The sequence below is a fragment of the Pseudomonas sp. SZ40 genome, from assembly GCF_052958135.1.
Genome location: NZ_JBQWIF010000033.1, coordinates 1 through 54020, shown reverse-complemented (window position 1 = coordinate 54020; position 54020 = coordinate 1). Strand labels below are relative to the sequence as shown.

Genomic DNA, 54020 nt, shown 5'->3' with positions numbered 1-54020 from the left:
ATCGAGAACAAAGCCGAGTACAAGGGCAGCAGCATCAGCTTGAGCGGCAGCTACAGCATGGCTGCTCACGATAAAGAAGGCAATGTAATCGAGGGCAAGGATGGCAAACCTGTTCAGGAAGCCGCTGCGAATGCAGGCACACCAATTGCGCTAAGCGCCAGCGGCAAGGAAAAGAGCACAACACATAGCGGGATCAGTGGTGGGACCATCACCATCACCGACGAGGCGAAACAGCAGGAGCTGACAGGCCAGACTGCTGAGCAGGCAGTTGCCGATGTCAATCGTGATGTCTCCAGTGACAGAGACGGTAGCAACACTCTCAAACCGATCTTTGATCGCAAGGAGATCGAAGCCGGCTTTGAGATTACTGAGCAGTTTGTAAGGAATGTGGGTAATTTGCTGGAGGCTAAGGCGCGTGAGGCGGACTCTAAAAAAGCCTATGCAGAGAAAATTGAGGCTGAGGCAAATAATACTGCCAATGGACTCACCACTGCACAGCGTCTGATTTTGCTGGCTCAGGCACAGGTACTCATGGATGAAGCTAAGGCCATCAATAAGAACTGGGGCGCAGGTGGTACCTATAGGCAAATTGCAACAGCACTGACTGCTGCCGCGGGAGGCCAGGTCAATGCAGGCGCGAGTCAGTTTGCGCAGAATATGGTGGTGAACTACCTGCAGCAGCAAGGCGCTGCTTATATAGGCAAGTTGGTGGAAAACGGCTCATTGAGCGAAGGCAGCCCTTTGCACGCCGCATTACACGCAATTGCCGCCTGTGGCGCGGCTGGTGCTAGCCAGCAGTCCTGTTCCGCTGGAGCGATGGGAGCCGCTGCCAGCAGCGTTCTCACGAAAGTATTCACCGAAACTAGTCCGGATGAAACTAATGCGCAGCGTGAAGCAAAGCGTAATCTGCTTCTGAGCATCGTAACTGGTATCGCTGCTGTTACGGATCCTGATGGTGCCGCCACCGCTAATAATGCGGCAACTGCAAATGTCGATAACAACTGGTTGGCCACACAGCAGAAGGTGCAACGCAACAAAGAATTGGCTGAAGCACAGACGGTTGGTGAACAGTTTAAGATATATGCTAAATGGCAAAAAACATCAGTAGAACAGGATCTGGCTACTGGCGTTGGGCTAGCAAAAGGCTTGAGAGATGGCCTTGCAGGCTCCGGGTTGGATTCGCTTAATACGTTGGCGCGCTTCTCTGCATTTCCAGGGGAGAGCCTTGATGAAATATCTGAGATGATTAACATGCCGGCAATGAAGCAATTGCTGGGTGCAAAGTACGAGGAGATGCAGCAGTCCATCGAAAAAGCCAAAACATCTCTTGATGTTGGTGGCCTAGAGCACGCCGAGAAGTTAGGCATGCAAATTGGACACATTATATCTGTAGCGATGACGCTGGTAGTTGCTGTTGAAGCTGATGCGGTAAAAGCAGCGGGGCAAGCTGCTAGGTTTGGAGTTACGCTAACTAAGGAGAAAGCCGGTGCTCTGATACCAGGCTCGGCTGATAAGTTGGCTGCTCAATTGGCTATCATCGAGAAGTACGGTTTTGATGGAGATGTACCGTTAGCTCCCAAAGAAACGATCGGCACAAAAACGCCAGATGCCCCCCCAAAACTCGAAGGCTTGCCCGCCCCGCAGCCAAATAAATTTGCTGACATTGAGGAGCTGTTCGGTCAAAATTTTGAAAGTATTGATTTGTCACATCTGCCTAACTGGAAGAATGGATCGCTTATAAATGATGGGGTGCTGGGTGAGCAGTTGGCCTTGCAGTTGCTCAATGAAAAAACCGGTCTCAATTTCAAACCATTGCAGAACGGTAGCAACCATGGCTGTGATGGCTGCGCGGTGGCGATCAATGGCGATATGATTACCGTAGTAGTGATGGACGCGAAATCTTCTGTAAATGGGGTGGGTGGCGCGAAGAGTCCCTTGGGAGATCCCGAGGCGAGGTTGAGAGGATGGTTGAATGATGCATCGATTGCAAACTCAGATCCAGCATTGAGAGACGCTTTGCAAGCTGCGTTGACTTCCGAGAAAGCTAACGTTCAAGGCGTGACCGTCAAAGTCGGTCTGCCGGCCCCTGGTAAAACAGGTGTTGCAGAATTTAAGGTGGAAGCATGGCCCAAAAGATAATTCAATACGAGCGCGCGGGTGTGAACCCGAAATGGCCCTCTTACAAAAGTGTCTTAGACCGTATCGCCAAGGGGCCACACGTATCAGATGAGTACGAGTTGAATGGCATTCGTGAGTATGTGACACGCGGTGATGCATTTGCTAAGCCCTCTATGCCTGTTCCAAATAGAAACAATGCTACTCGTAGCAGTGCCGAGTGGATGGCGGTCACACGCGCCCACGAGGTATTGGCAACCGCTGCAAATAATCCGCAATGGCTTCAGGACTTGGCGCATTGGGTTCGCTATTACCAGGTTGGTATCAAACAAGTGTTTTTCTGGGCGTGCCAGTTCGACATCCTGGCTAAAGCAGCAGGAAATGCCCGACGTCAACAAAACTATAATATCCAAACTGCCAGCAACATGATGGCGGCCATGGCGATACTGGGTTGGAAAGATGCTCTGATTTACATGGGCTACCTCAGCCACGCAGCGCTCAATCGCAGGCATCAACTGGTGCTTCAGTACGAAGAGGAGCAACGCCGCGCCCAAGCCTTCATGCTGCGGTTGTTTGCCGATTGGGTGGGCGATGTCTCGCACCAGTGGCCTGCCTATGCTTATGACGAACCCATTTACGAAGCGTTGTTGCTGCATTGGCGTACTCCCAACCCTGAGGACCTACTGCCTTGCCTCTTGGCTGCCTGCGACCGGCATACTTGGCAAAGCGGCAAAGACAGCCTTAAGAACTTCTACGACTTCAATCAAGACTGGCATCTTGAGCGTGTACCAGTGGAAATCCTCTACATCCTGCGCCTGCGGCAGTGGGAAGGTTTGGCAAATCCGCAGAAGATCGATCATCCGTTGATGGCTACACCCTATGATCAACTGCCTCCAGAACAATCTGTGCCAGAATTAGACGAACTTATGCAAGGCGTGCTTAAACGCGCACGTGAGGATTGGCCGCAGTACGACGAAGTGCTGTCTTTGTCGGCACTAAAAAGTGGCCATAAGTAAGAGAAGCATTACCCTTTATGTCATGAGAAAAAGGGGCACCCATTAGCCGGCTTTGCGTCAAGACTCAAAGCCACCCGCTCTGCTTTCTTAAGAGCAGAGTTTTCCAGCGCCGAACCTGATGGGTTGATCCGGTCGAGTCCGTTTCCTCGTTTTTGGCTGCGACCGAGTCGCGCCAGTCACCCATATGGATCAAGCGGTAGCTAACGACCAGCACCGCCCTGGCGGGAAACCCGCCCCAGAGAAACGTTGGTGCCGCCAATGTGTCCAAACCGTTTCACAGAACCATGGCTCGTATAAAAACTACACGTCCAGTCTCTTCTAGCTCACTTGGCAGGCGACTCAGGTACAACACACTCAGGCGGTGGCAGCAGGTCTCCACTCAGACTTGCTGGCTCTCATCCAGCCCCCTTTCCGGCTGACCTGCTGCCACCTTCATTCGCCTCAGGCGAAGCAGCGGTTTACATCAAATGGCTGTTTCTCCTTGAGCATGTGATAGCTCGCCCGGGCCAGCTTGTGAGCCAATGCCTTGGTGGCTACCACATTGTTCGTTTTTGCTTTCTTCTTGTCGAAGAAGCGCTTGGCTTCTTCATTGAAGCGTCGCGCAAAGTTAGCTGCTTCGACAAAGGCCCAGACCAGATAGGCATTGCCGTTCTTCGTATTGCCTTCACCCTTTTTCTTGCCATTGGAATAGTGGTCACTATTCACGCACCGTGCATAAGAAGCGAATTTGCCGACATCGGCAAAGCGCTCGATGCTTCCCGTCTCTAGCATGATCACGGTCGCCAGAACTTCACTTCAGCAAGGCGTACTCTGGGCGCAGGCGCACACCGCGTAACAGGCACTCTTCCAAGCAATGAGAACAATAGGGGACAGACCCTGAGGAATCCCCACAAATCTACTCCAGCACCTGAGCTTGCCGGTGAACCTCGTCACGCAGCAATAGCTCCATCCTGGTGAGTACCGAGCAGGATAAATCGTTGGCCGAGCGCCTGAGGTATTCAAGGCCGACACGCCAGAGCGACAGCACGGTTTTATGCCTGACGCTGTTGCTCTGAAAGCGGATTGCCCTGCCTGTCATCCGAGCTTGAAGGCCGGCAAGGTAAAGCGCATAACAAGCCAGTGCTGCGATCAGCAGCAGGATCTCGATACGCCGTGGGCAGCGCGTTCGATGCAGGTCGAAGGCAAAGCCGAAACGTAGGCTTTTCACATCCCTAAACCCTTCCTCGATCTGCATCCGCTTGCGGTAGATGCCCACGATCCGACGTGCCGTCCAGTTAGCTTGTGGCAGGTTGCTGGCGAGCAGCCAGGGCTCTTGTTCACGGCGAGCGTTCTGTCGGCTGAGCTTGCTACGGGCGATGCTGCCCGTCACGCGTCGGTGTTTTCTACCCCTGGGCCGCTGGTGAATGCCGTACAAAGCAACGCTGTGCGGCGCACTGCGCGTCATCTCGATTTGTCCAAGCGAGCGCGCTGTCGAAGTTATCTGCTGGTAGAGCTGCTTGATCGGTTGCCAGCGGCCTTGTTCATCACGATAGAGGTCACGATTGCGCACACGCCCCACGTAATGCCACCCCTTGGCTTCAACAGCCTGGAACCAGGGGCGACGAAACCCAGCATCGGTCACCAGGATCGGCACGCACTGCTCGGGCAGCATGACTTCAAGTGCATCGAGCAGTTGCTTCTGGCGCTGGGGGCAACCTTCACGATCATGCACGCTTTCGTAAACAGGGAACGCTCGACCGGCCAATGGGATGGAAGCCCGCAGCACGTAAAGATCAGACGCGGCATTGATTGGCGACCAATCCACCAGGATCAAGGGATGATGTAGGGAGCCAAACAGTGCCGTAAGCATTTTCCAGTAAAACAGCAGGCGTTCGTTTTGCAGATGTGCGTTGCCGAGCAGGCGATCCACACGCTTGATCGAGTGCCTGGCGTAAGCCGCGCTCGGCATGGCCCTGCCCAGATCGGTCAGGGTCAGGCGGTGCCCTTGCAGCAAGGCACTGACGCTGCTCATCAAGGCATTCAGTCGCTTGCTGTGGATCGTGGGGAGTGCTCGGGAAAATGCCCTGTGTAAGAATCGTACTGCCTGCATGAGTCTCGGGGGTTGGTTGGTTTGGCGACTACCAAACTGCCCGACTCATGCAGGCATCTTCAAGCTATCCGACTGATCTGCATGGATATTTTGTGGGGATTCTTCAGAATCTGTCCCCTTTTCTTCCTATATTCCCATCTAGGTGATGTAATGCAGGATTATCCCGTTATAAAAAACCTACTCTGCTCTATATTTTCGGTGGATGTTGGTTTGGATGAAAGTGAGGCGTTCGCTGCTTTGGGGCGTGTGCTAAATGATAAGCGTCAGAGAAAAAAGATAGAGCATGAATTGCTTGGGCTTTTTAATGATCAATCTGCTCTTTGGGTTGAGTTGCTTGATAATGACAGTTATGTTGTCTATCCAGCAGATGATAAAAGTGATGCTAAAAGCTACTTGATGGGAATATTGTGGAATAAAGTGTTCCCAGGTGTACCGCTGCCTTAAGGAAAAGGGGCAGATTTATTTTATTGCTGATGGACTAAGCTGAAAGCCTCAATGGAAGGAGGTTGTTATGCCAAGGATGGGACGCATTGTGGTGCCTAACTACCCGCATCACGGGGTGCAGTGAGGCCATAATCGCCAGGTGGTCTTTGTCGGCGATCAGGATTATCAACGTTACATTGCTGATCTGCGCGAGTTGAAAGACGTCTTTGGGATCAAAGTCAATGCCTACTGCCTGATGACGAATCACGTTCATCTGCTGCTGGCGCCCGGTGAGGCCATCGCTGGGTTGGGGCAGTTGATGAAGGCCCTGGCAGCACGTGCCACGCGGTATAGAAATCGTCTGGAAGGGCGCACCGGCACTCTCTGGGAGAGCCGTTACAAGTCCAGTGTGGTCGAGTCAGACGCCTACTTGCTTGCCTGCTGCCGCTATATCGAGTTAAACCCGGTTCGGGCCCGTATGGTTGCCGAGGCAGGTGACTACCCCTGGTCGAGTTACCAGATGCGCGCCACTGATCAAGCGGACAGTGATTGGTTGGATATTGACCCTTGCTTCATCGCGCTTGGCGATACGCCTGAAAGGCGTCGTATCCGTTATATGAAGTTCATGCGCCAAGCTGTAACGTCAAGTGAAATTGAACTGATCCGGACTGCACTTCAGAGAGGGCAGTTAACCGGTAGTGCTCGTTTTGTGGATGAAATAGAGAGAGTTCAGGGGCAACGGATAGAGCTACGGGGGCAGGGGAGGCCTAGGAAAGTGTCAGAAAAATAAATCTGTCCCCTTTTGCACTTTTGCATTCAAAAGGTACTCACATAAATGTATGGGGCTATACTCGAGGTGAAAGCCCTGGCAAAGCAGTAAAGCTGGTTATACCTTTTGATGGTAATGAGAAGGCCTTTGAGGCAATATTGGAAATGCTAAATAGGTAATCAGATGACTCTATTCGAAGAATGTAAAGAAGCACTTGGTGCCGATTTTAGAGTGATTGATGGAGATGGTTTTGTTGCGGCGATGAATGTGTTAAAAAAATATCCAGTCTCAAAGAATGGGGTTGTATGGGAGGAGTTGAGCTTTAAAGATTACGATGGTATTGAAGAGTTGCTGAGTGGAGTTGCTAATAAAATAGATGGTGTGTACGTTCTGGCGGATGATGCTGAGATTCCTTTATTTTGCACAAATTTGAAGCTGATTGCGGAGAATATCTACGATGTTACAGCGTTGTCTCCAAAGCTGTTGATTTTTAACGATAGGGTGATTATGCAGCCTTTATTCCCAACTGAGATGATACGTTTGGGTTACAGAATAGGGGAGGAAAGGTAAAAATGGAAAGATTTGAATGGCACTTATTTAGCCCTTAACTGATTGATTCTAAGAAGAGAGGCCGATCTTGGTCTGCGGTGATAGTTGCGAACATACACCGAGCCCAAAAAGTAGCCGATATGAATTCTAGGCATCAAGCTGTCATTCATCAACGGCAATGTGCCCGGCGACATATATCAAGTGCCTACGCCTTCTCCAACGACCGATGCAGCCAAAGCAATCGATAGGGGCAGGCTGGATGGCGCAAAGAGTCCCCTGAGAGATCCCGAGGCGAGGTTGAGAGAATGGGTTGAATAATGCATCGAAATCAAATTCAGACCCAGCACTGAGAGACGCTTTGCAAGCGGCGTTGGACTCAGGGAAATCCAAGGTTCAAGGCGTGACCGTCAAAGTCGGTCTGCCGGTCTTTGGTAAAACAGGTGTTGCAGAATTTAAGGTGGAGCCATGGTCCAAGAAATAATTCAGTGCGAGCGCTCGGGCGTAAACCCGAAATGGCCTTCTTACAAAAGTGTGCTGGGGCGCATAGCCAAGGGGCCACACGTATTAGATGAATACGAGTTGAATGGCATCCGTGAATATGTTGAGCGCGGCGATGTATTTGCGAAGCCATCAATGCCTGTACCAAATAGTGACAACGTTACGCGTAGTAGCTCCGAATGGATGGCCGTCACACGAGCCCACAGGGTATTGGCAACCGCACCAGATAATCCGCAATGGCTTCTAGAGTTGGCCCATTGGTTGCGCTATTACCAAGTAGGAATTTGGCAGTTGTTCTTCTGGGCGGGCCAGTTCGACATTATTGCCAAAGCGGCAGGCAATGATCGACGCCGCCAAAACTATAGCATCCAAACCACCACCAATATGATGGCCTCCATGGCGATCCTAGGCTGGAAGAATGCTGTCACCCATCAGGGCTATCTCACCCATGCGGCTCTCAACCGTGGGCATCAATTAGTGATTGAGTGCGAAGAGCAACACCGCCGCGCCCAAGCCTTTATGCTGCGTGTGTTTGCCGATTGGGTGGGTGATGTCTCGCATCAATGGCCTGCTTATGCTTATGACGAACCCATCTACGAAGCCTTGTTGGCCGAGTGGCGCACTCCCAGACCCGACGACCTGATGCCCTGTCTGTTGGCCGCGTGTGACCGCCACACTTGGCAAACCGGCAAAGAGAGCCAGAAGAATTCCTACGACTTCAATCAGGACTGGCACTTGGAGCGCGTGCCGGTGGAAATTCTCTATATCCTGCGCCTGCGCCAGTGGGAAGGTTTAGCCAATCCGCAGAAGATCGATCATCCGCTACTGGCCGCGCCCTTTGACCAATTGCCGCCCGAGCAACCAGTACCTGAGTTGGACGAGTTGATGCAAGGTGTGCTCAAGCGCGCAAGGGAAGATTGGCCACAGTACGATGAAGTGCTGTCTTTGCCAGAATTGAGGGGTTGTAAATCAGGGTCAGAACACGATAGAAATAATTGAAGTCGCATTGCGCCGGGATCAGATTACGGTTAGATAACAAGCTCTTTGATAATTTGGAATTTACATCTGTGATGATCCGTTGTTGTCCCGCAGCGTCGAACACCATGTCCGAACAGGTGCGGATACTAAGCAGGTGGCTTCAGCTCTTTTAAATAGTTATCGCTGGCTTTGAATACGCCCCTATACCAACGACCGCCTGGTCCAAATGGCGCCCTGTTACCGGTCGTGATGTATTTTTTATTTAAGTGGTCTGAACCCGATTCTTCTGTTTCACAAACTAAAAGAGATGTGTGCGCGCTAGCTGCTGTGGTTATCATGGCTTCGCTCGGTAGCGAGGGCAAGAAAGCGGCGAAGAAAATCGAAGATACGCCTTTTCAGGTAGGTTACTTCAAGCGTCACTGATGCAATGACAGATAATAATTTTAGAAAGCTAGTTAAAAGTATGCGGCAGGATGGGCTCAAGGATCCAGTTATTCAGTATGTGGAGATCAATAGTGTGCCTCATGTCGTAGTAGGTAATAATCGACTGACTGCGGCAAGGTTTCTAGGAGAGACGTCTGAGTTTATATGCAAGAAGGTCGGTTTCCCAATTCCTAGAACCAATTTTCATACAGAAAAAATATGTTTTAGATACAATTGGCTCGGTTAGACAGCCTAGATGTAGGGGTAGTTGATGTGGCAATTTGGCAATTCGTTTTCTTTCTCGTTCCGCAGGACAAGATTTTGAGAGAGGATGGCTCTTCTCCTTTATATTTGGAGCAATTTAAATCACGTGATGTTGATACTCTTTTTGAGGAAGAGATTTCTGAGGAGTTCATTGATTATTGGGGTGGAGGGTGGCTTCAGTTAAGGGAATATGTTTCTAATATGTTTCCCTCTTTACCTTCTTGGAGTGTAGATGCCGAATTCTTTGGTATTGATGGGCAGGTAAGGGTAGAGTTTTGGAAGGATGAAGTAATTTGTATGGTTGATGCGCGTGCCGATGTAAATAAAAGTATTTACTTTTTTTCATCACTAGCAGAAGAATGTAAGTGCGTCGTCATATTAAAGGAAGGTGGTCGAGTAATTGCTCCCTCAAATTTATCTTTGTATGAGGAGTTTTTGAAATCTAAAGCGTATCAGTTTATTCAGAATCCTCACAAAACATTGCTGGATGGCTAAATAGGGGAAAAGGGGACACCTATTAGCCAGCCTCGCCTCAAGACCCAAAGCCACCCACTCTGCTTTTTAACCGCATAGTTTCCAGCGCCGAACCTGATGGGTTGAACCGCTCGAGTCTGTTGCCCGTTCTTGTCTGCGACCGAGTGGAGCCAGTCACTCATATGGATCAAGCGGTCGCTAGGGCATAGGCGAACCGTATCTCTCCTGTCCGCTTACTCCTCAGCCCCATCGATGGCCATGGAGTGCTCGGTTCCATAGCTGGGGAAGTGCAGGCGGAAGCAGCTGCCGCGGCCTGGTTCGCTTTCTACAGTGAGCTGGCCGTTCATTTCATTGACGAAGCCGCGCACCATGGAGAGTCCCAGGCCGGTGCCCTTGCCGTCTGCCTTGGTGGTGAAGAAGGGCGCGAAGACTTTGTCCAGCACCTCGGGCGCCATGCCGCAGCCTTCGTCGACTACGCTGATCACCACGTAGCTTCCCGGTTGGAAGTTGGAGTTGTGATGGGTGAAGTTGGTGCGGTCGAGGTTGGCATCGTGGGTGCTTAGGGTCAGGGTGCCGCCGTCTGGCATGGCATCCCGGGCGTTGATGGCCAGGTTGAGGATGGCGCTTTCCAATTGCTGTTTGTTGGCCTTCAGAAAGCGTGCGTCTGGCGCCAGGCTGAGGTTGATCACGACCTTGCTGCCGACCGCGGTGCGGATCAGCGAAGCCATGCCCAGCAGTACCTGGTTGGGGTCGATGCGCTCCAGTTTCTTGGCGCGCTTGCGAGAGAAGCGCAGCAGGTTGTCGGCCAGCGAGGTGGCTCGATCCACCGCCTCCTTGCAGAGATCGTAATACTTGCTCAGGCGACTGGAGCCAGCGGTCTCTACATCTTTCTCCATCAGTGACAGGGCCATGGACATGCTGGCCAGCTGGTTGTTGAAGTCGTGGGCGAGGCCGCTGGTGATCTGGCCGACCACTTCCATTTTCTGCGACTGGAACAGGGCGCTCTCCAGATGCTGCTGGTTGAGCTCCTGGGCGACCTGCTGGCGAAGGTCCTGCACGCTGTTCATGAAGCCCAGCATGGTGCCGTTCTCATCGAACAACGGGACGATATTGGCCAGCACCGGCACACGGGTGCCGTCGCGACGTTCGACGATGGTGCGGAAGTTGGTCACGGCTTTCTGGGTGACGAGAATATCCGCCAGCGGCGTGAGTTCATGGGGGATGTGCACGCCTTCGGGGGTGAGCAGCTTGTGTGCCCCGCAGAATTTGATCTGGCTATCGCCCAGCTTGGGAGCCTCGCCCCAGATTTCCGCGGCCTTGTGGTTGTATGCCACCACCACGCCCGCTGAATTGCAGAGATAAACGCCTACCGGTAGATGCTCAATGAGTTCGTGGCTGAGCTTGCTTGCCAGAGAAGTACCGGCGGGCAGCAGCAGGCTTATGCTGAGCGAGTTTTCTGACATGAGCTTCTACTGATGCGGGAAGGGGGATATCGCCGGCTAGGTTAGTGCCATTCCCCCCACAGTGCGAGGGGGGGTATCAGGTATTCATCGGAGTGACGCCTGCGAGCTCGAATATGTCGCGGGCGAGGGCACCGGCGCATCGGCTGGCGGGTGTATGCCGGCTGTCCGGTCGTCTCGATGTCGATGCGGTCGCGAGGTGGTATCGCGGTGCCTGGAGTCAGTTCTGGCTGAACTCGCCAAGAATCTGCAGCAGGGTGTAGGCACCTGCACCGAGCAGAGATACCAGCGATACGGTTATGGCGATTGCGATCCAGATCATGGCGAGGCTCATCTAGCGAATGGGGATGCATGCCTGATGCGCGACCAGTCGAGGCATCGTGCTATCAGGGCATGATCAAAATAGAATGAGTCTTGTCGCCTTTGTTCAGGCTATTTTTGCGACCGGTCAGTCATCTTTTGGGACCGTCCAGAACAGCTGGTAACCGTCGTCCCGGTGGGCGATCGTGACGTTATCGTTCTCGCCGATTTCTTCCAGGATGCGCGCCCAGTCATCGGGGCTGTCACCCTCTGCATGGAGCAGTACGGCTGTCCGGGATTTTTGCGCGGCCGGTGAATTGATGGCCCGCGAAACCCGGGCGCCAAGCAATTCGTAGGAGGAGGGTGTCGCTGCAGCTGATGAGGTGCCTTTTGCCATGAGTACTCGCCTTTATTGCTGTATGTGCATACAGTAATGGCGAGATCGACAAATGTCACTCTGCCTTGTCGTTTTGCGAGGGGTGTTGATTGAGAGGGATGAGAAGGACGCGCCGCCATCCGTGCAATGGCTTGAGCCGCTCATCTATGCAGGTGCGGCCAGTCACTTGCGTGAGGCCGCATCACAGGGGCAGCGCATGGCAATTGGTTTTTCCACTCGGCAGAACCGTTGCCAATCAGCTGTCAGTAGCCCAGAGAGCCTTTCAGGTCCGCGTAGACGGCGGTCATCAGGATCTTGTTCTGCATCTGCGCGGCAGACAGCCGGCGCGTGGCCACGAGGTTGCATTGCAGATCGAGGCAGTCGACCTGCAGACCCTCCGAGGAGGTTTCCGTGATGATGTGGTAACGGCCAGCGGTTACGGTCTTGAGTTGCTTGATGAGCATGTCCATGCGATTTCCCTCGGTATGTTTCACGGTCTGTAATTTGAGAGCGGTGCCGCGTGGTTGGCGTTCCGCTTAAATTATTCGCCCTGGCACTGCGTGAGTGTCCGCCCTGGCGATTACAGGTCGATGACGCTGATGCCTGGCGCTGCGGTGCGTGAGGCGAAGCCTGCCGCCACCAGGGCAGTGGCATCCGTGCGTATTTATTCCGGCTGCCGGCAGGTGGGTGATGATGCCTAGGCGCAGGGCGTTCAGCGGGGCGTTTGCTGCTTATTTGGGCGAGCGCTATTCGCGGGCATTGCTGCCATTCCCCGGTCACGCTAGCCGGCAGATGAGGCTGCTGCGCCATCAACTTATAATTGGCGCTGGTGAATTGACGTGCAGAGCTAACTCAGGCGTCAGGTTTTTTGTTATGGTGCATTTCTCTCAGGTAGTCGCTGTGCGGCGCTCGCGCAGGTACGAGGTGTTCGTTTGATTAAGGTATTGGTTGTCGATGATCATGACCTCGTTCGCACGGGCATTTCACGCATGCTGGCCGATATAGAAGGCCTGCAGGTCATTGGCCAGGCCAGCTCCGGCGAAGAATCGCTGAAGAAGGTCCGTGAACTGAAGCCCGATGTCGTTCTGATGGACGTGAAGATGCCAGGCATCGGCGGCCTGGAAGCGACCCGCAAGCTGATTCGCAGCCACCCCGACCTCAAGGTCGTGGCCGTCACCGTGTGCGAAGAGGATCCGTTCCCGACCCGTCTCCTGCAGGCCGGTGCGGCCGGTTATCTGACCAAAGGCGCCGCGCTGGAAGAAATGGTGCAGGCCATTCGCATGGTGTTCAGTGGGCAGCGCTTCATCAGCCCGCAGATCGCCCAGCAACTGGCCCTCAAGTCGTTCCAGCCGCAGAGCAGCAATTCGCCGTTCGATCTGCTCTCCGAACGCGAGATCCAGATCGCTCTGATGATCGCCGGTTGCCAGAAGGTGCAGAGCATCTCAGACAAGCTCTGCCTGTCGCCCAAGACGGTGAACACCTACCGTTATCGAATTTTCGAGAAGCTGGCGATCACCAGCGATGTGGAGCTGGCGTTGCTTGCAGTGCGTCACGGCATGGTCGATGCCACCAGCTGAAGCCACTCCCGTGTTCGATGCCAGTGCCTTTCTCGCCACCTGCAGCGGTCGTCCAGGCGTGTACCGCATGTTCGATGCGAGCTCGAATCTGCTCTACGTCGGTAAAGCCAAGAACCTGAAGAAGCGTCTTGCCAGCTACTTTCGCAAGACCGGGTTGGCGACCAAGACCTCCGCGCTGGTCGGCAAGATCGCCCAGGTGGAAACCACCATCACCGCCAACGAGACCGAGGCGCTGCTGCTCGAGCAGACGCTGATCAAGGAGTGGCGGCCGCCGTACAACATCCTGCTGCGTGACGACAAATCCTATCCGTACGTTTTCCTGTCGGATGGCGACTACCCGCGTCTGGACATTCATCGCGGGGCCAAGAACCGCAAGGGCCGCTATTTCGGGCCGTATCCGAGCGCTGGCGCGATCCGTGAAAGCCTGGCGCTGCTGCAGAAGGCCTTTCTGGTACGGCAGTGCGAAGACAGCTACTACAGGAACCGCACCCGGCCGTGCCTGCAGTATCAGATCAAGCGCTGCAAGGCGCCTTGCGTTGGCCTCGTCGAGCCGGCCGAGTACGCCGAGGATGTACGGCACTCGGTGATGTTCCTGGAGGGGCGCAGCAACGCCTTGAATGCCGAGCTGTCCACCAACATGCAGCAGGCTTCGATGACACTGGATTTCGAGAAGGCTGCCGAGCTGCGTGATCAGATGGCACTGCTGCGCCGCGTGCAGGACCAGCAGAGCATGGAAGGCGGCACCGGCGACGTCGATGTCATCGCGGCCATGGTCAACCCCGGCGGCGCCTGCGTGCACCTGATCAGCGTGCGCGGCGGGCGCGTGCTGGGCAGCAAGAATTTCTTCCCCCAGGTGGCCATCGAAGAAGAGACCCAGGACGTGCTCGTGGCGTTTCTCGGTCAGTACTACCTGGGTACTCAGGAGCGCGATTTGCCCACCGAGCTGATCGTCAACGCGCCCCACGAAGACTATCCCGTGCTGATCGCCGCCATTCAGGAGCTGCGTGGGCGTGAGCTGGGCATCAGCTACCGCGTCCGCGGTACCCGAGCGCGCTGGCAGGCACTGGCGGTGACCAACGCCGAGCAGGCGCTGGGAGCCAGATTGGCCAACCGTGCCCATATGGCAGGGCGCTTCGATGCCCTGGCCGAAGCGCTGGACATGGACGAAGTACCGCAGCGCCTGGAGTGCTTCGATATCAGCCATTCCAGCGGCGAGGCGACCGTGGCCTCCTGCGTGGTCTTCGGCCCCGAAGGCCCGATCAAGTCGGACTACCGGCGCTACAACATCGAAGGCGTGACCGGTGGTGACGATTACGCTGCCATGCACCAGGCGCTGACCCGCCGCTTCAGCAAGATCAAGCAGAACGAAGGCAAGCTGCCGGACATTCTGCTGGTCGACGGCGGCAAGGGCCAGCTGGCGATGGCCCGCGAAGTGCTGACCACCCTCGAGGTTCCAGAGCTCATTCTGCTCGGTGTGGCCAAGGGCACGACGCGCAAGCCAGGCCTGGAAACCCTGTACCTGAACGACGCCGCCCACGAGTTCACGTTGCCGGGCAATTCGCCGGCCCTGCACCTGATCCAGCAGATCCGCGATGAATCGCACCGTTTCGCCATCACCGGGCACCGTGCCCGGCGCGGCAAGACACGCCGCACGTCGAGCCTGGAAGAGGTGGCAGGCGTCGGGCCAAAGCGCCGCCGTGAACTGCTCAACCACTTTGGTGGTCTGCAAGAATTGTCCCGTGCCAGTGCGGAAGAAATCGCCAAAGCGCCCGGTATCAGTAAAAAGCTCGCTGGGTTGATTTATGCAGCCCTGCACAGCGAGTAGAATGCCGCCTCACTTAACCGCCCAGTCGAGCCGATGAATATCCCCAACCTCCTAACGGTGCTCCGCGTTCTGCTGATCCCGATCTTCATCCTGTTGTTCTACATGCCATTTTCGTGGAGCTACTGGGCTGCCAGCGCGGTTTTCGCCTTTGCCGCCGTCACCGACTGGCTCGATGGCTACCTGGCACGTCGCTGGGAGCAGAGCACGCCGTTCGGCGCCTTCCTCGACCCTGTTGCCGACAAGCTGATGGTCGCCACCGCCCTGGTGTTGCTGGTCGCCGAACATGCCAACCTGTGGCTGACCGTCCCGGCGACCATCATCATTGGCCGCGAGATCGTCGTGTCGGCGTTGCGCGAGTGGATGGCCGAGCTGGGGGCGAGGGCGCATGTCGCCGTCTCCAACCTGGGCAAATGGAAGACCGCTGCGCAGATGGTGGCGCTGGTGATCCTGCTCGGCAATCCGCCGCTGTTCGGCTTCTGGGTGCTGATCGGTTACGTATTGCTGATCGTCGCTGCCGTGCTGACCCTGTGGTCGATGGTGCAATACCTGCTGGCCGCCTGGCCGCACCTCAGCGTGACCGCTGAAAAGAAATAACTTTTTTGAATCAAAGGCTTGACTGGGCGTTACGAAGCTATAGAATGGCGCCCGTCGACAAGACAAGCGGGAATAGCTCAGTTGGTAGAGCACGACCTTGCCAAGGTCGGGGTCGCGAGTTCGAGTCTCGTTTCCCGCTCCAATTTAAACGGGCCGTCAAGTACGGCCCGTTCGGTTTAAAGGCTGAGTAGCAGAGTGGTTATGCACCGGATTGCAAATCCGTGAACGCCGGTTCGATTCCGACCTCAGCCTCCAAACGGAAAGCCCCGTAGTCAATGACTACGGGGCTTTTTCTTTGCCTGCGATTTGATGGCGATTTCCGAAGCTTTTGGGCGGAAATGGAAATTCTTCGAGATCGATCTGAAACCCGGGACATGAAGCCTCCACGCTGGCGAGGTGACGCCACGGCATGAGGCGCCGATGCGGCCGCCTCTTCGCGCCGTGCCGGGTTCCCTTATGGGGGCGTTTTCACGCTTCTGTGGGCGGGGTGCTGTAAATCAGCACGCCGTCCCAATCGCGGCTTCGGTGCGATTCATCATCCCTTGGTTCTGACGATCCGCCCGGACTTCACCTCGCCTGCATATTTGTTGAGCCGATCCTCGCCATTGATCAGTACGCCGACCATGCGAAGAATGGCCCAGGCGTCCGCTTCGTTCTCGGTGCCTCTGAGGCGTTCGGCAATTTTGACCAGGTCGACAGATGCCCATTTCAGGTCTTCTGCCACTGCCTTGAGGTCTTGTTTCAATATCTGCGTTTGACGCTGTCCCATAGTGCCTTTTTCCCGTCCGTTTACCCGCTATCGCCCCATGAAGAACCGCCATCGCTGTCGGCGCTGGTGGGAGGCCGATTCCAATGCTGCTCGTCATCGAGCGGCCATGAGCCGTCAATGATCGCCGATTACTGCCTTGGCGCTGAAGCGCTGTTTTGGGATCGGCGCGGCAATGCGCTATTAGAACACCTGCGTTATGGCTGCAATGTGTGCCTGCCGCCAGTATGGATCTGCCGCCGTGGTGCGTGCGGCATATCCCTCGGACGCAAAGGACTCCATCATGAAAAGCCTTTACCGAGCGCTGGGCTTCAGCGCCATTGTCACTCTGACCGCCATGACTGCCGTTACCGCACAAGCCAGTGCGAGCGCGGCACCGATCGTCATGCCCGCCAAGGTTGCGCTGGACAGTGTGCCGGCCAAGCCTGCGGTGCAGACTCCGTTCGCCAGTGCGAGTCGTCCTGAAGACGCCAAGCATATGGAGGTGGCGCTGTTGCAGAATGGTTGCAGTGACCCGGATCCGTGGTACCAATTCAGCGGTATCCAGGCGCTGACTTGCCTGTTATCGGGGCAGTGGTAAGCGCTGCGCCCCGGCCGCAATGCGATCCGGGGCGCTCCGGCGCTTCGAGCGCATCTGCTTCAGGCGATCAATGTGAACGGCTACCCATTGCGGCTTTCCAAGGAGTGTATTCATTGCCGCGGTAACCCTTGTGTCCTCCCTGATCGCCATACCCGATGCACCCGAAGCGGAAACGTCCGCCAGCGACTCCATGATGTTCGGCACGCCGAAAGAGCGTCTGGACTTCTACCGCCGGGAAATTCATTACGAAACTGGCCAGCTATCGAGCCGCACCAACGCCTACCTGGGTGCACAGTCGTTTCTGGTGATTGCCTACGCGTCATCGATGGCCAATACCAATGAGACCTGGGGCGATCTGTTCACCTTGATCATTCCGGCTCTGCTGGCCTTGCTGGGCATCGTCAGTTCGCTGAGCGCATGGCCTGGCATCAGGGCCTCGGCGGCGATCATCGGGCACTGGCAGTTCAAGCAGGACACGCTGTTGCGCAGCGAGCCGCGGTTCGGGCACGCCTATGACGACTCACCGTTGTTTTGCGAAACCGAGGCGTGTGAAGAGCGCTATCGCAAGTCGCTACTGTTCTCGCTGCGCTCGCCCTGGCTGTTCAGCGGCTTCTGGGGGATTCTGGGCGCGTTCTCGGTGTGGCTGCAGTTCGCCACAGCCAATATCTGAAATGGTTTTGACGCTCAGGCGAGGCGGGCGCTGCCCCGGCTCAAGCCCCGCGTGGGCGGGGCCGGGTCTCTATACGACGGGAAGCCAGGCTGACTGGATCAGCGAGTACCCGTCTTGAGGCCGTCGAGGTAATCGATATTGGGCTCCTGAACCTTCTTGCCGGGCTTGGCTGCAGTTTGCAGTTCGCTCTTGAGCTTCGCTTCCAGAGCGTCGATCAGCAGGGACTGGCGTGCCTGGCCTTCGAGGTGTGCCTCGATAGCCCGGATGATCTCGGTGTTCATGCTGGTGTAATTCTCATTGGCCAGGTCTTCGATGCGCTTGCGCATTCCGTCCGGCAAACGAACCACGAACTTGTCAGCGGTGCGAGCGTTGAATACTGGTTTGGTCACGGTAGGCTGCTCCATGTTGGGTGGTAATAGCTATTTGATGCCATGCAGCACAATAGTTCATATCCCTGGACGATCGGCTGTTTATTCATGTTGCTGTGGCCCGTGTCACGCCGGAAAAGCGAATGGCGTAACATCAGGTCAGTCATCAATGGATGGAGGTGAGGATGCTCAGCGCAATTGACTGGATTTATCTTGTGGTGCTGGCCGTGCTCGCCATCAGCGTGCTCTATGCCTACTTCAGGCCTGCCGCGAAGAAGCGCAAGGCCGAACGCGATTCCAGTAGCTCCAGTGGCGGCTCGGGCGGCACCATGATTACCGACAACGATGTTTCGGCGGATGCTGGCGGTGGTGGCGACGGCGGCGGCGGGGGAGATTGAGCAGGGTGCATTCGCGCTCTTGTTCTGCGACAACTATTTCGCTCCGGTGCTAGGTGATCGAACGCTTCGAATTATGGCATAGTGATATTGCATGCCAACCTGGTTGGGCATCCGGTAAGGAAAACCGGCAAGGTAGCGCAGCGCTATCCGAATCAACGAGAAGGAGCTCGATATGAATGCACGAAGTATTCCCTTTCCGAAAATCGCTACCGATACCGGCCTGGCCGAAAGTGTGGTCTCCACCTGGGTCACGCACTCCCGGCCCTATCCGGACGGCAGTGGCTACAAGGTGTTCTTCAAGGTCGAAACCCCAGCTGATGTTCGGCAACTGGTGCCAAGAATGACGCCTACCAACATGCTCATCGTACTGGCCACATGACCGGTAGGCGGTAGCCCTACGGCGAGATAGGGTCACTGGCCGGGAAGGTTTCCTCGAGCGCGTTATCCATCTGCGCCTCCCTGTCTCGCGCCTGGCGGCTGATAGTCACGTCATCGCGGTCAGCGGCGGGGGCGTGTCGCTCGTAGGGCGCTCCCTCCGTTTCAGCGGCGCTCAGAAAGTCCTTGAGCTGGCAATGCCCGGTGATGCCACGCTGGGCGATCAGCGCCGACGCCGCGATCTTGATCAGCCCGACGACTCCACCCTGCCTGATACCACTGACTGCACCCACCACGCCTACGGCTAGTGAGAGCAGGCGTTCGGTACCTTCAACATTGTTGTACGCGTGCATGTGACACCTCATCTGGATGTACCCCCGCATGGAGGTAACGCAATAGTGAGGGGTGTCGCAGAGGCAAGGTTCAGGGTCGCTTACCAACGGTTGAATCAGGTGGCAACGACGGATTTCGATAGGCGATGCTGGCCAGCCGACAGGCGGGACGAAATGCCTCATGCCAGTTTATTTGCGCGAACTAGACTTGAGGGGTCATCAACGTGAGGAAGGAGTTTCCAAGATGATGTCCGTTCTCGAGCAGCGCCACATTGTCGAATGTGCGTTTCTACCGCTGGCCTGCAACTGCTCCATCGATGGTAGTGAATCGGTAACCATCCAGATCCGGGATCCGGTCACATCGCAGGTTTATCTGAATGTCACTGGCATATCCCGTTCCGAACTCTCCACCTCGCGGCAGATATCCCAGCTGGTGGCGCAGCTGCGTCAGGATCTGCGCACGCTGAATTCAGGGAGCGATCGCAAGGAGGCCTGAGGCCGTCATCCGCGCTCGCGGTCAGACAGAGTGAACTGCCTCCCTATCCCGCAGCCTCAGTTAGCAATACTGACTGGTGAAGAGGATGAAGATATGGACGGTGGAAAATTCGATGGCCTCGACCTCGAGCGCTTCCATTCGCTGTTGGCGCAAGAGCTGGGGCTGACCGAGGATGAGCTGGAAACCTGGATGGTGGAGGAGCGTGAGCGGGTCGACGAGGACGGCCAGTTGATCGGCCATGCCGTCACTTTCAAGCACGACATGCCCTTCGATCTGCGTGCTCGCGTGCGCGGCATGGCCGGCGACCATGTCGCCCATACCGGGCTCATCGAGCTGGACTCCTGAGTGCGCAAAGGCGGCGATCGGCAAAAAACCTGAACTCTGGCGGCCGGCGGCGCCTCCAAAATAGCGTCAATCACTTTATGGAGTATTCGCTAATGGCTCGTAAAACTTCGCTGGAAAGCGGCCTGGATCAGTTTCAACAGGAAAGCGCCAAGGAATTGAAGAAACTTCTCGACCAGGCCAGCAAAGCGCTGGGCGATGCCGAGTCCTTTTCTGGTGACAAGGCACACGAAGCTCGTGAGAAAGTGATCGCGCTGCTCAATGAAGCCAAGGGTTCGATCACCGACAAGGGCCGCGAGGCCGTCGAGCTGGGTCGTGAAACCATCGGTAACGCTCAGGATCGCATCGAAAGCAATCCATGGACGTCCGTCGCCGTGGCCTCGGGCTTCGGTCTGCTGATCGGCCTGCTGGTCGGTCGTAGCAGCAAGTAAATCGCCGCCAGCGGGTCGCAGCTTCGGGTTGCGGCACGCCAGTATCGATTCGAGCGCAACTGCATGGTCAGCCTGCGGTCGACTGAATAGCCTCGTAGATCACTGATTTACGGGGCTTTTTATTGCGCCGTTTAACCTTGCAGCGCCGCCTGGGGATGTATATAGTCCAGCCCTCGCACATTTCGCCGCCCCGATGGTGAAATTGGTAAACACAGCAGACTTAAAATCTGCCGACCGCAAGGTCTTGCCGGTTCGATTCCGGCTCGGGGCACCATCTGCAGCTCCAGGCTGCGATCCCTCCGTGCGATCCTCCCTATCTTCCAGATCATTCACGCCACGGGCTCGTCCATGGGGCGTGCGTAGCCTGGCCGCCGTTTTACCGACGGCAAGACCGGCAACCCCTTAGAAGTGAGCCTTGACTAGCAGGCTGATGGCGCTCTGGTTGGTGCCGCCCAGCACTTCGTCGCCCAGCGGGCTGTCGTTGTCGATGCCGTACTTGTGCTTCCAGTAGTCGTATTCGACGCCCACGTAGAATTTCTTGCCCCAGCCCATGGCCTTGGCCAGGTCGTATTTGATCTGCGGGTTGATGTGCAGGTTGGCGTGGTAGCTGTCGTCGTTGTCGACCACCCAGTCGATGAAGCCGTCGATCACCAGGTCGGAATTGCCGACCGGCACGGTGTAACTCCACACAGGGGTGATCTGCCAGACGTTACGGCCGTCGCGCTTGCCATCGGGGCGGCGCAGGTAGGTGTTGAGCTGGACGTAGTCGAAACCGGGAATCGCCAGGTCGATGGCCGGGCCTAGCAGGTAGGCGTCGACGTCGTCTTCACCGAACTCGTAGGTGGCGGACAGCAGTACATCCTTCACCGGGCCGAACGACAGGTCGCTGCCGCTGATCTTGCCGAACGACAGGCGCGGGCTGATCTCGCCGTAGAAGGTATGCCCGTCGCCCGCGCCATTGGTGGCCTCGGTGTTGTACTTGATGCCGTCGACGAACAGGAACAGGTCACCGAAGCTCCAGCCGCTGGCGTGCTCGAACGTCAGCGTCTGCTGGCGAGGCGGGTCGATCTTGAAGTCGGTGCCGTTGAGATAAGTCAGGCTGTTGTCCTGCCAAAGCAGCAGGTCTGCCATGGTCTGCACAGGAGTCAGCAGGCTGCCCGCCAGCAGCAGGGAAGTCGCGGTGTGTTTCATCGGGCGTGTTCCGGAAAATGTTGAGTGATCGGCCCGCCGGTTTCGGCGAGCGGTGGCAAGAGCGGTACTTGGCGGGCTGCAGATGCAGGCGAGGGCTCTGCAATGCCTGTCCCGGCTCAGCGCGGCGCGGGAGTGTACAGCATTTGCGAGGGTGGATCGTGTCGAGGTGAGGATGGCGGCAGAGACGAGAACGCCGTTTCCTCAGGACGAGAAAACGGCGTTGTTGGCAAAGCTCAATCGAACGTGGTGATCGGCCAGCGACGGATCACGCGTCGAGCTGTTTGGCCGTCTCGACACCTGATGAGCTGAGCTTGATGGGGTAGTTGAGGGACAGTTCACCTGCAGTGCCCGAGACGGCACCATCGTGAATCAGCCCACTGTCCTGCAAGTGCTTGAGCGTATCGGCGACCGCGTGTTCGCCGCGGAAATTATCCAGCACCTCCTTGCCAAGGCCGGCAGGGTGAGCGTGCAGCAGGCGGGTGAGAACCTCTTTCTTCAAATCATTGTCAATGGACATGCGAACCTCGCGTTGCGGTGGGTTTCACTGTTTGTGACTGCCTGGCTGAGCAAACGTTTTAGGTGATTACCGTCCTGCCGTTGTAAGCCGCGGGCGTCCTGATAAACTGCTTCGGCGTCGATAACCCTCTCTCATTCAGGGACTTCCATGATCAAGAAATGCTTGTTTCCCGCCGCTGGCTACGGCACTCGTTTTCTCCCGGCAACCAAGGCCATGCCCAAGGAAATGCTGCCGATCGTGAACAAGCCGTTGATTCAGTACGGTGTGGAGGAAGCGCTGTCGGCTGGCCTCAACGAGATCGCCATGGTGACGGGCCGCGGCAAGCGCGCCCTGGAAGACCACTTCGATATCAGCTACGAGCTGGAAGAGCAGATCCGCAACACCGACAAGGAAAAGTACCTGGTCGGTATTCGTCGCCTGATCGACAACTGCACCTTCTCCTACACCCGCCAGGTGGAAATGAAGGGCCTGGGCCACGCCATCCTCAGCGGTCGCCCGCTGATCGGTGACGAGCCGTTCGCCGTGGTACTGGCCGATGACCTGTGCCTGAACCTCGAAGGCGACAGCGTGCTGACCCAGATGGTCAAGCTGTACAACCAGTTCCGCTGCTCGATCGTGGCGGTGCAGGAAGTGCCGATGGAAGAGATCCACAAGTACGGCGTGATCGCCGGCGAGACGATTCGCGACGATATCTTCCGTGTTAACAGCATGGTCGAGAAGCCGAAGCCGGAAGACGCGCCGTCGAACTTGGCGATCATCGGCCGTTACATCCTGACGCCGGACATCTTCGAACTGATCGAGAAGACCGAACCGGGCAAGGGTGGTGAAATCCAGATCACCGACGCGCTGATGAAGCAGGCCCAGGACGGTTGCGTACTGGCCTACAAATTCAAGGGCCAGCGTTTCGACTGCGGTGGCGCAGAAGGCTATATCGAAGCCACCAACTTCTGCTACGAGCACCTCTACAAGACAGGCAGGGGCTGATCGCTCGCTGGCAGGACTGGCTGACAGAAAAACCGCCTTCGGGCGGTTTTTTCATGTTCAGCTTTCGTTGATCGGCTTGGCGCCTGGCCCCAGCGGCTGGCCGTAGCTGAACTCGATGTAATGACCTGCCGGATCCCGCACACCGCAGTAATAGCCGACCGGGTAGGGCTCGTCACGTTGCGCCCAGACCATGCAACCGGCCGCCTGGGCCTTGGCAGCGATGGCATCGACTGCCTCGCGGCTTTGCAGGGCGAAGCCGAAGTGGCTGTAGTCATTGGCCGCCAGGCGCCGCGGCTCGCCACCGGGCATGATCACGAAGATGAATTCGCTCTCGCGACCTGGCTCGGCCATCCACACGATCTGCGAACCCTTGCCGGGCCTGCGGTGGATGACGTGCATGCCGCAGAAGCCTTCGTAGAAATCGATACAGGCCTGCAAATCGGGGACGTGCAGAGCCAGGTGTGTGAGGATCGGGCGCATACGTAGCTCCTTGTTCTATCGAGACTAGACCGGCCGCATCGAGGATAAGTTTGCGCCATGTGCCAGGCGGGCAGGGCGCTTCGTTTACGGTATGCTCTGCATCTGTTCAGGAGGCTGTGATGACCTACGATTTCGATCTCTTTGTAATCGGTGCCGGTTCCGGCGGTGTACGTGCGGCGCGGTTCTCCGCCGGCTACGGCGCCCGTGTGGCGGTGGCTGAAAGTCGCTATCTGGGCGGTACCTGCGTCAACGTGGGTTGCGTGCCTAAAAAATTGCTGGTGTACGGCGCGCAGTTCGCCGATGAGTTCGAGCAGGCGCAGGGTTTTGGCTGGACGCCCGGCGAGGCCAAGTTCAGTTGGCCGACGCTGATCGCCAACAAGAACCGCGAAATCGAGCGCCTCAATGGCATCTACCGCAAGCTGCTGGTGGGTAGCGGCGTGACCCTGCTCGAGGGCCATGCGCGGCTGCTCGACGAACACAGCGTCGAAGTCGACGGCAAGACCTACAGTGCCGAGCGCATCCTCATCGCCACCGGTGGCTGGCCGCATGTCCCCGATATTCCTGGGCATGAGCATGCGATCAACTCCAACCAGGCGTTCTTCCTGGAAGAGCTGCCCAAGCGCGTAGTGGTGGTCGGCGGTGGCTATATCGCCGTGGAATTCGCTTCGATCTTCAATGGCCTCGGCGCGCAGACGTCGCTGTTGTATCGCGGTGAGCTGTTCCTGCGTGGTTTCGACAATTCCCTGCGCACCCACCTGCATGAAGAACTCGCCAAGCGCGGCCTGGATGTGCAGTTCAACACCGATCTCGCGCGGATCGACAAGCAGGCCGACGGCAGCCTGCAGGCCACCCTGAAGGATGGCCGCACCCTGCAGGCCGATTGCATCTTCTACGCCACCGGGCGCCGGCCGATGCTCGAGAACCTGGGGCTGGAAAACACCACCGTCAGCCTGGATGACAAGGGCTATATCAAGGTCGACGACGAGTACCAGACCACGGCGCCATCGATCCTCGCCATCGGTGACGTGATCGGTCGCGTGCAGTTGACGCCCGTGGCCCTGGCCGAAGGCATGGCCGTGGCGCGTCGTCTGTTCAAGCCGGAGGAGTACCGCAAGGTCGATTATCAGAACATCCCGACTGCGGTGTTCAGCCTGCCGAACATCGGCACGGTCGGGCTGACGGAGGAGCAGGCGCGGGAGGCCGGCCACCAGGTGAAGATCTTCGAAAGCCGCTTCCGGCCGATGAAACTGACCCTGACCGAAAGCGATGAGCGCACGCTGATGAAGCTGGTGGTCGATGCCGACACCGATCGCGTGCTGGGCTGCCACATGGTCGGCCCCGATGCCGGCGAGATCGTCCAGGGCCTGGCCGTCGCCATCAAGGCAGGGGCGACCAAGCAGGTGTTCGACGAAACCATTGGCGTTCACCCGAGCGCGGCCGAGGAATTCGTCACCCTGCGTACCCCGGTGAACTGACTTGTCGATGAGCCAGTTGTTCTACCTTGCGGATCTGTTCGGGGTGGCGGTATTCGCCATCACCGGCGCGCTGATGGCGGGGCGCAAGTCCATGGATCTGTTCGGTGTGCTGGTGATCGCCATCATCACCGCACTCGGCGGCGGTACGCTGCGCGATGTGATCCTCGACAATCATCCGGTCAGCTGGATTCGCAACGACACCTACATTCTGGTCGCTTCGCTGGCTGCCGTGGGCACGGTGATCTGGGTACGCCTGACCCGACCGATTCACGAAAAAGGCCTGCTGATCGCCGATGCCTTCGGGCTGGCTGTGTTCACCGTGATCGGTACCGAAGTCGCCCTGCAGTACGCGATGCCGTCCAGTACGGCGGTGATCATGGGGGTCATGACCGGTGTCGCGGGCGGCGTGATGCGTGACGTGATTTGCAACGAGATCCCGCTGATCTTCAAAAAGGAGATCTACGCCACCGCCTGCCTGGCTGGTGCGGTAACCTTCGTGCTGCTGCGCATGCTGGAAACGCCGCATTGGCTGGACACCGGTATTGCCATGCTGGTGGTTCTGGCGATCCGCCTGGCAGCGATCCGCTGGCACTTCTCGCTACCCCGATTCCACCTGCTCGACCGCGACTGATTCAAGAGGCGGCGAGCTGCTCGATAACGCTGTTACCCATCTGTATTCACCAAGGAAGGTCGATGCGTCGTTTGCTCTTGTGTCTGTGCGTGCTGAGCATGGGCGTCTGCGCTGAGGAGGTGGTCAATGACGTCACCGGCCTCAACCCGGTCGTCGTCGAGCGGGTCGTCGTGCCGCGCAGCGAGCAGGATGTCGTCGAGGCGCTGCGTCGCCATGCCGGGCCGGTCAGTATCGGCGGGGGGCGTTACAGCATGGGTGGGCAGACGGCCTCGGACGGTGCGCTGCAACTGGACATGCGCGGGCTCGATCAGGTACTCGAGTTCTCCGCCGAGCGCCGGGAAATTCGCGTGCAAAGCGGTATCACCTGGCGCGCCATACTCGAATACGTCGATCCTTACGACCTCTCGCCGCAGATCATGCAGTCGTACGCCAACTTCACGGTGGGTGGCTCGCTGTCGGTCAACGTGCATGGTCGTTACGTGGGCGAGGGGCCTATCGCCGGTTCGGTTCGTGCCATTCGCGTGGCGCTCGCCGATGGTCAGGTGGTGGACGCCAGCCCGAGTCAGAACGCCGCGCTGTTCCATGCTGCGATTGGCGGCTACGGTGGCCTCGGAGTGATAGTCGAGGCCACGCTGGGCCTGGTGGAGAACACGCGCATCGCCAGAGAAAGCCAGGTCATGCCCTTGCAGGACTATCGCCCCTGGTTCTATCGCGAGGTCGCCTCCCAGGCGGATCTGGTGATGCACAATGGTATTCTCTATCCCAGTGACTTCTCCACGGTGCGGGCCGTATCCTACCGGCGCACCGAGGCTGCCTTGACCGAAGCGCAGCGGCTGAGCCCCAGGCAGCAGGGGAGCTCTATGCAGCGCGCGGGGATCCGTCTCAGCGGTTCCTCCTCGGGCATCAAGCTGCGTGAGGCGGCGCTCGATCCTCTGCTGTTTCGCAGCCCCAAGGTGCAGTGGCGCAACCATGAGGCCAGCCTCGATGTCAGCGAGCTGGAGCCGATATCCGGGCCGGGCTTCAGTTATGTATTTCGTGCCGCCGGCACAGCTTGAGCGCTTCATCGGTGAGCTGGCGCGCCTGACCCATCAGCACCGGGCCACGCTGATCAACGTCTCCATTCGCCATGCCAAGGCTGACCCGGATACCTTGCTGAGCTGGGCGCCCGAGGAGGTTTTCGCTCTGGTGCTCTACTACCGGCAGGGCAGCTCGGACGGCGAGCGGCAGAAAGCCGCAGCCTGGACCCAGGACCTGATAGCCGCAGCCCTGCGCTGTGGCGGGCGGCATTACCTGCCTTATCAGATTCACGCCAGCCGCGAGCAATTTCTCCAGGCTTATCCGCGGGCGCCGGAGTACTTCGAACTCAAACGCCAGCTGGATCCCACCTACAGGTTTCGCAACCGTCTGTGGGACGCCTATTACCCTCGGTAATTATCCAGAGCGAAGCTTCTCGATCACTTCACGGCATCGCCGAGAAACTTGCTGAGAAACTGCTGGGTACGCGCCTGCTTGGGCGCGCTGAACAGCTCGCGGGCATCACCCTGTTCGACTATCACGCCCTTGTCGATGAAGATGGCTCGGTTGGCCACGTCCCGGGCGAAGCTCATCTCGTGGGTGACGATGACCAGGGTGCGATTCTCCTCGGCCAGGGCGCGGATGGTCGCCAGTACTTCACCGACCAGTTCCGGGTCCAGCGCCGAGGTGGGTTCGTCGAACAGGATCACGTCCGGTTCCATGGCCAGCGCACGGGCAATCGCCACACGCTGCTGCTGGCCGCCGGACAGGCGCTTCGGAAAGGCGTCCTCCTTGCCTGCCAGGCCGACCTTGGCCAGCAACTGCCGGCCTCGTTCCAGGGCCACGTGGCGCGGTTGTTTCTTGACCACCACCGGGCCTTCGATGACGTTTTCCAGCGCGGTGCGGTGCGGGAACAGATTGAAGTTCTGGAAGACGAAACCCACGTGCTGACGCAGCTTGCGGATCAGCCCCTGTTGCTGGCCCATCGGCTTGCTGGCGTCGATCTCGACGTCACCGACGCGAATGCTGCCGCCATCCGGTGTTTCCAGCAGGTTCAGGCAGCGCAGCAGGGTGGTCTTGCCCGAGCCGCTGGGGCCGATGATGGCGACCACTTCGCCAGGCGCGATATTCAGGTCGATGCCATCGAGCACGGTCTGGCCTTTGAAGGCCTTGGTCAGGTTGCGAACGGTGATCATGCTTCTGCTCGTGTCCGGTAGAGCCATCAGTTTTCCGCCTCGTGGCGGTTGACCCGCGCTTCCAGGCGGTTCTGCAGATGCGCCAGTACGCTGGAGAGTATCCAGTAGATCAAGGTGGCCGCGAGGTACATGGTGAAGACCTCATAGGTGCGGGCAGTGATCAACTGGGCCTGGCGGAACAGCTCCGGCACCTGGATGGTCGCCGCCAAGGCGGTGTCCTTGACCAGCGAGATGAAGCTATTGCCCAGCGGCGGCAGGGCGGTGCGCATCGCCTGCGGCAGAATGGCACGCATCATCGTCTGGGTCCTGCTCATGCCAATGCTGGCTGCCGCTTCCCACTGGCCGCGATCGATCGAGGCAATGGCTGCACGCATGATCTCTGCAACGTAGGCTGCCATGTTCAGAGAAAAACCGATCAGGGCGGCGGTCAACGGTTCCAGTTGCACACCCAGTTCAGGCAGGCCGAAGTAGATGATGAACAACTGCACCAGCAGCGGCGTACCCCGGAAGAACGAGATGTACACCCTGGCCAACCAACCCAGTGGCGCAATGGCGTAGAGCCTGACCAGGGCAAGTCCGAACCCCAGCAGCATGCCGAAAAACATGCCGCCGAGGCTCAGTACGATTGTCCAGACGGCTCCCTTGAGCAGGAAAGGTAAGGAATCCAGAACCAACTGGAGGCTGTCTTGCATCATTGCGTGACGTCAGCCTTGAACCATTTTTCAGAAAGTTGTTTCAAGGTGCCGTCGCCGCGCAGCTTCTCGATGGCCTTGTTGATGGCCGCCAGCAGCTCAGGATTGCCTTTGCGCAGTGCGATCCCCGATTCCTGACGGGAGAAAGCGTCACCGGCAACGGCCATGCGCTCACCCGTCTTGGCGACCATTTCGAATGCGGCCAGGCGGTCGACGAGAACCACATCGATGCGCCCGACATTGAGGTCCTGGAACTTGGTCGGATCATCATCGTAAGTACGGATGTCGGCCTGCGGAACGTTCTCTTTCAGCCACTGCTCGTAGTTGGTACCAAGGCCAACACCGACCTTTTTACCAGCCAGGTCCGCTGCAGTCTTGACGCTGGCGGCATCGCTCTTGCGGGTAAGAGCCTGGATGCCCGAGACGGTGTAAGGGGTCGAGAAATCGTACTTTTTCTTGCGCTCGTCGGAGATGGTGACCTGATTGACCACTATGTCGATGCGACCCGACTCCAGAGACGCCAGAATGCCGTCCCACTTGGTCGGCTGAAAACTGACTTTCACGCCCAGTTCCTTGGCCAGCGCTTCGGAAAGGTCCACCTCGAACCCGGCGAGCTTGCCGCTTTCGTCCTGAAAGTTGAACGGCGGGTAGGTGCCTTCGAGGCCCACCTTGATGCTGCCGCTGTCCTTGATCTTCTGCAGATCGTCGGCAGCGTATGCCTGGCTACCGAGGCCGGCGCAGAGGGCCAGGCCGAAACTGCCGATAAGGAACTGGCGACGCAGTGTTGCGAAAGTCATAGCTGAACCTCGGGTCTTGTTGTGTGTGGAAGTGCGGCAACTCTAATGGTTCTAGATATATTCTATAAAATAATAAAAAATTATTTGCATATGCCATTTTTATGGCGTCAGGGATTGATACGCGAACAATGCCGGTGCACCGCCGGTATGCAGGAACACGATCGGCTTGCCTTCTGCGAATTCGCCTTTCTGTACGCCATCCAGCAGCCCCGCAAATGCCTTGCCCGTGTAAACCGGGTCGAGCAGCAATCCCTGGCTGCTGGCGAGTAAACGAATCGCATCGAGTGTACCGGTATTCGGTTCGCCGTAGCGGGGGCCGTAATACTCATCCCACAGCTCGATGGACAAATTGTCCGGCACGCTGATGCCCAGCAGTTCGGCGGTTCGTTGCACCAGTCCCAGTACCTTCGGGCGCTGCAGGTCTGCAGGCCGTGAGACGGTGATGCCGAGCACACGCCAATCGGGTAGCAAGTGGGCCAACGCCAGCGCCATGCCCGCATGAGTCGCTCCGCTTCCGGAAGCCACTACCATCGTGCCGCTATCGAGCCCCAGCGCATTGACTTGCTCTGCGAACTCCAGCCCAGCCTTGACGTAACCCAATGTGCCCAGCGCATTGGATCCGCCAATCGGGATCACGTAAGGGTGCTTGCCGGTGGCACGCAGGCGCTCGGCCTTGGCCACCAGCATCACGTCCGGCTCGTTCAGGTTGTCGACGATCTCCACTCGCGTGCCGAACAGATCCAGCAGCAGGCGGTTGCCGTTATGCAGGTAGTTCTGCTCTTGGGTATCGATGGGGTTTTCCAGCAAGGCGACGCAGGCCAGGCCCAGCTTGGCAGCCAGTGCCGCAGTCTGCCGCACGTGATTGGACTGGATCGCACCGGCGGTGATCAGCGTATCGGCTTGCTGCGCCAGTGCATCGGCCCCGAGGTACTCCAGCTTGCGCGCCTTGTTGCCGCCGAGGGCAAACAGGGTCAGGTCATCGCGTTTGACGTAGATGTCCCGGCCAACGTGGTGTGAGAGGCGCACCAGGTGTTGCAGCGGAGTGGCATGGGGTACCAGTTCGAGGCGCTCGAATCGGCTCAGAGCTTCACTGATCATGGGGGGATTCACTGCCGAAAAGGAGGATGAATATCACTTTAGAAGTGACAGCCCGAAACACAACAAGTGCGTAAGCTTCTACTTATTCTCAAAAGAAATATAGGAATGAATTAAAAGTATTTTCATCGTATATCTGCGCGCCGTATCTTCAGCGCGCCGTCCTACCCTGTGCGGCCGACCACCACCATGCCGATGTCGATCCACCGGCAACTACCGAGAACAATCATGAAAAAAACGCTTCTGTTGGCTGCATTGGCCTCCGTCCTGGCTACCCAGGCATTCGCCGCTGAAAAACTCACCGTAGCGGCAACGCCGGTTCCCCATGCCGAGATTCTCGAGCTGATCAAGCCGAAGCTGGCCGCGGAAGGCATTGATCTGCAGATCAAGGTTTTCACCGACTACGTGCAGCCCAACCTGCAGGTCGAGCAGAAGCAACTCGATGCCAACTACTTCCAGACCAAACCGTATCTGGACAGCTTCAACGAAAGCCGCGGTACCCACCTGGTGATCGTCAAGGGCGTACACGTCGAGCCTTTCGGCGGCTATTCGCGCAAGTACAAGAGCCTGAAGGAATTGCCGGACGGCGCGACCATCGCCATCCCCAACGAGGCCAGCAACAGTGGCCGTGCGCTGCAACTGCTGCAGCACGCAGGTCTGCTGACCCTGAAAGACCCGGCCAACATCCAGGCAACGCCGAAGGACCTGGCCACCAACCCGCACAACTTCAAGTTCAAGCAGCTCGAAGCGGCCATGCTGCCGCGCGTGCTGGATCAGGTCGACCTGGCGCTGATCAACACCAACTACGCGCTGGAAGCCAAGCTCAATCCGAACAAGGATGCCCTGGTGCTGGAAAACAAGGATTCGCCGTACGTGAACTACCTGGTAGCACGCCCAGACAACCAGAACAGCGAAGCCATCAAGAAGCTGGCTGACGCCCTGACCAGCCCGGACGTGAAAGCCTTCATCGAGAAGAAGTACTCCGGTGCTGTAGTCCCTGCTTTCTAAAACGCGGCGAGCTCACCCTCGCTGACACAAACGCCGACAGAGCCTTCGCTTCTGTCGGCGTTTTTGTTTTCAGGGTGTCGTAGCGCCGTTGAACTGTTTGCGAAATGCCCCAGGCAATATGCCGGTTACCTTGGCGAACGCTCGAGTGAAGGCCGCTACCGACTGATAGCCCACGGCTTCGGCGACGTCTGCCACGGCGACTCCTTGCTTGAGCAGCCGGGTGGCCTGGCGAACCCGCAGGCTGATCAGCATCTGCCCGGGCGAGGTGCCCGAGAGTTCCTGAAAGCGCTTGCAGAACGCCGAGCGCGACAGCCCGGTGTAGCTGGCCATTTCCTCCATGGGCCAGCTGTGTTCGGGGCGCGCGATGAGCTGTTCGATCAGCGCGCTGAATTGGGGCTGACGGGCCAGGCCCAGCAGGCCGCCGAGTTGTTCGGCCTGACCCTGTTCACGCAGGACGTAGAGAAACAGCAGATGGCTGAGCCGTTCGAGGAAGGCATCGGAAGGGCCATCGCCGCGCGCGCACTCGTCGAGAATCAGCTCGAACAGCCGGCGCGCCGCACTCAGCGACGGATCACCGGCACGCAGCACCAGAAAGGCCGGCAACGCCTGCAGGATCAGGCTGCTCAGGCCCGGGCGGAAATGGAAGAATCCGCAGACCAGGCCGACGCCCTCACGGGGCTGCAGCGGTTGCATCGCCACCTTGGGGCTGCAGCGTGCTGCGTCGGCAGCCGCCGCATTGGACAGGCGATAGCGAATGTCATGGAGCAGAAACACCGCATCGCCTGCATGCAGCGCCACGGGCTCGCCGCCATCGTCCAGGTGCAACCAGCAGTCACCGTGCAACAGCACATGAAAGCTGGCCCTGGCCAGGCCATGGGTACTGGCCTGCCAGTTGCCGCAATAACGACCGACATGGAACAGGCTGGCGTCCAGTTCCAGGCTCTCTAATAACCATTCAAAAGGGGGCAGGGACGAATTCATCTAATGAAAAGACTCAAGAGCAAGTAATAGCGACTTTCTCATATTGTTGGGCTTTCTTATAACCAAGAAAATGGATCGTAATTCGCTCAACCCAGGAGTTATCCCATGTCTCGCGTGACCTTGCATACCGTGGAAACCGCTCCCGTAGAGGCCCAGCCTTTTCTGCGCAACGCCCAGGCCGCTTCCGGGTTCGTTCCCAACCTGCTGGCGGTGCTCGCCAATGCGCCGGCCGCGCTGGAAACCTACGTCACCGTCTCCGGCCTGAACGGCAAGGCCAGCCTCGGCCTGGCGGAACGCGAAGTGATCCAGCTGATCGCCGCCACCACCCACGGCTGCGCCTTCTGCGTGGCCGGCCACACGGCGGTCGCCAGCAACAAGGCCAAATTGCCTGCCGAGGTCGTCGAGGCATTGCGTGCCCGCGGCGAGCTGCCGGACGCCCGTTACGAAACCCTGGCGCAGTTCACTCGCGAGGTCATCGCCACCCGCGGCAATGTCAGCGACGCGGCGTACCAGGCATTTCTCCAGGCAGGCTTCACCGAGGGCCAGGCCCTGGAGGTGATTCTCGGGGTGAGTCTGGCCACCTTGTGCAACTTCGCCAACAGCTTCGCTCACACCCCGCTCAACCCGGAGCTGGAGCGTTATCGCTGGGACCAGGCCGGCGCGTGAGCCGCAGAGGAGATTTCGCCATGCTGGATGCCAACCTGAGCCGCTGGCTCGACGAACAGGCCGGGGCACTGGACGGCGGCCAGTGCGATGCCGAGGCCGTGCTGCCGCAACTGGCGGCTGCCGGTGTGCTGCGCCTTGGCGTGCCGAAAGCGCTGGGCGGCGAGGGTGGCCATGTGGTCGACGCCTTGCGTGCGATAGCCGATGTGGCCAGCCATTCGTTGACGGCCGCCTTCGTGTTCTGGGGGCAGCGGGCGTTCATCGAATATCTGCTGCAGGGCGACAACCCGGCGTTGCGCGAGCGCCTGCTGCCTGCGCTGCTCGCTGGCGAACAGGCCGGCGCCACCGGGCTGTCGAACGCCATGAAGTACCTGTCGGGGATTGAGGAACTGGGCGTCAGTGCCACGCCTATCGACGACGGCTGGATCCTGAATGGACGGCTGCCCTGGGTCACCAATCTGCGCAAGAGCGGCTTCGTGGTGGCGGCAGCGATCGATCTGCCTGATGCCCAGCCGTTCGTGGCGGCATTTCCGGGAGATCTGGATGGTGTCGGGCGCAGCGAGGACCTGCAACTGCTCGGCCTGCAATCCAGCAACACCGCGGCGCTGCAGTTGCACCAGGCGCAACTGCAGCGCGAATGGCTGATCGCTGCCGACGCCAGGCGCTTTCTGCCGCAGGTCCGCCCGGCCTTCCTGGGCCTGCAGTGCGGGCTGTCGATAGGGCTGGCAGAGCGCGCACTGGCTGAGGTACGTGGGGCGCTGGCGCAGCGCTCGATCCTGCATGGCGATTACGAACGACTGGCGAGCACCCTGAGTCTCGAGCGCTTGCGCCTGGAGCAAGGCTTGCATGACGGCACCTTCCTCGCGCAACCATCGGCGCTGTTCGCCCTGCGCATCGGCCTGGCCGAGCGCGTCGCTGACGCTCTGCAACTGGAACTGCAGGCCAGTGGCGGGCGCGCCTATCTGCAGCCCCATGGCGATGGTTTCGCCAGGCGCTGGCGGGAGTCGGCCTTCGTGCCGGTGGTCACCCCCAGCCTGGTGCAACTGCGTGCCGAGCTGCAGAAGAAAGCCGCCCAGGTGTCGGCGTGAGCACGGTACTGCAGGCCCGGGACATCGGCCTCGCTTACCCGCAGGGCAAGGGCTGGCAGCAAGTGCTCGAAGGTTTTCAGCTCGATCTGCAGGCTGGCGAGGTGGTGAGCATCCTCGGCCCCAGCGGCGTAGGTAAATCCAGCCTGCTGCGGGTGCTGGCCGGTCTGCAGCAGCCGAGCCAGGGCAGGGTGGAACTGTTCGGCGAAACCTTGCGAGGCCCGCATCCGCGGGTGGCGGTGGCCTTTCAGGATCCGTCGCTGCTGCCTTGGCTGACGCTGGAAAGGAACGTCGCCTTCGGCCTGGATTTCGCTCGGCAGCCGCGTCGTGAGCCAGCCCAGCGCGAGGCGTTGATCGAGCGCGCCATCGCTGCGGTGGGCCTGAGCGAGGCCCGCGGCCGCTATCCGGCGCAGCTGTCCGGTGGTATGGCACAGCGCACCGCGCTGGCTCGCTGCCTGGCGCGCGAGCCGCACGTGCTGCTGCTCGACGAACCCTTTGGTGCCCTGGACGAAGTGACCCGGGCACAGATGCAGCAGTTGTTGCTGCAGATCATCCGTGAACAGCGCACCGCAGCCGTGCTGATCACCCATGACATCGATGAAGCGCTGCTGCTCTCCGAACGTATTCTGCTACTGGGCGACACCCCGGCGCGCACGTTGGGCGAGTGGCACATCGACCTGCCGCACCCCCGTGCGGATCTGGTCGACGAGCTTGGCGCGCTACGCGTCGACATCCTCAAAACCCTACGGCGGGCGAGCCGCGATCACGCACCCTCACCCCTGCAGGAGCCACAGCATGTGCCTGGACGATCCGACCCATTCCCGACGTGACATTCTCAAACTCGCCACACTGCTGACCGCAGCCGGTGCCTTGCCTTTGCTCAACAGCCTGCAGGCGCGGGCGGCCAGCGAGCCCGACGCGCCGGTGCGTATCGGCTACCTGCCGATCACCGACGCCACGCCGCTGCTGGTGGCGCACAACAACGGCCTGTTCGAGGCCGAAGGCATCAAATCCGAGCGCCCGGTCCTGTTGCGTAGTTGGGCCCAGGTGATCGAGGCGTTCATCTCCGGCCAGGTGAATGTCATTCACCTGTTGTCGCCGATGACCGTCTGGGCGCGATACGGCAGCAAGGTGCCGGCCAAGGTGGTGGCCTGGAACCATGTCGGCGGCTCGGGCCTGACCGTGGCGCCGGACATCACCGATGTGAAGCAACTGGGCGGAAAGACCGTGGCCATCCCGTTCTGGTATTCGATCCATAACGTGGTGGTGCAACAGCTGCTGCGAGATGCCGGCCTGACGGCGGTGAGCAAGGCGACCACCGCCAGTCTCGCCGCCAACGAGGTCAACCTGATCGTGCTGGCGCCTTCGGACATGCCGCCGGCCCTGGCCAGCAAACGCATCGCCGGCTATATCGTCGCCGAGCCGTTCAACGCCCTGGCGGAAAACCTCAAGGTTGGCCGTATCCAGCGCTTCACGGGTGACGTATGGCGCAACCACGCCTGCTGCGTGGTGTTCATGCACGAACACGACCTGAACAACCGACCGGAGTGGTCGCAGAAGGTCGTCAACGCCATCGTCAAGGCGCAGTTGTGGACCCGAGACCACCGCGAGGAGGCCGCGCAGTTGCTGTCCAAGGACGGTAGCAATCGCTACACGCCACACACCCCGCAAGTGCTCAAGCAGGTCCTGGCCCCCGCGGCCAGCGAGCGTGAAGCCTACCTGGCCAGCGGCGCGATCCAGCACGGTGACTGGGCTGACAAGCGCATCGACTTCCAGCCCTATCCGTTCCCCAGCTACACCGAGGAACTGGTTCGTCGCCTGAAGGGCACCCTGATCGAGGGCAATAATGGCTTTCTCGCCAACCTCGACCCGGCGGCCACCGCCCGGGATCTGGTCGATGATCGTTTCGTACGCACGGCCATCGAAGCGGTTGGCGGCCTCAAGGCATTCGGCGCACCGGACAGCTTCGAGCGGGTCGAGGAGATTACCGTTTGATCAACCTGCTACGTACACACGCCGGGCCCTGGGGGCTTGGCGTGCTTGGATTGCTGAGCCTGTTCGGTCTGTGGTGGCTGGCGCTGGCGTTGTTCAGCAGTGGCGAGGGCCTGGCAGCACTGTTCACGCCGCAGGCCACCCTGGTCAGCCTGATCGAACTGCTGCAGCGTCCGGAGCTTGCCGAGCACGTCCTGGTGAGCCTCCGGCGTATTTTCATCGGTTTGGGCCTGGCATTGCTCATCGGTGTGCCACTGGGCTTGCTGGTGGGCAGTCTGCGTCATCTGGAATGGGCGACCACGCCGGCATTCCAGTTCCTGCGCATGATCTCGCCACTGTCGTGGATGCCCATCGCGGTGATGCTGATGGGCGTCGGTGATCAGCCAATCTACTTCCTGCTGGCCTTTGCCGCCGTGTGGCCGATCCTGCTCAATACCGCCGCTGGCGTGAAGCAGCTCGACAGCCGCTGGCTGCAGTTGGCACGCAGCCTCAGCGCGACGCGCCGGGAAACCCTGCTGCGGGTGATCCTGCCCGGCATCGTCGGCCACGTGCTGACCGGCGTGCGCCTAGCCATCGGCATTCTCTGGATCGTGCTGGTGCCCTGCGAGATGCTCGGCGTCAGTGCCGGGCTGGGTTACTACATCCTCGACACACGCGACCGCCTGGCCTACTCGGAGCTGATGGCGATGGTGCTGTTGATCGGCGTGCTGGGCTTTCTGCTCGATGCCGCTGCGAGGTGGCTGCATGGGCGCTGGAGTCACGTCTAGCGCCATGCTGGCGTACCGACGATCCAGCCATAAGTTAATTCTAAAACGATATTTAAAAGGAGATTCTTATATCTATATAGTTCGCCCATGCGTACCCGCTGGCTAACCGGCGCGCCGCACGACTGAATACAGGTGCCGAACACCTGCTTCTGAGATGCGCCTTGCTGGCGCCCTTACGTGTGGAGTTGCGCGAATGTCTGCCGTGTCCTTGAGTTCTGCCAATCACCAGCCAACGCAGAATTTTGAAGTACGCCCCTTTTCCGCTGCAGTCGGTGCCGAGATCGTCGGTCTCGACCTCAGCCGCCCGTTGAACGACGCTGATTTCGCCCGCGTTCACCGGGCTCACCTCGACCACAACGTCGTGGTGTTCCGCGACCAGCGCATTACCCCTCAGCAGCAGATCGATTTCAGCCGTCGTTTCGGCGTGTTGCAGATCCACGTGCTCAAGCAGTTCCTGCTGGCCAACCACCCGGAAGTCTTCATCATTTCCAACATCGTCGAGAACGGTCAGCCGATCGGTCTGGGCGATGCCGGCAAGTTCTGGCACTCGGATCTGTCCTACAAGGAATTCCCCAGCCTGGGTTCCATGCTGCTCGCCCAGGAGCTGCCGGAAGAGGGTGGCGACACGCTGTTCGCCAGCCAGCAACTGGCCTACGAGACACTGCCATCCGAGCTGCGCCAGGCCATCGATGGCAAGCGTGCGGCGCATTCCTACACCGCCCGCTATGCCGATGAAGTGTTCAAGGGCATCCGCCGCCCGACACTCACCGAGGCGCAGTTGGCCGAGGTCAAGGCCGTGATCCATCCGGTGGTGCGTACCCACCCGGAAACCGGGCGCAAGGGCCTGTTCGTCAACGAGAACTTCACCACCCACATTCTCGACGTCCCCGAGGACGAGAGCCGGCAGATCCTCACCGAGCTCTACGCCCACAGCGCGAAGCCCGAATTCATCTACCGCCACCAGTGGCAGCCGAACGACATGGTGTTCTGGGACAACCGCGCGCTGATCCATCTGGCGACCGGCTGCCCGAGCCATCTGCGTCGGCGCATGCACCGCACCACGATCCAGGGTGATGTTCCTTTTTAGACGCCTCACCCCGTTGTAACCCTATTTCTGCACCTTTGACTGGAGCCTCGACATGTCGGCAGGTAAGCGCTTTCCCTCTGTTCCCCGTTTTGGCCGCCTCGCCGGTGGCATCGCCCTGAGTCTGAGCTTGCTGGCAGGCAGCCTGGCGGCGCCGCAAGTCGCTCACGCCGAGGGGCAGATCCGCATCGCAGAGCAGTTCGGCATCGTTTACCTGCTGCTCAACGTGGTGCGTGATCAGCAACTGATCGAGAAGCATGGCAAGGCCGAAGGCCTGGACATCAAGGTCGACTGGCAGCAGCTCTCTGGCGGTTCGGCGGTCAACGATGCGCTGCTGTCCGGTGCCATCGATATCGCTGGTGCCGGTATTGGCCCGCTGCTGACCGTGTGGGATCGCACCCACGGTCGCCAGAACGTCAAGGGCGTGGCTTCGCTCGGCAACTTCCCGTACTACCTGCTGAGCAACAACCCCAAGGTCAAGACCATCGCCGATTTCACCGAGAAGGATCGCATCGCCGTTCCGGCGGTGGGCGTGTCGGTGCAATCGCGCTTCCTGCAGTACGCCGCCGCCAAGCAGTGGGGCGACCAGGAATTCAACCGCCTGGACAAATATACCGTGGCGCTGCCGCACCCGGACGCCACGGCGTCCCTGAAGGCGGGGGGCACCGAACTGACCGGGCATTTCTCCAATCCGCCGTTCCAGAATCAGGCGCTGGAAAATCCGGACGTGCACGTGGTGCTCGATACCTACGAACTGCTCGGCCCGAACTCGCCGACGGTGCTGTATTCCACCGAGAAATTCCGCAACGACAACCCCAAGACCTACAAGGCCTTCGTCGGTGCATTGGCCGAAGCAGCCGATTTCGCCCAGAAGGACAAGGGCGCGGCCGCGGACACCTACATCCGCGTTACCGGCGCCAAGATCAGCCGTGAGGATCTGCTGAAGATCATCGACAACGATCAGTTCCAGTTCACCGTCACCCCCACCAATACCTATCCGCTGGCCGACTTCCTGCACCGTGTCGGCGCCATCAAAAACAAACCGGCCACCTGGCAGGACTACTTCTTCGAAGACGCCGCCATCGGTCAGGGAAGCTGAAAACCATGAATGCCCCTCTGCAAGGCCACACGGCCAGCACGCTGAATCCAGGCGCCTTCGACACCGTTCTGCAGGTGGAGAAGGTCAGCCTCGAGTACCGCACCCCGCAGCGCGTCGTACGCGCCACCCACGAAGTCAGCTTCGAGGTGGATCGTGCCGATCGTTTCGTGCTGCTAGGCCCATCCGGCTGCGGTAAATCCACGTTGCTCAAGGCGGTCGCCGGGTTCATCGAACCAGTGGGCGGCAGCATCCGTCTCGACGGCGCCCAGGTACGCGAACCGGGCCCGGATCGCATCGTGGTGTTCCAGGAGTTCGATCAACTGCCGCCCTGGAAGACGGTAAAGCAGAACGTGATGTTCCCGCTGCTGGCCTCGCGCACCCTGGGTCGCAAGGACGCCGAGGAGCGCGCCCTGCATTATCTGGAGAAGGTCGGCCTGGCCGCCTTCGCCGATGCCTATCCGCACACCCTGTCCGGCGGCATGAAAGCCCGTGTGGCCATCGCCCGGGCACTGGCCATGCAGCCGAAGATCCTGCTGATGGACGAGCCCTTCGCCGCCCTCGATGCCCTGACGCGGCGCAAGATGCAGGAGGAGTTGCTGGAGCTGTGGGAGGAGGTGCGCTTCACCTTGCTGTTCGTCACCCACTCCATCGAAGAGGCGCTGATCGTCGGTAACCGCATTCTGCTGCTGTCACCCCATCCGGGGCGGGTGAGGGCGGAGATCAACAGCCATCAGTTCGACCTGCACAGCCTCGGTGGTGTGGGCTTCCAACAGACCGCGCAACGCATCCATCGCCTGCTGTTCGACGAGGAGGTCGACAGCGGCCAAGGCGCCGAGCTGGGCTTCCACGATATCCGCATCGCCTACTGAGGAGATTGAAACCATGAGTCTTTCCCCCGCACGGCGTGAGGAATACGAAATCCCCCTGCAACCGTTGCCTGGCCTCAAGGTCGAGCGCGAGCTGTCTCTGGGGCAGCGCCTCTGGCAACAGGGCTGGCTGCGCAAGTCGGTGATCCTGCTTGGCCTGGCGCTGATCTGGGAGCTCGCGGCCCGTTACCAGGGCAATGACCTGCTGCTGCCCAGCTTCCTGCAGACCGCACGCGCCTTCATCGAAGGCGTGGGCACTGGCGAGCTGGTGGAGAAGACCGCCATTTCCCTGTCGGTGCTGGTCAAGGGTTACCTGATCGGCATCGGCATGGCCTTCCTGCTCACCACCCTGGCGGTGTCGACACAGTTGGGCCGTGATCTGCTTTCCACCCTGACCTCGATGTTCAACCCGCTGCCTGCCATCGCGCTGCTGCCGCTGTCGCTGCTGTGGTTCGGCCTGGGCGAGAACAGCCTGATCTTCGTGCTGGTGCACTCGGTGCTGTGGGCGCTGGCGCTCAATACCTACGCGGGTTTTCTCGGCGTTTCGGAAACCCAGCGCATGGCCGGGCGCAACTATGGCCTCAAGGGCCTGCGCTTCGTGCTGTTCATTCTGGTGCCCGCTGCGCTGCCGTCGATCCTTGCCGGCCTGAAGATCGGCTGGGCCTTCGCCTGGCGCACGCTGATCGCCGCCGAGCTGGTGTTCGGTGCGTCCAGCGGCAAGGGCGGCCTGGGCTGGTACATCTTCCAGAACCGTAACGAGCTGTACACCGACAAGGTGTTCGCAGGTCTGGCCGCGGTGATCCTGATCGGGCTGCTGGTGGAGAACCTGGTGTTCGCCACCCTGGAACGCGTCACCGTCAAGCGCTGGGGGATGCAGCGCTGATACGCAGGGGGCACGTCACCGATCTACCTGGACAGCACGAGTCGTAGGGCGGGCTTCAGCGCACCAGTTGGAAGCACTGTCGGTGGGCTGAAGCCCACCCTACAAGCTGATACGCAGGGGCACGTCACCGACCTACCTGTACAGCACGAGTCGTAGGGTGGGCTTCAGCGCACCAGTTGGAAGCACCGTTGGTGGGCTGAAGCCCACCCTACAAGGGGCACTTCACCTATCTACCTGTGCAGCACGAGTCGTAGGGTGGGCTTTAGCCCACCAGTTGGAGGCACCGTTGGTGGGCTGAAGCCCACCCTACATGCGGAACCGGATCGCTGATCGGCCCACTGCAGGGCATTCGGCACGACCAGGATGCACAAGTAATTTCACTGAATCACATAACGAGAACTACACGATGACCAACACCTTCAAACTCGGCCGCCTAGCCACCGCTTTGGGGCTGCTCGGCGCCCTGGCAACCCCGCTGGCCGCTCACGCGGAAGGCAAGATCAGCATCGCCCAGCAATTCGGTATCGGCTACCTGGTGCTGCACGTGGTCAAGGACCAGCAACTGATCGAGAAGCACGCCAAGGCCCAGGGCCTGGAAGAGATCGAGGTCGAATGGCGGACCATTTCCGGTGCCACGGCAATGAACGAGGCGCTGCTGGCCGGTGCCATCGACGTGGTATCGGCAGGCGTGCCGCCGATGCTCACCGTCTGGGATCGCACCCACGACAAGCAGAACGTCAAGGCCGTCGCCTCGCTGGGTTCGCTGCCCAACTACCTGCTGAGCAACCGCGCCGAGGTCAAGACCCTGCAGGATCTCAGCGACAAGGACCGCATCGCCGTGCCCGCCGCTGGTGTCGGCTTCCAGTCGCGCACCCTGCAGATCGAAACCGCCAAGCTGTACGGCAATGCCGACTTCCAGCGTTTCGACAAGATTTCCGTGAGCCTGCCGCACCCGGACGCCACCGTGGCGCTGACCAAGGGTGGTTCTGAAATCACCGCGCATTTCTCCAGCCCGCCATTCCAGTACCAGGCGCTGGAGAACCCGGACGTGCACAAGCTGATCAGCTCCTACGACATCCTTGGCGGTCAGGCCACGTTCAACGTGCTGTACGCCACCGAGAAATTCCACGACGAGAACCCGAAGACCTACAAGGCCTTCTACGACGCACTGGTCGAGGCATCGCAAATCATCAAGGCCGACAAGGCCGCGGCGGCAGAGACCTACATCAAGGTCGAGAACTCCAAGCTGCCGCTGGCGTTCGTCAAGAAGATCATCGAAGACCCGGAGAACGACTTCACCGTCTCGCCGCAACGCACCTTCATCTACGCCGAGAAGCTGCATGAACTGGGCGTGCTGAAGAACAAGGCGGCTTCCTGGAAGGATTACTTCTTCGAAGAAGCCTACGCCAATCCGGGTAGCTGATAGCGGTGACCAGAAACTAGCGGGCCGTTGAAAAACGTCAGCGATGGCAACGCAGATAGTTTTTCAAAGCCTGCTAGCGCGGGTGATCCCCGCGCGCAATTAGCCCTGCACTGCTGCGCACAACGCGGCAGTCGACTGCTGGTATTGATGATGCGTTCGTTCGTGGTAACCGGCCTGCAGGTGCAGGCCCCCTTGTATGACGGCGGTGCGCAGCCATGAGCTTCGACTGGCCATTCGTTTTATCGACGCTGCCGGCCTTTTTGAAAGCCGTTGGCGTTACCCTGCAGGTCGGTGCCATTGCCATCGCCTGTTCCTTGCTGGTAGCGCTGCTCAACTCGGCGATCCTGGTCTGGCGGGTGCCTTTACTGCGCCGCCTGGTCGGCTTGTACGTCGAGGTGGCGCGCAACACGCCGTTGCTGATCCAGCTGTTCTTCATCTATTTCGCCTTGCCGGTGATCGGCATCCGGCTGTCCGGTTTCGCGGCGGCGATCATCGCCATGACCTTTCTTGGCGGCGCCTACCTGACCGAGGTGCTGCGCGCCGGGGTGGAAGCGGTGCCCAAGGCGCAGATCGAATCGGGGCTGTCCATCGGCCTGTCGCGCTGGCAACTGCTGCGCCACGTGATCCTGCCTCAGGCCGGTCTGCTGAGCCTGCCAGCGCTGTTCGCCAATTTCATCTTCCTGCTCAAGGAAACCACCGTGGTATCGGCGGTGGCAGTGCCGGAGATTCTCTACACCACCAAGAGCTACATCGCTCTGTACTACAAGACCTACGAGATGCTCGCGGTGATGACCGCCTTGTGCGTGCTGCTGTTCCTGCCGCTGTCGCTGTTGCTGGGTGTACTGGAAAGGAGGCTGCAACATGGCCAGTTCGGGTCTTGAGCTGCTCTGGGTGTCGGCGCCACAACTGGCCCGCGGTGCCTGGGAAACCCTGAGTATTTCGGCGTCGGCCATTGCCTTCAGTACCGCTGGTGGGGTGCTTTACGGCGTGCTGCGCAGCCTGGGTTCGGGCTGGGTCGACGGTGTGCTGCGGGTCTATCTGGAAATGTTCCGGGCGATCCCGGTGCTGGTCTGGCTGTACCTGTTCTTCTTCGGCCTGCCGATCTTCGCCGGTATCAGCGTGCCGAGCTTCTGGTGCGCGGTGCTGGTGCTGTCGCTGTGGGGCGCCAGCGAGGTGGGCGAAGTGGTGCGCGGCGGCTTGCAATCTCTGCCACGTGGTCAGCGCGAGGCGGGCCTGGCAATCGGTCTGAATACCTGGCAGCTGTACGGCGAGGTGCTGCTGCCCCAGGCCCTGAAACGCATCACGCCGCCGACCATCAACGTCTATACGCGACTGATCAAGACCAGTTCGCTGGCGGTGCTGATCGGTGTGGTGGATGTGATCAAGGTAGGCCAGCAGATCATCGAACGCACCTACGAGTCGGTGCTGATCTACGGCTTTCTGTTCCTGTTCTTCTTTGTGCTCTGTTATCCGCTGTCGGCCGCTTCGCGTGTGCTTGAACGGCGCTGGAGTCATGCATGACCGCGTTGATCGAACTCGCTTCATTCAGTAAAAACTTCGGCGCCACACCGGTGCTGCGTGCCGTCGACCTGCGCGTCGAACGCGGCGAGGTGGTGGTGATTCTCGGCCCCAGCGGCTGCGGCAAAAGCACCTTGCTGCGCTGCCTCAATGGCCTCGAGCAAGGGCAGGGCGGCAGCCTGCGTTTCGCCGGCCGCGAGCTCAATGGCAAGACCGACTGGCGTGCCGTGCGCCAGGAAATCGGCATGGTATTCCAGAGCTACCACCTGTTCCCGAACAAGACGGTGCTGGAGAACATCCTGCTCGGCCCGCTCAAGGTGCAGAAGCGTCCCTTCGCCGAAGCCCTCGCGCAGGCCGAGCGTCTGCTCGAGCGGGTCGGCCTGCTTGACAAGCGCAATGCCTATCCCCGCGAACTCTCGGGTGGGCAGCAGCAGCGTATCGCCATCGTCCGCGCGCTGTGCATGAACCCGCAGGTGATGCTGTTCGACGAGGTGACCGCAGCCCTCGACCCGGAGATGGTCAAGGAAGTGCTGGAAGTCATCCTGGACCTCGCCGAAGGCGGCATGACCATGCTCATCGTCACCCATGAAATGGCCTTCGCCCGGGCGGTGGCCGACCGAATCCTGTTCATGGACGGCGGCGTGATCGCCGAACAGAACGACCCTGAAACTTTTTTCAGCAACCCGCAAACCGCACGCGCGCAGCAGTTTCTGGAGAAGTTCTCCTACGTGGAAAACATGCCCAAAAGGAAAGCGCAATGACCTTCAAATCTGCCCTAGCATTCCCGTTACTCGCCGCCAGCCTGCTGATTGGCTGCGGCCCGTCCGATGAACCCAAGCAGGCCGCTGCCGAGCCTGCCGCCCCGACGCCACCCGCTGCCGAAGCGGCACCGAGCGACAGCTACCTGGAGAAGATCAAGGCCCGCGACAAGCTGATCGTCGGCGTCTTCAGCGACAAGCCGCCGTTCGGTTTCGTCAACGAGCAGGGCGAGCACGTCGGCTTCGATACCGATATCGCCAAACGCTTCGCCAAGGATTTGCTCGGCGACGAGAAGAAAGTCGAGTTCGTGGTGGTCGAGCCGGCCAGCCGCATCCCGTTCCTGCAGAGCGACAAGGTCGATCTGATCCTCGCCAACATGACCGTCACTCCCGAGCGTGCGCAAGCGGTGGACTTCACCAATCCCAACCTGCGTGTCGCCGTTCAGGCTCTGGTGGCCGACGGCAGTGAGGTGCAGAAACTCGATGATCTGGCCGACAAGACCACCATCGTGACCACCGGCACAACGGCCGATATCTGGCTGACCAAGAACCATCCTGAGTGGAAGCTGCTCAAGTTCGAGAAGAACTCCGAGTCGCTGCAGGCGCTGGCCAACGGCCGCGGCGATGCCTACGCCCAGGACAACCTGGTGCTGTTCAGCTGGGCCAAGCAGAATCCGGGCTATCGCGTTCTGCCCGAAACCCTGGGTGATGAAGCGCCGATCGCACCTGCAGTGAAGAAGGGCAATATCGAACTGCGCGACTGGGTGAACGACGAGCTGGCCAAGCTGGGAGAAGAGAAGTTCCTGCTCGCTCTGTATGACCAGTACGTGCGCCCGGAGCTGGCGGAAGGTACCGATCCGCAGGCGATCATCGTCGAAGGCGGCAAGTGGAAGGAGTGATTCGCTCCTGACGGCAGCTGCAAGTCAGCAAGGCCCGCCCGGGAAACCAGGCGGGCCTTGCTGCATTCAGGGCTCGTGAAGTTTGTCAGACGGTGGTCTGAGGCAGGCAATAGGCAAGGGTGTCGCCTTCAGGACGATTTTTTGCGCTCAGGTTAGAACGATTATTCACTTCGGTTATTTGCTAAGCACTGAAAGATATATCCATAACGTCCATATCCACTTCATGACATCTACGCTGATCGCTGAAGCGTCGTTTCCGACGCTGTAGCACGTTACGGTGACGCAAATCGCTCGATTTTCCCCGTCAACACGCCCGTTTTGGCTGCGCTGCTGACAGCTTGTCTGGTGTGCTGAGCGGCCTAGAATCGCCTCCAACGAAACAGCTTCAAGACCCTTCCAGCCAATCAAGGAGTTCACCATGATGAACGCAATGCAAATGCCGATGAATGCCAACATGCCGATGATGATGGGCATGCCCATGATGATGGCGACCATGAGCTGCGACATGCAGGCCGACTGCATGAACTGCACCATGATGCCGGCTGCTGGCATGGACAAGGCGATGTTCAAGAACAGCGCCGAAATGATGTCCATGATGATGGATTGCGCCATGCCGATGATGATGCACTGCGGCAACATGTCGATGATGTGCATGTCGCAGGACGCCATGGCCAAGATGCCGATGAACATGATGATGATGCCTGCGATGGGTATGGGCATGCCGATGCCGTCCATGCAGTGCGCCATGGAATGCAGCATGAGCGCCGACGGCATGATGATGTGCAAGATGATGCCGATGCCCGGTATGGACATGATGATGTTCAAGCGCTGCTGCGAACTGATGATGAAGATGATGGATTCCGGTATGCCGATGATGATGAGCTGCAATGGCATGCCGATGATGTGCTGCACCTGCTGATTCGACAGCAGTAGACAGTGGCAAAAAATCGCCAGGAGCGATTTTTGACGTCGCTTGCGACCGCCTGTAGGGCGACCGCCAGGGATGGCAGGCCACAAAAAGAAGCCCGGCCTTGCGCCGGGCTTCTGCGTTTTCAGTCCAGCCGTTCCGGATACTTGACCACCAGATAGCACAGCGCTTCGCTGTCTGCCGGGTTGCGGTAGCGGTGTGGCTGGTCGGCGTAGAAGAGAATCGCGTCGCCAGTCGACAACAGGTAGCGCTCCTCGTTGACGCAGACTTCCAGCACGCCTTGGGCCACTACCAGGTTTTCCTGGGTTCCGGGAGCATGCCCATCGGCTTGCTCCTCGGCCAGGGGAGCGAGGCGCAGCTCGTAGAATTCCGACTGTCGAGCGATATCGAACGGGAACAACGCCCTGCTGACGAATGCGCCGCTGGCACTCACCAGACGCCTGCTGGTGCGCGCCGGCAACAGCGCGACGCCTTCGAATGCACGGCTTTCGAGAAAGGCGGCCACCGACACCTTGAGGCCCTTGGCGATCTTGCACAGCACCTTGATCGACGGCGTGCTGCGACCTGATTCGATCTGCGCCAGCATGGCACGGCTCACGCCGCACTGGCGGGCGAGGGCATCCAGGGAGAGGTTGCGTTTGCAGCGCAGGCGCTGAAGGTTGTGGGCGACCAACTGGCTGGTCTGGTCGTCAGGTTCATTGTCGTCGGGCGCGCCGACGACTTCAGGTTTGGCGGGAAAGGGGCTGATCGTGGTCATGGCCCTCAGCTCCGGCAGGCTTGATCCACGTGCGCCATTTGTAGCTGAGCGGCCGGAAAGCTGAAACGACTCGCGTACATGGCCCACATCGCTTCAGCCATGAGCCGCGCCTGGCGGCGTTTACGGTAGCTGGTGAAATCGATCACTGTGGCGGTATGGGTCATGGTGGTTCTCTTGCGCTGTGGCGTATGTGCCGACTCTACCCAGACTTTTTTAGATCCATAAATAATCAATTTTCATGTGGTAATTCTTTTTGGGAATTTAGCTGTCTTGCTAAAAGCTGGTTACAGGAATGGAGGAGGGAAGTGGCCTTTCTAGTGCGTAGTGGAATATGTTTATGATAAATAGATTCTTTTACGGCATAAGGCCATCAAGCAGACTGACGCCGTCATCCGTATCCATCTCGTAAGGAAACCCTGGATCATGCTCAAGAAACTCCTGCTGGCGACTGCCGTCACCACCTCGCTGCTCGGTAGCGCCGCCGCGCTGGCTGCGGACAAGCCGATTCTCAATGCCTCCTATGACGTCGCCCGTGAGCTGTTCGCCGAGATCAATCCCAAGTTCCAGGCCCACTGGAAGGCCGAGACCGGCAAGGATCTGAAAATCGACCAGTCGTTCGCCGGCACCTCGCGCCAGGCTCAGGACATCATTCAGGGCAAGAAGGTCGACACCGTGACCTTCAACCAGGTCACCGACGTGGACATCCTGGCCAAGCGTGGCCTGGTGCGTAAGGATTGGGCCGAGCAGTTCCCCAACCATAGCTCGCCGTACTACAGCACCACTGCTTTTCTGGTGCGCAAGGGCAACCCGAAAAACATCAAGAACTGGGACGATCTGGCCCGTTCGGACGTGAAACTGGTATTCCCCAACCCGAAAACCTCCGGCAACGCCCGCTACAGCTACCTGGGCGCCTGGCTGTACGCCAACGAAGCGTTCAAGGGCGATGAAGCCAAGATCAAGGAATTCGTCGGCAAGATCCTCCACAACGTCGAGAACTTCCCCACCGGCGGTCGGGGTGCCACCGTGGCCTTCGCTCAGAACGGGCAGGGTGACGTGCTGCTGAGCTTCGAATCTGAAGTGGTGAATATCGCCAAGGGCGAAGAGTTCAAATCCGGTGAATTCGAGGTGATCGTGCCGCCGGTCAGCGTGCTGGCCGAATTCCCGGTCGCCGTGGTGGACAAGGTGGTCGACGAGAAGGGCACCCGCGATGTCGCCAAGGCCTATCTGGACTTCCAGTACAGCAAGGACATCCAGAAGCTTCTGACCACCTACCACTACCGCGTACAGGACAAGGAAGTGGCCGCTGCGACGGCTGGTCAGTTCCAGGATCTGCGCCTGATCAACCCGACCGAAGTCCTCGGTACCTGGGACGAGATCACTGCCAAGCACTTCGACGGCAATGCTATTCTTGACCAGCTTCTGGCCCAAGGCCGGTAATTTGGCTGTCGCAGCGATTTGCTGCGCGTCGGCCCTGCGGCTTTCGAGATCGCGATGATCGCTGAAGGCTGAGCTGCATCAGCTGTATTTCACAAACCGCCACCTTCCGGCGGTTTGTGCATTGAAGGACTTTCGAGTGAGCAAGACCCCCGTTTTCTTCCTGCAGAATCCGTTGCTGCCGGGCTTTGGCCTGAGCTTCGGTTTCAGCGTCTTCTACCTGTCGCTGGTCATCCTGTTTCCGCTGTCCGCACTGTTGCTGTACGTCAGCGACATGAGCTGGGCGCAATACTGGCAGGCGATCAGCGATCCGCGCGTGGTTCAGAGCTACAAGGTGACCATCAGCGGCGCCTTCTACTCGACGGTGATCGTGCTGCTGATCGGCCTGCTGATCGCCTGGATCATCACCCGTTACGAGTTTCCTGGCCGTCGCCTGGTCGATGCGCTGGTGGACCTGCCGTTCGCCCTGCCGACCTCGGTAGCCGGCCTGACCCTGGCGACCCTGCTGGTGCCCGGTGGCTGGCTCGGCCAGTATTTCGACGCCGCCGGTATCAAGATCGCCTATGCCTATCCCGGCCTGCTGATCGCCATGGTGTTCACCAGCCTGCCGTTCGTGGTGCGTACCGTGCAACCGGTGCTGCAGAGCCTGGGCACCGAGTACGAGGAGGCGGCCAGCACCCTGGGTGCCAACAAGTGGCAGAGCTTCGCTTACGTGGTGCTGCCGAGCCTGACGCCGGCGTTGATCACCGGTGCATCCCAGGCGTTCGTGCGCAGCCTGGGCGAGTTCGGCGCGGTGATCATGATCGCCGGCAACATCCCGTTCAAGACCGAAGTCTCGTCACTGATGATCTTCGTGCGCCTGCAGGAATTCAATTACCCAGCAGCGGCGGCGATCGCGTCGGTAATCCTCCTGGCTTCGCTGTTCCTGCTCTTCGCCTTGCAGGTGGTGCAGGGGCGCTTGTTCAAATGGCAGAGGCAGAGCCGATGAAAAAGCCTCAGCATTGGCATCAATGGTTACTCATCATGCTCGGCCTCGGTGCAGTCGCGCTGATGCTGCTGGTTCCCCTGGCGCTGATTTTCACCAGGGCGCTCAGTGGCGGCTGGAGCGTGCTGGTCGACAACCTCTCCCAGGACTACATGCAGCACGCCATCGGCCTGACCCTGCTGGTCGCCGCGCTCACCGTGCCGCTGAACCTGTGCTTCGGCATCCTGCTGGCCTGGTGCGTGACCCATTACGATTTCCGTGGCCGCAAGCTGCTGACCACCCTGGTGGACATTCCCTATGCCGTGTCGCCGGTGGTCGCCGGTCTTTGCTACCTGGTGGTCTACGGGCTGGAAACCGCCCTGGGCCAATGGTTCTACGATAACGACATGCAGTTGATGTTCGCCTGGCCCGGTATCGTCATGGTCACGGTGTTCGTCACCGCGCCTTACGTGGCGCGCATCCTGATTCCGGTCATGCAGTCCCAGGGCAACGACGAGGAAACCTCGGCGCTGTGTCTGGGGGCCAATGGCTGGCAGATCTTCCGCCATATCACGCTGCCCAACATAAAATGGGCGCTGCTCTACGGCGTGGTGGTCACCAATGCGCGGGCAGTGGGCGAGTTCGGTGCGGTCTCGGTGGTGTCAGGCACCATCCTCAACCAGACCCTGACCTTGCCGCTGCTGGTGGATCAGCTGAACAACGACTACAAGCCGGTGGCGGCCTTCACCGCTGCGGCCCTGCTGGCCTGCATGGCGCTGTTCACGCTGTTCCTCAAGACCTACATGGAGTGGCGTCAGCGGGTCAACATGCAGCGCGCTGCCGACAGCTGAATCAGCCCGTGACCTGCGTCAGGTGCCGGGCCAGTGCCGCCTTGAACGGCGGCAGGTTCTGCGCCAGGCGTAGCCCGGCATTGCGCAGCAGGCGTGTGGGCATTCGATCGTCGGTGTACAGCCGCACCAGCAGGCTGGTGGCCTGATACAGCGGCCAGCTGGCGCGCTGCTGGGCTCCGGCGTATCGCTGCAGAACGGTGGGGGCGCCGATGTCGCGACCCGCGCGCGCTGCATCGAGCAACACCCCCGCCAGCCGCTGCTGGCTCTGCACACCCAAGTTGAAGCCATGGGCCGTCACCGGGTGCATGCCCACCGCGGCGTCACCGATCAATGCACAGCGCAGCCCCGCGAAGCGCTGCGCATAGACGCCCACCAAGGGATAGACATGGCGTTCGCCAATCAGCGCCATGCGCCCGAGGCGTCGCTCGAAACGGCGCTCCATAGTTCGGGCGAAAGCGTCCGGCGCAAGCGTCAGCATCTCGTTCATTTCCTGCGCCGGCAGGGTCAGCACCGCTGAGGCACAGTTGCCGTTAAGCGGGAGCAGGGCGAGCGTCTGCCCGTAACCGAACCACTCCCAGGCCACCTGTTGGTGGCTGCGCTCGTGGGCCATGCGGCAGACCAGCATGCTCTTGCCGAAGTCCTCCATGCGCGCGCCGATTCCCAAGCGTCGCCGGGTCTCCGAAAAACGACTGTCGGCTGCCACCAGCAGACGTGTATTGAGGTGCTGGCCATCGCTCAGGCGCAGCGCCACGGCGTGCCTGGAGCACTGCACCCCCGTGATCGTGCAGCCGCTCAGCAATTCGACGTCTGGGCAGTCGCTCAGCGCCGCGAACGCCGAGCGGCGGATCGCCTGGTTGGGTACCAGGCAGCCCAGACGCTCCGCGCCAGCCGAGGCCGCGAGGATGCGCAGTGCGTAAGGCGAGGAGCCATTGAACACTTGGGCGTCACGCAGTGGAGATATCTCGTCGGCCTGCAGATGCCGCCACATGTTCAGTGACTCCAGCGTCTGTCGCGAGGCACGGGTGAGGGCGATTTCACGGCCATCCGGCGGCGGATTCGCCACGGCATCGAGAGGCTGGCGTTCGATCAGCCGAATGGAAAGTCCGTGGCCGGACAGGGAACGGGCCAGGCACAGACCAGCCGGCCCGGCTCCGACGATGACGACATCCACTTGCACGGCGATTCCCGCATTGCTGACAGACATCTACTGTAGGTCAGCGAATGCAGGGGAACATTGCCCAGGATCAGGCAAACGCTGCGATCACCAGAAGCCGATGGGGTGACGCTCGTTGATGTAATCGAGTGGCAGGGCGAAGCCCTTGCGGAAGAAGTTGGCGAGACGGGTATCGATGACCTTTTCGTTGACCGACGCCAGCAGCGATTCCTGGCGATGAATATCGCCGCTGTCGGCGTAGTACTCCTCGTGCAGCATGCGCTGCGCGGCAAGGTTGGCGACCAGGCTGTAGCTGCTCACCAGACCTTCATCGGGGCGACTGACCGCCAGGATCAGGCGCGGCTTGTCGTTTTCCAGCACCAGATCGACCACCACGTCGAGATCGTGATTGCGGGCATAACTGGCTGCTTCTTCGAACAGAGGGCGCGCTTTCTCGCTCAGTGCCTGGATGAATGCAGTGCGGATCGAGCCATCGCTCACGTCATGCAGTTCATGGGTGTCTTGCAGCTTGCGCAGAGTATTCACTTCATTGCCCCTTGGGTTCGGCCTGCTGTCTAGCGTGGGAAAAACAGGCGGTGCAAAGAGTTCAGGCTGCTCGATAAATGGTCTCTGCTAATTGTCCGGAACTTGTGTGCCCCATGCACTGCCATAGACACACAGTAACGATTGGGTCGGAGAATTTCGCCAGCATGCAAAACATCGAGCAGGCGGTCCATTTCCTGGAAAAGTACAACCTGGTGCTGAGCACTGCCGAGTCGGCCACGGCCGGCTTGCTGGCCGCTACCGTCGCGGCGGTACCGGGCTGTGACGGCGTGCTAGAAAGCGGTTTCGTCGCCTATTCCAAGCGCGCGATGCAAGCCAGTCTCGGCGTCAAGCTGGAGACCATCGAGACCTTCGGCATGAACAGCGAGGAAGTCGCCCGTGAGATGGCCATCGGCGTGCTGAAGGTCAGCAGTGCCGACATCATCCTGGCCATTACCGGCGCACCGACCGCCGACGACAAGAGCGGCCAGGAAGTGATCGACGGCGCCATGTGCTTCGCCTGCGCCACGCGTCTCGCCGAGCATGAAGGGGTGACCAGCGAGACCGTCACCTTCCCCGGAGACAATAACGAACGGCGCGCCGCTGCAGCGCGCCACGCTTTGCTGCGACTGCCCTATTACTACGAACGGCTGCGCCAGACCTCCTGATGCCAGCGGTTCAGCGACTTGTGCAACATTGACCACTCAAGGAAAACACATGATCAAGAAATGCCTGTTCCCAGCCGCCGGTTATGGCACCCGCTTTCTCCCGGCGACCAAGGCCATGCCCAAGGAAATGCTGCCCGTGGTCAACACCCCGCTGATCCAGTACGGCGTGGAGGAAGCCCTCAACGCCGGCTTGACCGAGATCGCCATGGTGACCGGTCGTGGCAAGCGCTCCCTGGAAGACCATTTCGACATCAGCTATGAGCTCGAGCATCAGATCCGCGACACCGAAAAGGAAAAATACCTGGTCGGTATCCGTCGCCTGATCGACAACTGCACCTTCTCCTACACCCGTCAGGTGGAAATGAAGGGCCTGGGCCACGCCATTCTCAGTGGCCGTCCGCTGATCGGTGACGAACCGTTCGCCGTGGTACTGGCCGACGACCTGTGCCTGAACATCGAAGGCGATGGCGTACTGACCCAGATGGTCAAGCTGTACAACCAGTTCCGCTGCTCGATCGTCGCGGTACAGGAAGTACCGATGGAAGAAATCCACAAGTATGGCGTGATCGCCGGCGAGATGATCCGTGACGACATCTTCCGTGTCAGCCACATGGTCGAAAAACCCAAGGCCGAAGACGCGCCGTCGAATCTGGCGATCATCGGTCGCTACATCCTCACTCCGGACATCTTCGACCTGATCAAGGACACCCAGCCAGGCAAGGGCGGTGAGATCCAGATCACCGACGCGCTGATGAAACAGGCTCAGGAAGGCTGCGTACTGGCCTACAAATTCAAGGGCCGCCGCTTCGACTGCGGTGGTGCAGAGGGTTACATCGAAGCGACCAACTTCTGCTTCGAGAACCTCTACCGCGAAGGCCGCGGCTGATACGCCGAGCCGTACGAAAAACCGGGCCTCGAGCCCGGTTTTTTTATGCCTGGCTGAGCTTGCGGGCGAGTGACGAAGCAGCATCAACATCGCCGTGCAGCCACTATCGCTTCGCGCCGGGGGCGACGCTCCTACGGTGGTGGCGGGTAATGCACTTACCCAGGCGCCTGCATTCACCTGTAGGAGCCCGCTTGCGGGCGAATCGCGAGGCAATGCCGACATCCCGGTGCAGCCACTATCGCTTCGCGCC

62 protein-coding genes, 3 tRNA genes and 1 pseudogene (1 of these 66 running past the window's edge) are annotated in these 54020 nt (G+C 59.4%); 46 read left to right on the top strand and 20 right to left on the bottom strand.

Going from position 1 to position 54020, the window contains the following annotated elements:
* Together ACT9T4_RS21370 and ACT9T4_RS21365 are read left to right on the top strand one after the other, a co-directional pair.
* Positions 1–2139, top strand: partial view of a hemagglutinin repeat-containing protein gene (locus ACT9T4_RS21370; RefSeq protein ID WP_499118821.1) — the end only. It extends 9276 nt beyond the left edge of the window; the window shows 2139 of its 11415 coding nt (coding positions 9277–11415); its start codon lies off the left edge, out of view; it ends in the stop codon at positions 2137–2139.
* Between the two features lie 308 nt (positions 2140–2447).
* Positions 2448–3131, top strand: a complete 684-nt coding sequence (locus ACT9T4_RS21365; RefSeq protein ID WP_179540048.1) for a hypothetical protein — start codon at positions 2448–2450, stop codon at positions 3129–3131.
* A 441-nt stretch (positions 3132–3572) separates the two neighbouring features.
* Here the strand turns inward: ACT9T4_RS21365 and ACT9T4_RS21360 are convergent, their stop codons facing one another.
* A complete protein-coding gene (locus ACT9T4_RS21360) occupies positions 3573–3902 on the bottom strand; it encodes a transposase (protein ID WP_499118825.1) in 330 nt (109 codons plus the stop codon).
* Between the two features lie 124 nt (positions 3903–4026).
* Positions 4027–5220, bottom strand: a complete 1194-nt coding sequence (locus ACT9T4_RS21355) for an IS4 family transposase (RefSeq protein WP_499118819.1) — start codon at positions 5218–5220, stop codon at positions 4027–4029.
* A gap of 150 nt (positions 5221–5370) precedes the next feature.
* On the opposite strand from ACT9T4_RS21355, the gene ACT9T4_RS21350 reads away from it, so the two are divergent.
* The 5 genes and pseudogenes from ACT9T4_RS21350 to ACT9T4_RS21330 all read left to right on the top strand — a co-directional run bounded on the left by ACT9T4_RS21350 (position 5371) and on the right by ACT9T4_RS21330 (position 9619).
* Complete coding sequence (locus ACT9T4_RS21350; protein WP_499118816.1) at positions 5371–5664, top strand: hypothetical protein; 294 nt, start codon at positions 5371–5373, stop codon at positions 5662–5664.
* A 67-nt stretch (positions 5665–5731) separates the two neighbouring features.
* Positions 5732–6433: pseudogene (locus ACT9T4_RS21345) on the top strand (transposase).
* 162 nt (positions 6434–6595) lie between these two features.
* On the top strand, positions 6596–6982 hold the full coding sequence (locus ACT9T4_RS21340) for a CDI toxin immunity protein (RefSeq protein WP_499118815.1): 387 nt from the start codon (positions 6596–6598) through the stop codon (positions 6980–6982).
* Positions 6983–7750: 768 nt separating this feature from the next.
* Positions 7751–8458 (top strand): hypothetical protein, encoded by a 708-nt coding sequence (locus ACT9T4_RS21335; protein WP_499118823.1) that lies wholly within the window; start codon positions 7751–7753, stop codon positions 8456–8458.
* A 675-nt stretch (positions 8459–9133) separates the two neighbouring features.
* The gene (locus ACT9T4_RS21330) at positions 9134–9619 is read left to right on the top strand and encodes a hypothetical protein (protein ID WP_156152727.1); all 486 of its coding nucleotides are present in this window, start codon (positions 9134–9136) and stop codon (positions 9617–9619) included.
* Between the two features lie 212 nt (positions 9620–9831).
* Here ACT9T4_RS21330 and ACT9T4_RS21325 read toward each other — a convergent pair whose 3' ends face one another.
* The 3 genes from ACT9T4_RS21325 to ACT9T4_RS21315 all read right to left on the bottom strand — a co-directional run bounded on the left by ACT9T4_RS21325 (position 9832) and on the right by ACT9T4_RS21315 (position 12204).
* Positions 9832–11061, bottom strand: coding sequence for a two-component system sensor histidine kinase NtrB (locus ACT9T4_RS21325; RefSeq protein WP_179538100.1), 1230 nt, complete (start codon positions 11059–11061; stop codon positions 9832–9834).
* A gap of 445 nt (positions 11062–11506) precedes the next feature.
* Positions 11507–11755, bottom strand: a complete 249-nt coding sequence (locus tag ACT9T4_RS21320; RefSeq protein ID WP_179538101.1) for a DUF1654 domain-containing protein — start codon at positions 11753–11755, stop codon at positions 11507–11509.
* Between the two features lie 242 nt (positions 11756–11997).
* On the bottom strand, positions 11998–12204 hold the full coding sequence (locus ACT9T4_RS21315) for a hypothetical protein (RefSeq protein ID WP_042554582.1): 207 nt from the start codon (positions 12202–12204) through the stop codon (positions 11998–12000).
* A gap of 462 nt (positions 12205–12666) precedes the next feature.
* On the opposite strand from ACT9T4_RS21315, the gene gacA reads away from it, so the two are divergent.
* The 5 genes from gacA to ACT9T4_RS21290 all read left to right on the top strand — a co-directional run bounded on the left by gacA (position 12667) and on the right by ACT9T4_RS21290 (position 15985).
* Entirely contained in the window at positions 12667–13311 is a 645-nt protein-coding gene (gene gacA, locus ACT9T4_RS21310; protein WP_042554583.1) for a response regulator transcription factor GacA, read from the top strand.
* Positions 13298–15136: an excinuclease ABC subunit UvrC gene (uvrC, locus tag ACT9T4_RS21305; protein ID WP_042554584.1), complete on the top strand. Its 1839-nt coding sequence runs from the start codon at positions 13298–13300 to the stop codon at positions 15134–15136. Before gacA ends, uvrC begins: the two co-directional genes overlap by 14 nt.
* A gap of 33 nt (positions 15137–15169) precedes the next feature.
* Complete coding sequence (pgsA, locus tag ACT9T4_RS21300) at positions 15170–15730, top strand: CDP-diacylglycerol--glycerol-3-phosphate 3-phosphatidyltransferase (protein ID WP_042554585.1); 561 nt, start codon at positions 15170–15172, stop codon at positions 15728–15730.
* Positions 15731–15796: 66 nt separating this feature from the next.
* A tRNA-Gly gene (locus ACT9T4_RS21295) sits at positions 15797–15872 on the top strand.
* A 39-nt stretch (positions 15873–15911) separates the two neighbouring features.
* Positions 15912–15985, top strand: a tRNA-Cys gene (locus tag ACT9T4_RS21290).
* Between the two features lie 280 nt (positions 15986–16265).
* Here the strand turns inward: ACT9T4_RS21290 and ACT9T4_RS21285 are convergent.
* Entirely contained in the window at positions 16266–16499 is a 234-nt protein-coding gene (locus tag ACT9T4_RS21285) for a hypothetical protein (RefSeq protein ID WP_179538102.1), read from the bottom strand.
* A gap of 280 nt (positions 16500–16779) precedes the next feature.
* Here ACT9T4_RS21285 and ACT9T4_RS21280 point away from each other — a divergent pair, with 280 nt between their 5' ends.
* Positions 16780–17076, top strand: a complete 297-nt coding sequence (locus ACT9T4_RS21280) for a hypothetical protein (RefSeq protein WP_042554587.1) — start codon at positions 16780–16782, stop codon at positions 17074–17076.
* Positions 17077–17266: 190 nt separating this feature from the next.
* A complete protein-coding gene (locus ACT9T4_RS21275; protein WP_042554637.1) occupies positions 17267–17746 on the top strand; it encodes a hypothetical protein in 480 nt (159 codons plus the stop codon).
* A gap of 98 nt (positions 17747–17844) precedes the next feature.
* Here the strand turns inward: ACT9T4_RS21275 and ACT9T4_RS21270 are convergent, their stop codons facing one another.
* Entirely contained in the window at positions 17845–18135 is a 291-nt protein-coding gene (locus ACT9T4_RS21270; protein WP_264650082.1) for an Arc family DNA-binding protein, read from the bottom strand.
* A 164-nt stretch (positions 18136–18299) separates the two neighbouring features.
* Here ACT9T4_RS21270 and ACT9T4_RS21265 point away from each other — a divergent pair, with 164 nt between their 5' ends.
* The gene (locus tag ACT9T4_RS21265; RefSeq protein ID WP_042554588.1) at positions 18300–18512 is read left to right on the top strand and encodes a hypothetical protein; all 213 of its coding nucleotides are present in this window, start codon (positions 18300–18302) and stop codon (positions 18510–18512) included.
* A 172-nt stretch (positions 18513–18684) separates the two neighbouring features.
* Positions 18685–18891 (top strand): hypothetical protein, encoded by a 207-nt coding sequence (locus ACT9T4_RS21260; RefSeq protein WP_042554589.1) that lies wholly within the window; start codon positions 18685–18687, stop codon positions 18889–18891.
* A gap of 16 nt (positions 18892–18907) precedes the next feature.
* Here ACT9T4_RS21260 and ACT9T4_RS21255 read toward each other — a convergent pair whose 3' ends face one another.
* Positions 18908–19240, bottom strand: coding sequence for a YgaP family membrane protein (locus tag ACT9T4_RS21255; protein ID WP_499118811.1), 333 nt, complete (start codon positions 19238–19240; stop codon positions 18908–18910).
* Positions 19241–19463: 223 nt separating this feature from the next.
* On the opposite strand from ACT9T4_RS21255, the gene ACT9T4_RS21250 reads away from it, so the two are divergent.
* The 4 genes from ACT9T4_RS21250 (at position 19464) to ACT9T4_RS21235 (ending at position 20762) form a co-directional block, all read left to right on the top strand.
* Positions 19464–19715 carry a DUF1652 domain-containing protein gene (locus ACT9T4_RS21250; protein ID WP_042554590.1) on the top strand — a complete coding sequence of 84 codons (252 nt, stop codon included), beginning with the start codon at positions 19464–19466 and terminating at the stop codon, positions 19713–19715.
* A gap of 93 nt (positions 19716–19808) precedes the next feature.
* On the top strand, positions 19809–20060 hold the full coding sequence (locus tag ACT9T4_RS21245; protein WP_463564809.1) for a hypothetical protein: 252 nt from the start codon (positions 19809–19811) through the stop codon (positions 20058–20060).
* 92 nt (positions 20061–20152) lie between these two features.
* On the top strand, positions 20153–20488 hold the full coding sequence (locus ACT9T4_RS21240) for an ElaB/YgaM/YqjD family protein (protein WP_042554592.1): 336 nt from the start codon (positions 20153–20155) through the stop codon (positions 20486–20488).
* A gap of 187 nt (positions 20489–20675) precedes the next feature.
* A tRNA-Leu gene (locus ACT9T4_RS21235) sits at positions 20676–20762 on the top strand.
* A 128-nt stretch (positions 20763–20890) separates the two neighbouring features.
* On the opposite strand, the gene ACT9T4_RS21230 is transcribed toward ACT9T4_RS21235, so the two are convergent.
* On the bottom strand, positions 20891–21679 hold the full coding sequence (locus ACT9T4_RS21230; protein WP_179538107.1) for an outer membrane protein OmpK: 789 nt from the start codon (positions 21677–21679) through the stop codon (positions 20891–20893).
* Between the two features lie 265 nt (positions 21680–21944).
* Entirely contained in the window at positions 21945–22196 is a 252-nt protein-coding gene (locus ACT9T4_RS21225; RefSeq protein ID WP_042554594.1) for a hypothetical protein, read from the bottom strand.
* Between the two features lie 147 nt (positions 22197–22343).
* On the opposite strand from ACT9T4_RS21225, the gene galU (ACT9T4_RS21220) reads away from it, so the two are divergent.
* Positions 22344–23180, top strand: a complete 837-nt coding sequence (gene galU, locus ACT9T4_RS21220) for a UTP--glucose-1-phosphate uridylyltransferase GalU (RefSeq protein ID WP_042554595.1) — start codon at positions 22344–22346, stop codon at positions 23178–23180.
* Positions 23181–23237: 57 nt separating this feature from the next.
* Here the strand turns inward: galU (ACT9T4_RS21220) and ACT9T4_RS21215 are convergent, their stop codons facing one another.
* The gene (locus tag ACT9T4_RS21215; RefSeq protein WP_499118807.1) at positions 23238–23660 is read right to left on the bottom strand and encodes a VOC family protein; all 423 of its coding nucleotides are present in this window, start codon (positions 23658–23660) and stop codon (positions 23238–23240) included.
* Between the two features lie 119 nt (positions 23661–23779).
* On the opposite strand from ACT9T4_RS21215, the gene gorA reads away from it, so the two are divergent.
* The 4 genes from gorA (at position 23780) to ACT9T4_RS21195 (ending at position 27197) form a co-directional block, all read left to right on the top strand.
* The gene (gene gorA / locus ACT9T4_RS21210) at positions 23780–25135 is read left to right on the top strand and encodes a glutathione-disulfide reductase (protein WP_042554608.1); all 1356 of its coding nucleotides are present in this window, start codon (positions 23780–23782) and stop codon (positions 25133–25135) included.
* A 7-nt stretch (positions 25136–25142) separates the two neighbouring features.
* Positions 25143–25766, top strand: coding sequence for a trimeric intracellular cation channel family protein (locus ACT9T4_RS21205; protein WP_179538110.1), 624 nt, complete (start codon positions 25143–25145; stop codon positions 25764–25766).
* A gap of 62 nt (positions 25767–25828) precedes the next feature.
* Positions 25829–26821: an FAD-binding oxidoreductase gene (locus ACT9T4_RS21200; RefSeq protein ID WP_499118804.1), complete on the top strand. Its 993-nt coding sequence runs from the start codon at positions 25829–25831 to the stop codon at positions 26819–26821.
* Positions 26793–27197 carry a hypothetical protein gene (locus ACT9T4_RS21195; RefSeq protein WP_499118802.1) on the top strand — a complete coding sequence of 135 codons (405 nt, stop codon included), beginning with the start codon at positions 26793–26795 and terminating at the stop codon, positions 27195–27197. Before ACT9T4_RS21200 ends, ACT9T4_RS21195 begins: the two co-directional genes overlap by 29 nt.
* A 23-nt stretch (positions 27198–27220) precedes the next feature.
* Here the strand turns inward: ACT9T4_RS21195 and tcyN are convergent, their stop codons facing one another.
* From tcyN to ACT9T4_RS21175, 4 genes are all read right to left on the bottom strand, one after another.
* Complete coding sequence (gene tcyN / locus ACT9T4_RS21190; protein ID WP_499118800.1) at positions 27221–27976, bottom strand: L-cystine ABC transporter ATP-binding protein TcyN; 756 nt, start codon at positions 27974–27976, stop codon at positions 27221–27223.
* 26 nt (positions 27977–28002) lie between these two features.
* Positions 28003–28671 carry a cystine ABC transporter permease gene (gene tcyL, locus ACT9T4_RS21185; RefSeq protein WP_042554611.1) on the bottom strand — a complete coding sequence of 223 codons (669 nt, stop codon included), beginning with the start codon at positions 28669–28671 and terminating at the stop codon, positions 28003–28005.
* Positions 28668–29465 carry a cystine ABC transporter substrate-binding protein gene (gene tcyJ, locus ACT9T4_RS21180; protein ID WP_042554612.1) on the bottom strand — a complete coding sequence of 266 codons (798 nt, stop codon included), beginning with the start codon at positions 29463–29465 and terminating at the stop codon, positions 28668–28670. Before tcyJ ends, tcyL begins: the two co-directional genes overlap by 4 nt.
* Positions 29466–29564: 99 nt before the next feature.
* Positions 29565–30563, bottom strand: a complete 999-nt coding sequence (locus ACT9T4_RS21175) for a D-cysteine desulfhydrase (RefSeq protein WP_499118797.1) — start codon at positions 30561–30563, stop codon at positions 29565–29567.
* 225 nt (positions 30564–30788) lie between these two features.
* Between ACT9T4_RS21175 and ACT9T4_RS21170 the strand changes: the two genes are divergently transcribed.
* Complete coding sequence (locus ACT9T4_RS21170) at positions 30789–31568, top strand: MetQ/NlpA family ABC transporter substrate-binding protein (protein WP_042554614.1); 780 nt, start codon at positions 30789–30791, stop codon at positions 31566–31568.
* Between the two features lie 69 nt (positions 31569–31637).
* On the opposite strand, the gene ACT9T4_RS21165 is transcribed toward ACT9T4_RS21170, so the two are convergent.
* Complete coding sequence (locus tag ACT9T4_RS21165) at positions 31638–32549, bottom strand: AraC family transcriptional regulator (RefSeq protein WP_499118796.1); 912 nt, start codon at positions 32547–32549, stop codon at positions 31638–31640.
* A 105-nt stretch (positions 32550–32654) separates the two neighbouring features.
* On the opposite strand from ACT9T4_RS21165, the gene ACT9T4_RS21160 reads away from it, so the two are divergent.
* The 15 genes from ACT9T4_RS21160 (at position 32655) to ACT9T4_RS21090 (ending at position 46505) form a co-directional block, all read left to right on the top strand.
* Entirely contained in the window at positions 32655–33215 is a 561-nt protein-coding gene (locus ACT9T4_RS21160) for a carboxymuconolactone decarboxylase family protein (RefSeq protein ID WP_042554616.1), read from the top strand.
* Positions 33216–33235: 20 nt separating this feature from the next.
* Positions 33236–34300 (top strand): acyl-CoA dehydrogenase family protein, encoded by a 1065-nt coding sequence (locus tag ACT9T4_RS21155; RefSeq protein ID WP_499118794.1) that lies wholly within the window; start codon positions 33236–33238, stop codon positions 34298–34300.
* Entirely contained in the window at positions 34297–35127 is an 831-nt protein-coding gene (locus tag ACT9T4_RS21150) for an ABC transporter ATP-binding protein (protein WP_179538116.1), read from the top strand. Before ACT9T4_RS21155 ends, ACT9T4_RS21150 begins: the two co-directional genes overlap by 4 nt.
* Positions 35093–36292 (top strand): ABC transporter substrate-binding protein, encoded by a 1200-nt coding sequence (locus ACT9T4_RS21145; protein WP_179538117.1) that lies wholly within the window; start codon positions 35093–35095, stop codon positions 36290–36292. Before ACT9T4_RS21150 ends, ACT9T4_RS21145 begins: the two co-directional genes overlap by 35 nt.
* A 5-nt stretch (positions 36293–36297) precedes the next feature.
* Positions 36298–37056: an ABC transporter permease gene (locus ACT9T4_RS21140; protein ID WP_042554642.1), complete on the top strand. Its 759-nt coding sequence runs from the start codon at positions 36298–36300 to the stop codon at positions 37054–37056.
* A 193-nt stretch (positions 37057–37249) separates the two neighbouring features.
* Entirely contained in the window at positions 37250–38143 is an 894-nt protein-coding gene (locus ACT9T4_RS21135) for a TauD/TfdA dioxygenase family protein (RefSeq protein WP_042554620.1), read from the top strand.
* 52 nt (positions 38144–38195) lie between these two features.
* Positions 38196–39239 (top strand): ABC transporter substrate-binding protein, encoded by a 1044-nt coding sequence (locus ACT9T4_RS21130; RefSeq protein ID WP_179538118.1) that lies wholly within the window; start codon positions 38196–38198, stop codon positions 39237–39239.
* 5 nt (positions 39240–39244) lie between these two features.
* Complete coding sequence (locus ACT9T4_RS21125) at positions 39245–40108, top strand: ABC transporter ATP-binding protein (protein ID WP_042554622.1); 864 nt, start codon at positions 39245–39247, stop codon at positions 40106–40108.
* Between the two features lie 13 nt (positions 40109–40121).
* Positions 40122–40988, top strand: a complete 867-nt coding sequence (locus ACT9T4_RS21120; protein WP_042554623.1) for an ABC transporter permease — start codon at positions 40122–40124, stop codon at positions 40986–40988.
* 406 nt (positions 40989–41394) lie between these two features.
* On the top strand, positions 41395–42411 hold the full coding sequence (locus ACT9T4_RS21115) for an ABC transporter substrate-binding protein (protein WP_499118791.1): 1017 nt from the start codon (positions 41395–41397) through the stop codon (positions 42409–42411).
* Positions 42412–42626: 215 nt separating this feature from the next.
* Entirely contained in the window at positions 42627–43292 is a 666-nt protein-coding gene (locus tag ACT9T4_RS21110; protein WP_042554625.1) for an amino acid ABC transporter permease, read from the top strand.
* On the top strand, positions 43273–43932 hold the full coding sequence (locus ACT9T4_RS21105; protein ID WP_042554626.1) for an amino acid ABC transporter permease: 660 nt from the start codon (positions 43273–43275) through the stop codon (positions 43930–43932). The genes ACT9T4_RS21110 and ACT9T4_RS21105 overlap by 20 nt, the downstream gene beginning before the upstream one ends.
* Positions 43929–44690, top strand: coding sequence for an amino acid ABC transporter ATP-binding protein (locus tag ACT9T4_RS21100; protein ID WP_499118789.1), 762 nt, complete (start codon positions 43929–43931; stop codon positions 44688–44690). Before ACT9T4_RS21105 ends, ACT9T4_RS21100 begins: the two co-directional genes overlap by 4 nt.
* Positions 44687–45586, top strand: coding sequence for a transporter substrate-binding domain-containing protein (locus ACT9T4_RS21095; RefSeq protein WP_042554628.1), 900 nt, complete (start codon positions 44687–44689; stop codon positions 45584–45586). Before ACT9T4_RS21100 ends, ACT9T4_RS21095 begins: the two co-directional genes overlap by 4 nt.
* Positions 45587–46004: 418 nt before the next feature.
* On the top strand, positions 46005–46505 hold the full coding sequence (locus tag ACT9T4_RS21090) for a hypothetical protein (RefSeq protein WP_042554629.1): 501 nt from the start codon (positions 46005–46007) through the stop codon (positions 46503–46505).
* Between the two features lie 133 nt (positions 46506–46638).
* On the opposite strand, the gene ACT9T4_RS21085 is transcribed toward ACT9T4_RS21090, so the two are convergent.
* Together ACT9T4_RS21085 and ACT9T4_RS21080 are read right to left on the bottom strand one after the other, a co-directional pair.
* On the bottom strand, positions 46639–47271 hold the full coding sequence (locus tag ACT9T4_RS21085) for a helix-turn-helix domain-containing protein (RefSeq protein WP_042554630.1): 633 nt from the start codon (positions 47269–47271) through the stop codon (positions 46639–46641).
* Between the two features lie 5 nt (positions 47272–47276).
* Positions 47277–47435 carry a hypothetical protein gene (locus tag ACT9T4_RS21080; protein WP_179538123.1) on the bottom strand — a complete coding sequence of 53 codons (159 nt, stop codon included), beginning with the start codon at positions 47433–47435 and terminating at the stop codon, positions 47277–47279.
* Positions 47436–47694: 259 nt separating this feature from the next.
* Here ACT9T4_RS21080 and cysP point away from each other — a divergent pair, with 259 nt between their 5' ends.
* The 3 genes from cysP to cysW all read left to right on the top strand — a co-directional run bounded on the left by cysP (position 47695) and on the right by cysW (position 50520).
* Positions 47695–48708, top strand: coding sequence for a thiosulfate ABC transporter substrate-binding protein CysP (gene cysP, locus ACT9T4_RS21075; protein ID WP_042554631.1), 1014 nt, complete (start codon positions 47695–47697; stop codon positions 48706–48708).
* A 136-nt stretch (positions 48709–48844) separates the two neighbouring features.
* Positions 48845–49693 carry a sulfate ABC transporter permease subunit CysT gene (gene cysT / locus ACT9T4_RS21070; protein ID WP_042554632.1) on the top strand — a complete coding sequence of 283 codons (849 nt, stop codon included), beginning with the start codon at positions 48845–48847 and terminating at the stop codon, positions 49691–49693.
* A complete protein-coding gene (gene cysW / locus ACT9T4_RS21065; protein WP_042554633.1) occupies positions 49690–50520 on the top strand; it encodes a sulfate ABC transporter permease subunit CysW in 831 nt (276 codons plus the stop codon). The genes cysT and cysW overlap by 4 nt, the downstream gene beginning before the upstream one ends.
* Position 50521: 1 nt before the next feature.
* Here the strand turns inward: cysW and ubiM are convergent, their stop codons facing one another.
* On the bottom strand, positions 50522–51724 hold the full coding sequence (gene ubiM / locus ACT9T4_RS21060; RefSeq protein WP_499118785.1) for a 5-demethoxyubiquinol-8 5-hydroxylase UbiM: 1203 nt from the start codon (positions 51722–51724) through the stop codon (positions 50522–50524).
* Between the two features lie 57 nt (positions 51725–51781).
* Complete coding sequence (locus ACT9T4_RS21055; RefSeq protein WP_499118783.1) at positions 51782–52219, bottom strand: hypothetical protein; 438 nt, start codon at positions 52217–52219, stop codon at positions 51782–51784.
* A 164-nt stretch (positions 52220–52383) separates the two neighbouring features.
* Here ACT9T4_RS21055 and ACT9T4_RS21050 point away from each other — a divergent pair, with 164 nt between their 5' ends.
* Positions 52384–52884 carry a CinA family protein gene (locus tag ACT9T4_RS21050; protein WP_042554635.1) on the top strand — a complete coding sequence of 167 codons (501 nt, stop codon included), beginning with the start codon at positions 52384–52386 and terminating at the stop codon, positions 52882–52884.
* A 49-nt stretch (positions 52885–52933) separates the two neighbouring features.
* Positions 52934–53770 (top strand): UTP--glucose-1-phosphate uridylyltransferase GalU, encoded by an 837-nt coding sequence (gene galU / locus ACT9T4_RS21045; protein ID WP_042554636.1) that lies wholly within the window; start codon positions 52934–52936, stop codon positions 53768–53770.
* Positions 53771–54020 lie beyond the last annotated feature (250 nt).

Coding starts and splice junctions, on each gene's coding strand:
- ACT9T4_RS21360 (WP_499118825.1), bottom strand. CDS start 3,902: ATGCTAGAGACGGGAAGCATCGAGCGCTTTGCCGATGTCGGCAAATTC.
- ACT9T4_RS21355 (WP_499118819.1), bottom strand. CDS start 5,220: ATGCAGGCAGTACGATTCTTACACAGGGCATTTTCCCGAGCACTCCCC.
- ACT9T4_RS21350 (WP_499118816.1), top strand. CDS start 5,371: ATGCAGGATTATCCCGTTATAAAAAACCTACTCTGCTCTATATTTTCG.
- ACT9T4_RS21340 (WP_499118815.1), top strand. CDS start 6,596: ATGACTCTATTCGAAGAATGTAAAGAAGCACTTGGTGCCGATTTTAGA.
- ACT9T4_RS21325 (WP_179538100.1), bottom strand. CDS start 11,061: ATGTCAGAAAACTCGCTCAGCATAAGCCTGCTGCTGCCCGCCGGTACT.
- ACT9T4_RS21320 (WP_179538101.1), bottom strand. CDS start 11,755: ATGGCAAAAGGCACCTCATCAGCTGCAGCGACACCCTCCTCCTACGAA.
- ACT9T4_RS21315 (WP_042554582.1), bottom strand. CDS start 12,204: ATGGACATGCTCATCAAGCAACTCAAGACCGTAACCGCTGGCCGTTAC.
- uvrC (WP_042554584.1), top strand. CDS start 13,298: ATGCCACCAGCTGAAGCCACTCCCGTGTTCGATGCCAGTGCCTTTCTC.
- pgsA (WP_042554585.1), top strand. CDS start 15,170: ATGAATATCCCCAACCTCCTAACGGTGCTCCGCGTTCTGCTGATCCCG.
- ACT9T4_RS21285 (WP_179538102.1), bottom strand. CDS start 16,499: ATGGGACAGCGTCAAACGCAGATATTGAAACAAGACCTCAAGGCAGTG.
- ACT9T4_RS21280 (WP_042554587.1), top strand. CDS start 16,780: ATGAAAAGCCTTTACCGAGCGCTGGGCTTCAGCGCCATTGTCACTCTG.
- ACT9T4_RS21275 (WP_042554637.1), top strand. CDS start 17,267: ATGATGTTCGGCACGCCGAAAGAGCGTCTGGACTTCTACCGCCGGGAA.
- ACT9T4_RS21265 (WP_042554588.1), top strand. CDS start 18,300: ATGCTCAGCGCAATTGACTGGATTTATCTTGTGGTGCTGGCCGTGCTC.
- ACT9T4_RS21260 (WP_042554589.1), top strand. CDS start 18,685: ATGAATGCACGAAGTATTCCCTTTCCGAAAATCGCTACCGATACCGGC.
- ACT9T4_RS21255 (WP_499118811.1), bottom strand. CDS start 19,240: ATGCACGCGTACAACAATGTTGAAGGTACCGAACGCCTGCTCTCACTA.
- ACT9T4_RS21250 (WP_042554590.1), top strand. CDS start 19,464: ATGATGTCCGTTCTCGAGCAGCGCCACATTGTCGAATGTGCGTTTCTA.
- ACT9T4_RS21245 (WP_463564809.1), top strand. CDS start 19,809: ATGGACGGTGGAAAATTCGATGGCCTCGACCTCGAGCGCTTCCATTCG.
- ACT9T4_RS21240 (WP_042554592.1), top strand. CDS start 20,153: ATGGCTCGTAAAACTTCGCTGGAAAGCGGCCTGGATCAGTTTCAACAG.
- ACT9T4_RS21230 (WP_179538107.1), bottom strand. CDS start 21,679: ATGAAACACACCGCGACTTCCCTGCTGCTGGCGGGCAGCCTGCTGACT.
- ACT9T4_RS21225 (WP_042554594.1), bottom strand. CDS start 22,196: ATGTCCATTGACAATGATTTGAAGAAAGAGGTTCTCACCCGCCTGCTG.
- galU (WP_042554595.1), top strand. CDS start 22,344: ATGATCAAGAAATGCTTGTTTCCCGCCGCTGGCTACGGCACTCGTTTT.
- ACT9T4_RS21215 (WP_499118807.1), bottom strand. CDS start 23,660: ATGCGCCCGATCCTCACACACCTGGCTCTGCACGTCCCCGATTTGCAG.
- gorA (WP_042554608.1), top strand. CDS start 23,780: ATGACCTACGATTTCGATCTCTTTGTAATCGGTGCCGGTTCCGGCGGT.
- ACT9T4_RS21205 (WP_179538110.1), top strand. CDS start 25,143: ATGAGCCAGTTGTTCTACCTTGCGGATCTGTTCGGGGTGGCGGTATTC.
- ACT9T4_RS21200 (WP_499118804.1), top strand. CDS start 25,829: ATGCGTCGTTTGCTCTTGTGTCTGTGCGTGCTGAGCATGGGCGTCTGC.
- ACT9T4_RS21195 (WP_499118802.1), top strand. CDS start 26,793: ATGTATTTCGTGCCGCCGGCACAGCTTGAGCGCTTCATCGGTGAGCTG.
- tcyN (WP_499118800.1), bottom strand. CDS start 27,976: ATGATCACCGTTCGCAACCTGACCAAGGCCTTCAAAGGCCAGACCGTG.
- tcyL (WP_042554611.1), bottom strand. CDS start 28,671: ATGATGCAAGACAGCCTCCAGTTGGTTCTGGATTCCTTACCTTTCCTG.
- tcyJ (WP_042554612.1), bottom strand. CDS start 29,465: ATGACTTTCGCAACACTGCGTCGCCAGTTCCTTATCGGCAGTTTCGGC.
- ACT9T4_RS21175 (WP_499118797.1), bottom strand. CDS start 30,563: ATGATCAGTGAAGCTCTGAGCCGATTCGAGCGCCTCGAACTGGTACCC.
- ACT9T4_RS21170 (WP_042554614.1), top strand. CDS start 30,789: ATGAAAAAAACGCTTCTGTTGGCTGCATTGGCCTCCGTCCTGGCTACC.
- ACT9T4_RS21165 (WP_499118796.1), bottom strand. CDS start 32,549: ATGAATTCGTCCCTGCCCCCTTTTGAATGGTTATTAGAGAGCCTGGAA.
- ACT9T4_RS21160 (WP_042554616.1), top strand. CDS start 32,655: ATGTCTCGCGTGACCTTGCATACCGTGGAAACCGCTCCCGTAGAGGCC.
- ACT9T4_RS21155 (WP_499118794.1), top strand. CDS start 33,236: ATGCTGGATGCCAACCTGAGCCGCTGGCTCGACGAACAGGCCGGGGCA.
- ACT9T4_RS21145 (WP_179538117.1), top strand. CDS start 35,093: ATGTGCCTGGACGATCCGACCCATTCCCGACGTGACATTCTCAAACTC.
- ACT9T4_RS21135 (WP_042554620.1), top strand. CDS start 37,250: ATGTCTGCCGTGTCCTTGAGTTCTGCCAATCACCAGCCAACGCAGAAT.
- ACT9T4_RS21130 (WP_179538118.1), top strand. CDS start 38,196: ATGTCGGCAGGTAAGCGCTTTCCCTCTGTTCCCCGTTTTGGCCGCCTC.
- ACT9T4_RS21125 (WP_042554622.1), top strand. CDS start 39,245: ATGAATGCCCCTCTGCAAGGCCACACGGCCAGCACGCTGAATCCAGGC.
- ACT9T4_RS21120 (WP_042554623.1), top strand. CDS start 40,122: ATGAGTCTTTCCCCCGCACGGCGTGAGGAATACGAAATCCCCCTGCAA.
- ACT9T4_RS21115 (WP_499118791.1), top strand. CDS start 41,395: ATGACCAACACCTTCAAACTCGGCCGCCTAGCCACCGCTTTGGGGCTG.
- ACT9T4_RS21110 (WP_042554625.1), top strand. CDS start 42,627: ATGAGCTTCGACTGGCCATTCGTTTTATCGACGCTGCCGGCCTTTTTG.
- ACT9T4_RS21105 (WP_042554626.1), top strand. CDS start 43,273: ATGGCCAGTTCGGGTCTTGAGCTGCTCTGGGTGTCGGCGCCACAACTG.
- ACT9T4_RS21100 (WP_499118789.1), top strand. CDS start 43,929: ATGACCGCGTTGATCGAACTCGCTTCATTCAGTAAAAACTTCGGCGCC.
- ACT9T4_RS21095 (WP_042554628.1), top strand. CDS start 44,687: ATGACCTTCAAATCTGCCCTAGCATTCCCGTTACTCGCCGCCAGCCTG.
- ACT9T4_RS21090 (WP_042554629.1), top strand. CDS start 46,005: ATGATGAACGCAATGCAAATGCCGATGAATGCCAACATGCCGATGATG.
- ACT9T4_RS21085 (WP_042554630.1), bottom strand. CDS start 47,271: ATGACCACGATCAGCCCCTTTCCCGCCAAACCTGAAGTCGTCGGCGCG.
- ACT9T4_RS21080 (WP_179538123.1), bottom strand. CDS start 47,435: ATGACCCATACCGCCACAGTGATCGATTTCACCAGCTACCGTAAACGC.
- cysP (WP_042554631.1), top strand. CDS start 47,695: ATGCTCAAGAAACTCCTGCTGGCGACTGCCGTCACCACCTCGCTGCTC.
- cysW (WP_042554633.1), top strand. CDS start 49,690: ATGAAAAAGCCTCAGCATTGGCATCAATGGTTACTCATCATGCTCGGC.
- ubiM (WP_499118785.1), bottom strand. CDS start 51,724: ATGTCTGTCAGCAATGCGGGAATCGCCGTGCAAGTGGATGTCGTCATC.
- ACT9T4_RS21050 (WP_042554635.1), top strand. CDS start 52,384: ATGCAAAACATCGAGCAGGCGGTCCATTTCCTGGAAAAGTACAACCTG.
- galU (WP_042554636.1), top strand. CDS start 52,934: ATGATCAAGAAATGCCTGTTCCCAGCCGCCGGTTATGGCACCCGCTTT.